The 54,711-nt window shown below is 61.4% G+C and carries 67 protein-coding genes and 1 tRNA gene (1 of these 68 cut by a window edge); 26 read left to right on the forward strand and 42 right to left on the reverse strand.

Features of this window, described 5'->3' with window-relative positions; all coding sequences use genetic code 11:
- Positions 1-398 precede the first annotated feature (398 nt).
- From trfA to AB4120_RS14770, 4 genes are all read right to left on the reverse strand, one after another.
- On the reverse strand, positions 399-1,310 hold the full coding sequence (trfA, locus tag AB4120_RS14755) for a plasmid replication initiator TrfA (RefSeq protein ID WP_441642476.1): 912 nt from the start codon (positions 1,308-1,310) through the stop codon (positions 399-401).
- Positions 1,311-1,790: 480 nt separating this feature from the next.
- Positions 1,791-4,280, reverse strand: a complete 2,490-nt coding sequence (locus tag AB4120_RS14760; RefSeq protein WP_441642477.1) for a DEAD/DEAH box helicase — start codon at positions 4,278-4,280, stop codon at positions 1,791-1,793.
- Entirely contained in the window at positions 4,277-5,923 is a 1,647-nt protein-coding gene (locus AB4120_RS14765; protein ID WP_441642478.1) for a site-specific DNA-methyltransferase, read from the reverse strand. Before AB4120_RS14765 ends, AB4120_RS14760 begins: the two co-directional genes overlap by 4 nt.
- Before the next feature lie 219 nt (positions 5,924-6,142).
- A complete protein-coding gene (locus tag AB4120_RS14770; RefSeq protein ID WP_441642479.1) occupies positions 6,143-6,796 on the reverse strand; it encodes a hypothetical protein in 654 nt (217 codons plus the stop codon).
- Between the two features lie 1,531 nt (positions 6,797-8,327).
- Between AB4120_RS14770 and AB4120_RS14775 the strand changes: the two genes are divergently transcribed.
- Positions 8,328-8,747: a DUF6573 family protein gene (locus tag AB4120_RS14775; RefSeq protein ID WP_441642480.1), complete on the forward strand. Its 420-nt coding sequence runs from the start codon at positions 8,328-8,330 to the stop codon at positions 8,745-8,747.
- Between the two features lie 57 nt (positions 8,748-8,804).
- The gene (locus tag AB4120_RS14780; RefSeq protein ID WP_441642481.1) at positions 8,805-8,987 is read left to right on the forward strand and encodes a hypothetical protein; all 183 of its coding nucleotides are present in this window, start codon (positions 8,805-8,807) and stop codon (positions 8,985-8,987) included.
- An 18-nt stretch (positions 8,988-9,005) separates the two neighbouring features.
- Here the strand turns inward: AB4120_RS14780 and AB4120_RS14785 are convergent, their stop codons facing one another.
- Positions 9,006-10,793, reverse strand: coding sequence for a DUF6538 domain-containing protein (locus AB4120_RS14785; protein WP_441642482.1), 1,788 nt, complete (start codon positions 10,791-10,793; stop codon positions 9,006-9,008).
- Between the two features lie 307 nt (positions 10,794-11,100).
- On the opposite strand from AB4120_RS14785, the gene AB4120_RS14790 reads away from it, so the two are divergent.
- On the forward strand, positions 11,101-11,544 hold the full coding sequence (locus AB4120_RS14790; protein WP_441642483.1) for a hypothetical protein: 444 nt from the start codon (positions 11,101-11,103) through the stop codon (positions 11,542-11,544).
- Positions 11,545-11,702: 158 nt separating this feature from the next.
- Here the strand turns inward: AB4120_RS14790 and AB4120_RS14795 are convergent, their stop codons facing one another.
- The 34 genes from AB4120_RS14795 to AB4120_RS14960 all read right to left on the reverse strand — a co-directional run bounded on the left by AB4120_RS14795 (position 11,703) and on the right by AB4120_RS14960 (position 36,497).
- Positions 11,703-12,008: a hypothetical protein gene (locus AB4120_RS14795; RefSeq protein ID WP_441642484.1), complete on the reverse strand. Its 306-nt coding sequence runs from the start codon at positions 12,006-12,008 to the stop codon at positions 11,703-11,705.
- Positions 12,005-12,499, reverse strand: a complete 495-nt coding sequence (locus AB4120_RS14800) for a hypothetical protein (protein WP_441642485.1) — start codon at positions 12,497-12,499, stop codon at positions 12,005-12,007. The genes AB4120_RS14795 and AB4120_RS14800 overlap by 4 nt, the downstream gene beginning before the upstream one ends.
- Complete coding sequence (locus AB4120_RS14805; protein WP_441642486.1) at positions 12,486-12,770, reverse strand: DUF7940 domain-containing protein; 285 nt, start codon at positions 12,768-12,770, stop codon at positions 12,486-12,488. The genes AB4120_RS14800 and AB4120_RS14805 overlap by 14 nt, the downstream gene beginning before the upstream one ends.
- A complete protein-coding gene (locus tag AB4120_RS14810) occupies positions 12,767-13,093 on the reverse strand; it encodes a hypothetical protein (RefSeq protein ID WP_441642487.1) in 327 nt (108 codons plus the stop codon). The genes AB4120_RS14805 and AB4120_RS14810 overlap by 4 nt, the downstream gene beginning before the upstream one ends.
- Positions 13,094-13,128: 35 nt before the next feature.
- A complete protein-coding gene (locus AB4120_RS14815) occupies positions 13,129-14,526 on the reverse strand; it encodes a tail fiber domain-containing protein (protein ID WP_441642488.1) in 1,398 nt (465 codons plus the stop codon).
- Positions 14,519-14,833 carry a hypothetical protein gene (locus tag AB4120_RS14820; protein ID WP_441642489.1) on the reverse strand — a complete coding sequence of 105 codons (315 nt, stop codon included), beginning with the start codon at positions 14,831-14,833 and terminating at the stop codon, positions 14,519-14,521. The genes AB4120_RS14815 and AB4120_RS14820 overlap by 8 nt, the downstream gene beginning before the upstream one ends.
- A 10-nt stretch (positions 14,834-14,843) precedes the next feature.
- A complete protein-coding gene (locus AB4120_RS14825) occupies positions 14,844-15,920 on the reverse strand; it encodes a hypothetical protein (protein WP_441642490.1) in 1,077 nt (358 codons plus the stop codon).
- Positions 15,921-16,058: 138 nt separating this feature from the next.
- Positions 16,059-18,263 (reverse strand): glucosaminidase domain-containing protein, encoded by a 2,205-nt coding sequence (locus AB4120_RS14830; RefSeq protein WP_441642491.1) that lies wholly within the window; start codon positions 18,261-18,263, stop codon positions 16,059-16,061.
- Positions 18,264-18,265: 2 nt separating this feature from the next.
- A complete protein-coding gene (locus AB4120_RS14835; protein ID WP_441642492.1) occupies positions 18,266-19,375 on the reverse strand; it encodes a hypothetical protein in 1,110 nt (369 codons plus the stop codon).
- A gap of 9 nt (positions 19,376-19,384) precedes the next feature.
- Positions 19,385-20,437, reverse strand: a complete 1,053-nt coding sequence (locus tag AB4120_RS14840; RefSeq protein WP_441642493.1) for a hypothetical protein — start codon at positions 20,435-20,437, stop codon at positions 19,385-19,387.
- Between the two features lie 2 nt (positions 20,438-20,439).
- Positions 20,440-21,300 carry an SET domain-containing protein-lysine N-methyltransferase gene (locus tag AB4120_RS14845; RefSeq protein WP_441642494.1) on the reverse strand — a complete coding sequence of 287 codons (861 nt, stop codon included), beginning with the start codon at positions 21,298-21,300 and terminating at the stop codon, positions 20,440-20,442.
- The gene (locus tag AB4120_RS14850) at positions 21,297-21,632 is read right to left on the reverse strand and encodes a hypothetical protein (RefSeq protein WP_441642495.1); all 336 of its coding nucleotides are present in this window, start codon (positions 21,630-21,632) and stop codon (positions 21,297-21,299) included. The genes AB4120_RS14845 and AB4120_RS14850 overlap by 4 nt, the downstream gene beginning before the upstream one ends.
- Positions 21,629-21,955 (reverse strand): hypothetical protein, encoded by a 327-nt coding sequence (locus AB4120_RS14855; RefSeq protein ID WP_441642496.1) that lies wholly within the window; start codon positions 21,953-21,955, stop codon positions 21,629-21,631. Before AB4120_RS14855 ends, AB4120_RS14850 begins: the two co-directional genes overlap by 4 nt.
- Before the next feature lies 1 nt (position 21,956).
- Entirely contained in the window at positions 21,957-23,375 is a 1,419-nt protein-coding gene (locus AB4120_RS14860) for a hypothetical protein (RefSeq protein ID WP_441642497.1), read from the reverse strand.
- Positions 23,375-23,761 carry a hypothetical protein gene (locus AB4120_RS14865; RefSeq protein ID WP_441642498.1) on the reverse strand — a complete coding sequence of 129 codons (387 nt, stop codon included), beginning with the start codon at positions 23,759-23,761 and terminating at the stop codon, positions 23,375-23,377. The genes AB4120_RS14860 and AB4120_RS14865 overlap by 1 nt, the downstream gene beginning before the upstream one ends.
- 146 nt (positions 23,762-23,907) lie before the next feature.
- On the reverse strand, positions 23,908-24,345 hold the full coding sequence (locus AB4120_RS14870) for a hypothetical protein (RefSeq protein ID WP_441642499.1): 438 nt from the start codon (positions 24,343-24,345) through the stop codon (positions 23,908-23,910).
- 47 nt (positions 24,346-24,392) lie between these two features.
- Positions 24,393-25,487, reverse strand: a complete 1,095-nt coding sequence (locus AB4120_RS14875; RefSeq protein WP_441642500.1) for a phage capsid family protein — start codon at positions 25,485-25,487, stop codon at positions 24,393-24,395.
- Positions 25,488-25,495: 8 nt separating this feature from the next.
- Positions 25,496-26,239: a hypothetical protein gene (locus AB4120_RS14880; RefSeq protein WP_441642501.1), complete on the reverse strand. Its 744-nt coding sequence runs from the start codon at positions 26,237-26,239 to the stop codon at positions 25,496-25,498.
- 24 nt (positions 26,240-26,263) lie between these two features.
- Complete coding sequence (locus tag AB4120_RS14885) at positions 26,264-28,369, reverse strand: portal protein (RefSeq protein ID WP_441642502.1); 2,106 nt, start codon at positions 28,367-28,369, stop codon at positions 26,264-26,266.
- Positions 28,370-28,386: 17 nt separating this feature from the next.
- Positions 28,387-29,886, reverse strand: a complete 1,500-nt coding sequence (locus AB4120_RS14890) for a terminase large subunit domain-containing protein (RefSeq protein ID WP_441642503.1) — start codon at positions 29,884-29,886, stop codon at positions 28,387-28,389.
- A 55-nt stretch (positions 29,887-29,941) separates the two neighbouring features.
- Positions 29,942-30,481: a terminase gene (locus tag AB4120_RS14895; RefSeq protein WP_441642504.1), complete on the reverse strand. Its 540-nt coding sequence runs from the start codon at positions 30,479-30,481 to the stop codon at positions 29,942-29,944.
- A gap of 136 nt (positions 30,482-30,617) precedes the next feature.
- Positions 30,618-31,016, reverse strand: coding sequence for a hypothetical protein (locus AB4120_RS14900; protein WP_441642505.1), 399 nt, complete (start codon positions 31,014-31,016; stop codon positions 30,618-30,620).
- Between the two features lie 16 nt (positions 31,017-31,032).
- Positions 31,033-31,305: a hypothetical protein gene (locus AB4120_RS14905; protein WP_441642506.1), complete on the reverse strand. Its 273-nt coding sequence runs from the start codon at positions 31,303-31,305 to the stop codon at positions 31,033-31,035.
- A 2-nt stretch (positions 31,306-31,307) separates the two neighbouring features.
- Positions 31,308-31,508 carry a hypothetical protein gene (locus AB4120_RS14910; RefSeq protein ID WP_441642507.1) on the reverse strand — a complete coding sequence of 67 codons (201 nt, stop codon included), beginning with the start codon at positions 31,506-31,508 and terminating at the stop codon, positions 31,308-31,310.
- 234 nt (positions 31,509-31,742) lie between these two features.
- On the reverse strand, positions 31,743-31,955 hold the full coding sequence (locus tag AB4120_RS14915) for a hypothetical protein (protein WP_441642508.1): 213 nt from the start codon (positions 31,953-31,955) through the stop codon (positions 31,743-31,745).
- Positions 31,956-32,050: 95 nt separating this feature from the next.
- The gene (locus AB4120_RS14920) at positions 32,051-32,389 is read right to left on the reverse strand and encodes a hypothetical protein (protein WP_441642509.1); all 339 of its coding nucleotides are present in this window, start codon (positions 32,387-32,389) and stop codon (positions 32,051-32,053) included.
- A gap of 55 nt (positions 32,390-32,444) precedes the next feature.
- Positions 32,445-32,681 carry a hypothetical protein gene (locus AB4120_RS14925; RefSeq protein WP_441642510.1) on the reverse strand — a complete coding sequence of 79 codons (237 nt, stop codon included), beginning with the start codon at positions 32,679-32,681 and terminating at the stop codon, positions 32,445-32,447.
- A 24-nt stretch (positions 32,682-32,705) separates the two neighbouring features.
- Positions 32,706-33,461 (reverse strand): hypothetical protein, encoded by a 756-nt coding sequence (locus tag AB4120_RS14930; RefSeq protein ID WP_441642511.1) that lies wholly within the window; start codon positions 33,459-33,461, stop codon positions 32,706-32,708.
- Positions 33,458-33,691 carry a helix-turn-helix domain-containing protein gene (locus AB4120_RS14935; RefSeq protein WP_441642512.1) on the reverse strand — a complete coding sequence of 78 codons (234 nt, stop codon included), beginning with the start codon at positions 33,689-33,691 and terminating at the stop codon, positions 33,458-33,460. Before AB4120_RS14935 ends, AB4120_RS14930 begins: the two co-directional genes overlap by 4 nt.
- A complete protein-coding gene (locus tag AB4120_RS14940) occupies positions 33,688-34,257 on the reverse strand; it encodes an endonuclease domain-containing protein (RefSeq protein WP_441642513.1) in 570 nt (189 codons plus the stop codon). The genes AB4120_RS14935 and AB4120_RS14940 overlap by 4 nt, the downstream gene beginning before the upstream one ends.
- Complete coding sequence (locus AB4120_RS14945; RefSeq protein ID WP_441642514.1) at positions 34,254-34,991, reverse strand: hypothetical protein; 738 nt, start codon at positions 34,989-34,991, stop codon at positions 34,254-34,256. Before AB4120_RS14945 ends, AB4120_RS14940 begins: the two co-directional genes overlap by 4 nt.
- On the reverse strand, positions 34,988-35,851 hold the full coding sequence (locus tag AB4120_RS14950; protein WP_144199565.1) for a hypothetical protein: 864 nt from the start codon (positions 35,849-35,851) through the stop codon (positions 34,988-34,990). The genes AB4120_RS14945 and AB4120_RS14950 overlap by 4 nt, the downstream gene beginning before the upstream one ends.
- Positions 35,852-36,058: 207 nt before the next feature.
- Entirely contained in the window at positions 36,059-36,283 is a 225-nt protein-coding gene (locus tag AB4120_RS14955) for a hypothetical protein (RefSeq protein ID WP_144199569.1), read from the reverse strand.
- 13 nt (positions 36,284-36,296) lie between these two features.
- Positions 36,297-36,497, reverse strand: coding sequence for a hypothetical protein (locus AB4120_RS14960; RefSeq protein WP_144199571.1), 201 nt, complete (start codon positions 36,495-36,497; stop codon positions 36,297-36,299).
- 107 nt (positions 36,498-36,604) lie between these two features.
- Between AB4120_RS14960 and AB4120_RS14965 the strand changes: the two genes are divergently transcribed.
- From AB4120_RS14965 to AB4120_RS15060, 20 genes are all read left to right on the forward strand, one after another.
- Positions 36,605-37,261, forward strand: a complete 657-nt coding sequence (locus AB4120_RS14965) for a S24 family peptidase (RefSeq protein ID WP_441642515.1) — start codon at positions 36,605-36,607, stop codon at positions 37,259-37,261.
- A 417-nt stretch (positions 37,262-37,678) separates the two neighbouring features.
- Positions 37,679-37,936 carry a hypothetical protein gene (locus AB4120_RS14970; protein WP_441642516.1) on the forward strand — a complete coding sequence of 86 codons (258 nt, stop codon included), beginning with the start codon at positions 37,679-37,681 and terminating at the stop codon, positions 37,934-37,936.
- Positions 37,937-37,964: 28 nt separating this feature from the next.
- Positions 37,965-38,501, forward strand: coding sequence for an HNH endonuclease signature motif containing protein (locus tag AB4120_RS14975; protein ID WP_144199577.1), 537 nt, complete (start codon positions 37,965-37,967; stop codon positions 38,499-38,501).
- Complete coding sequence (locus tag AB4120_RS14980) at positions 38,489-39,361, forward strand: hypothetical protein (protein ID WP_441642517.1); 873 nt, start codon at positions 38,489-38,491, stop codon at positions 39,359-39,361. Before AB4120_RS14975 ends, AB4120_RS14980 begins: the two co-directional genes overlap by 13 nt.
- Positions 39,358-39,537: a hypothetical protein gene (locus AB4120_RS14985; protein WP_441642518.1), complete on the forward strand. Its 180-nt coding sequence runs from the start codon at positions 39,358-39,360 to the stop codon at positions 39,535-39,537. The genes AB4120_RS14980 and AB4120_RS14985 overlap by 4 nt, the downstream gene beginning before the upstream one ends.
- Positions 39,537-39,680 (forward strand): hypothetical protein, encoded by a 144-nt coding sequence (locus AB4120_RS14990; RefSeq protein ID WP_441642519.1) that lies wholly within the window; start codon positions 39,537-39,539, stop codon positions 39,678-39,680. The genes AB4120_RS14985 and AB4120_RS14990 overlap by 1 nt, the downstream gene beginning before the upstream one ends.
- Complete coding sequence (locus AB4120_RS14995; protein WP_441642520.1) at positions 39,677-39,850, forward strand: hypothetical protein; 174 nt, start codon at positions 39,677-39,679, stop codon at positions 39,848-39,850. The genes AB4120_RS14990 and AB4120_RS14995 overlap by 4 nt, the downstream gene beginning before the upstream one ends.
- Before the next feature lie 132 nt (positions 39,851-39,982).
- Positions 39,983-40,852, forward strand: coding sequence for an ATP-binding protein (locus AB4120_RS15000; RefSeq protein WP_441642521.1), 870 nt, complete (start codon positions 39,983-39,985; stop codon positions 40,850-40,852).
- A gap of 2 nt (positions 40,853-40,854) precedes the next feature.
- Positions 40,855-41,286 (forward strand): single-stranded DNA-binding protein, encoded by a 432-nt coding sequence (gene ssb, locus AB4120_RS15005; protein WP_441642522.1) that lies wholly within the window; start codon positions 40,855-40,857, stop codon positions 41,284-41,286.
- A 9-nt stretch (positions 41,287-41,295) separates the two neighbouring features.
- A complete protein-coding gene (locus AB4120_RS15010) occupies positions 41,296-41,808 on the forward strand; it encodes a siphovirus Gp157 family protein (protein ID WP_144199594.1) in 513 nt (170 codons plus the stop codon).
- Positions 41,805-42,149, forward strand: coding sequence for a hypothetical protein (locus AB4120_RS15015; protein ID WP_144199596.1), 345 nt, complete (start codon positions 41,805-41,807; stop codon positions 42,147-42,149). The genes AB4120_RS15010 and AB4120_RS15015 overlap by 4 nt, the downstream gene beginning before the upstream one ends.
- Before the next feature lie 177 nt (positions 42,150-42,326).
- Entirely contained in the window at positions 42,327-42,626 is a 300-nt protein-coding gene (locus tag AB4120_RS15020; protein ID WP_441642523.1) for a hypothetical protein, read from the forward strand.
- 10 nt (positions 42,627-42,636) lie between these two features.
- A complete protein-coding gene (locus AB4120_RS15025) occupies positions 42,637-43,203 on the forward strand; it encodes a hypothetical protein (protein ID WP_441642524.1) in 567 nt (188 codons plus the stop codon).
- Positions 43,196-43,810, forward strand: coding sequence for a Lar family restriction alleviation protein (locus tag AB4120_RS15030; RefSeq protein ID WP_441642525.1), 615 nt, complete (start codon positions 43,196-43,198; stop codon positions 43,808-43,810). Before AB4120_RS15025 ends, AB4120_RS15030 begins: the two co-directional genes overlap by 8 nt.
- On the forward strand, positions 43,807-44,676 hold the full coding sequence (locus AB4120_RS15035) for a DNA-methyltransferase (RefSeq protein ID WP_441642526.1): 870 nt from the start codon (positions 43,807-43,809) through the stop codon (positions 44,674-44,676). Before AB4120_RS15030 ends, AB4120_RS15035 begins: the two co-directional genes overlap by 4 nt.
- Positions 44,673-44,942 (forward strand): hypothetical protein, encoded by a 270-nt coding sequence (locus AB4120_RS15040; RefSeq protein WP_441642527.1) that lies wholly within the window; start codon positions 44,673-44,675, stop codon positions 44,940-44,942. Before AB4120_RS15035 ends, AB4120_RS15040 begins: the two co-directional genes overlap by 4 nt.
- Positions 44,939-45,274: a hypothetical protein gene (locus AB4120_RS15045; protein WP_441642528.1), complete on the forward strand. Its 336-nt coding sequence runs from the start codon at positions 44,939-44,941 to the stop codon at positions 45,272-45,274. Before AB4120_RS15040 ends, AB4120_RS15045 begins: the two co-directional genes overlap by 4 nt.
- Entirely contained in the window at positions 45,267-46,001 is a 735-nt protein-coding gene (locus AB4120_RS15050) for a DUF551 domain-containing protein (protein WP_441642529.1), read from the forward strand. Before AB4120_RS15045 ends, AB4120_RS15050 begins: the two co-directional genes overlap by 8 nt.
- Positions 46,002-46,395: 394 nt before the next feature.
- Positions 46,396-46,638 carry a DUF4224 domain-containing protein gene (locus AB4120_RS15055; protein WP_441642530.1) on the forward strand — a complete coding sequence of 81 codons (243 nt, stop codon included), beginning with the start codon at positions 46,396-46,398 and terminating at the stop codon, positions 46,636-46,638.
- A gap of 19 nt (positions 46,639-46,657) precedes the next feature.
- Complete coding sequence (locus tag AB4120_RS15060) at positions 46,658-47,761, forward strand: tyrosine-type recombinase/integrase (RefSeq protein ID WP_441642531.1); 1,104 nt, start codon at positions 46,658-46,660, stop codon at positions 47,759-47,761.
- A gap of 69 nt (positions 47,762-47,830) precedes the next feature.
- Here AB4120_RS15060 and AB4120_RS15065 read toward each other — a convergent pair.
- From AB4120_RS15065 to acs, 3 genes are all read right to left on the reverse strand, one after another.
- Positions 47,831-47,921: transfer RNA gene (locus tag AB4120_RS15065), tRNA-Ser, on the reverse strand.
- A gap of 71 nt (positions 47,922-47,992) precedes the next feature.
- Positions 47,993-50,044 carry a VC_2705 family sodium/solute symporter gene (locus AB4120_RS15070; protein ID WP_441642532.1) on the reverse strand — a complete coding sequence of 684 codons (2,052 nt, stop codon included), beginning with the start codon at positions 50,042-50,044 and terminating at the stop codon, positions 47,993-47,995.
- A gap of 70 nt (positions 50,045-50,114) precedes the next feature.
- A complete protein-coding gene (acs, locus tag AB4120_RS15075) occupies positions 50,115-52,097 on the reverse strand; it encodes an acetate--CoA ligase (protein ID WP_144201896.1) in 1,983 nt (660 codons plus the stop codon).
- Between the two features lie 291 nt (positions 52,098-52,388).
- On the opposite strand from acs, the gene AB4120_RS15080 reads away from it, so the two are divergent.
- The 3 genes from AB4120_RS15080 to murI all read left to right on the forward strand — a co-directional run.
- The gene (locus AB4120_RS15080) at positions 52,389-52,913 is read left to right on the forward strand and encodes a TIGR00645 family protein (RefSeq protein ID WP_149135601.1); all 525 of its coding nucleotides are present in this window, start codon (positions 52,389-52,391) and stop codon (positions 52,911-52,913) included.
- Positions 52,914-53,054: 141 nt separating this feature from the next.
- Positions 53,055-54,578 (forward strand): fumarate hydratase, encoded by a 1,524-nt coding sequence (locus AB4120_RS15085; RefSeq protein WP_149135600.1) that lies wholly within the window; start codon positions 53,055-53,057, stop codon positions 54,576-54,578.
- 74 nt (positions 54,579-54,652) lie between these two features.
- Positions 54,653-54,711, forward strand: partial view of a glutamate racemase gene (murI, locus tag AB4120_RS15090; RefSeq protein ID WP_441642533.1) — the beginning only. Its footprint extends 751 nt past the window's final position; only the first 59 of its 810 coding nucleotides appear in the window; its start codon is at positions 54,653-54,655; its stop codon lies off the right edge, out of view.

Below are 54,711 nucleotides of genomic sequence, written 5' to 3' on the forward strand. Positions count from 1 at the left end.
CTGTCGCGAAACACGACAATAAATCTATCCGTAGGCCCGCCAGTAGCATATCACGGCCATCCATCACGCACGCCCCCCCTAAGAGCAGGGAGGGTGGCCGGGATTGTGTCACCAGCCAAGCTAGTTCCACCGCGGTTATCCGAATTAGTGGGGCATATAACTCCGCGAATCCAGCAACGCCTACCAGGGCTACGGCCAACGCGATGCTATATGACGCGATACGCCAGGCAATTTCTTTGCTTGACTTTCAGGTGGCAGCTCAACAGGTAGATTCCTGTCTGGGGAAAAGAAAATAGCCCTTGAGAGCAACGCGGATATGTGTCGTTTTCCAATTTGGTGACCGCCAAGGGCCGCGAGGCGGTTGAAAGCCATCTCGAGCCACGCGGCCTCTCGATGGATTATTGCGACTCCGCCCGCACAGGCGGCGAACATGACTCAGTTTCGTTATGGACGGGCTTGAGAACTTTTGAACTTGTGGCGCGTCCCCGTCTGCGGTGGATGCCCTTCTGGACCACAATCTTTCCAGTAAGTGGGCCCGCACTCACCAATTCACATTGAACCCATCCGGTAGCCGACCGCACTTTCGCAAGGGCGTTCACGAGTGCATTTCGCCATTTGCTGTCCTGCATAGATTCCCGGCCCATCAATCCCTTGAGCGTGTCAGGCAACATAGGGAACGCGGATTGGTGAGATGCGTAGAAAGCGTACAACCCCCTTGCGAGCGGATCGCTCGCAAGTTGCTCACGGATTTTCCCGTTCAGTACCAGCCATTCACTGTCGTCGAGGAGCGGCGCCACGTCACCAGCGACCGTAACTTTGTAGTCGTAGGGGTTTTCGCCGCCATCAAAGCGCTCGACACAAGACAAGAGCTTCGTCCGACCTACCGTACCAGGGATTTCATAAGCGAAAACCGCGCCAGAAAGGCGCTGCAACGAGTCTTCGAGCAACAGGTCTGTTTTGCCGCCCCGCTTGCGACCCAGCGCAGCTAGCGCTTCGGCGCGTTTAAAGAATGCCGGGGCATCACCCTTTGGAGCTCCGCCACGATAGACGCGCGATAGCAGCCAAAAGAATAGGTCGGCATCACTTTGCGATAAGCGTAGCCCGGCAACCTGCACAATCACATATGGTTTGATTGCCGCCAGACTTAAGGGCTCCGCTGCAATCTCTGGCCGCTGAGCACCGCCCGCATACTCCAACGTACTGAACGCCGCGCTGCGAACAAGTGCATTGGGCGCAATACGAGTATCAGCCAACAGCCCGTGGGGCAGGCTAAGTTCCGGCCACGACAACACCTCAATCGCTTCTTGCACCGTCATCCTTCCGAAGTTGTGATGTGCAAGTATAGTGCGGAGATGGACTGACGGATAATTGATTTATGGACTAGCGGATAAAATCCATGGACTGAAGGATTTGCCATTTCTGAATTTTCCATGTAAATCAAGGGAATTTTCAGAAGAAATGGCGCCCAATACTACTTATATACAGCACTTATATATATCAATCCATAGGGGGCTTCGCCCCTCAGCGGCACAAGCCACTACGCTGGAAATTGCGATATGCCGCTGAGCCTCCCCGACGCTCTAGTATAGAGCCGGTCTCGCGGTATCCCGCCACGCTTCCCGCCATGCTCAAGCAGACATGTTTCCTTGGACCGCTTCGCGGTCGGGCATCCAGGAACGACGGTACTGGCGCGCGGATACACTAGCGCCCGGCTCGTTGGCCGGGCGCGCGACGCCCTTCTGATTGCCACTTGTCCGACGCCCATGTGGTGCCACTACATGCTGGCGCAGTTACTCATGCCGAAGCCGGGATACTTCGAACAACCCGTCATCTACCAGCTCCCCATCCACAAGTCGGAACAAGCGCAGCTCCTTCACGCCCTTCGCCTTCACGCCGACCATGAACGCCCGGCCATAGTGCATATGCGAGGCCCCGGCTTTCTCCTTGTCGTACTGCTGAAGCTGCGGCCCCTTAAACTCCACTAACGCCACGCCCCCAGCGAGCTTTCGGTCCTTCACGGCCACCAGGAAGTCCGGGAAGAAGCCGACGCCGTTGGACCAGCGGTACAGCGTTACCGCTCCCGGTTGTCGCGGCGGGTTGCGATGCCACCATTCCACCTCGGATGAGGTATCAAGAATCTCGGCAAAGCGCAGCTCTTCCGGCGACAGGTCTGCCGGGAAGGTACCATAGACGTTCCGTTTCGCAGGTTCCAAGCGATACTTGGACTGAAGCACCTGGGGTAGCGCGAAGGCTTGAGCCTGAATCTGACTGGCCCGGCAGCGCTTGTGTGCCTGCCGAATCAGGCTTGGATTACGGACCAGCACCAGCTCAAGCTGCTGCGTCAGGCCCTCATCTGATTCGGGCAGGTCAAAGCCGCCCGCTTCCAGCGCATCACGGAAACGCTTACGCAGGGCCTGGAGAAACTGGCGGTTGTCCACATCAGGGTACTCAAACGCAATCTGCCTTGCCCGCTGCGCGATGCTGGCCGCCGACATCTTGGCCCAGACATCCTGGTCGTCCGGGGTGTCGTCAGCCTCAAAGATGTCCACGGTCCGCTTGACCAGCTTGGTCCGGCTGCGGTCGCGGTCGGCAAGCACTCCAGAGAAATCCACGAACGACACCAACTGGGCCTCGAAATCATCGGGATTAGTCGGTAGCACTTCAGTGACGAACTGTGGCAGCTCTTGCACCTTCAGCGGGTAGTCGTACTGCTCTTCCGCATCCAGCTCGAACGCCGCGACCAACGCTGTCGGACCATCGTGTACGCCGTGTGTTAGTTCCGTTTTAGCAAGCTCGGGAAAAAGGGAGGGCGTGTGCTGCGTCAGCCGAGCAGTGCTTTGCTGATGGTCGCTGGTTGTGGCCGTAGAATCCGCGTCGCTTGGCGTCAGGGCGGCGGCGGCTTGCGCATGATCGGGCGGAGGAAATATCGCCGCCGTCTGGCCCGTTTTCACGACCTGCACAAACGACGAGTCCACCGTGAACGTGACGACCGTTTCGGGCGTGGTGTTCGCCGTGTGTTCCTGGAGCTTGTTGATGACCGTTGCCGCGCCCGTCAAGCCCTCCTGAGCCTCGCGGTTCGCCAGAAACACATAACCGTAGTTCAAGACCTGTGGGGTGCCTGGTCGGCGCTGCAAGAGCGGATGCACACGCATGATGCGCCCGACCACCTGGATGCCAAAGTTCGCATCACGGGTACCGCGCAGGGCTGCTAGTGTGAATGCACGCGGGGCATCGAAGCCCATGGCAACCGCCATCTTGAATATCAACACTTCAACGGTCGGGTCTTGCGCCAGGGCCTGCAGGTTAGGGTCGGGCTCTTCTGAGGCGTGGACTTTGACAGCCGATTCGGGGAACTTGAGCGGCCCGGTTAGATACTCGCGGGCCTTGTCCAGCGCTGTGCCTCCGTTAGGCACCTGCACCAGCATGAGCGGAGTGAGCTTGACGCCTTTCTCAGCCAGCACGCCCTTGATGTGTCGGTGCATGGCCGCGCATTCGGACATGGCGACTTCCTCGAAGTCCACCAGAGCGGCATCGTCATTGTTCCCGGTCAGGAACTGAGCCGTCTTCACGCCGAGCTTGAGCAACCCGGCCTGATAGCCCTCGTAACGCGTGATGCTTGCCCAGTCCGTCGAGCCGCCCATCTGGTAGCCCGTCTTATCGGCGAAGCTTGCAACGTCGGTGTCCCTGGGAGTTGCAGTCATCAGCAGGGCGTAGTCGGGCTCTAGCACGTCGGCGAAGAAGCGGTAAGCCTCCTTGGCCTTGACGAAGCCGTGATGCGCCTCATCCACGACTACACCGACGCGCAGCCCCAGGGCGCGAGCCTGGGCGATAAGGTCATCGACCGACAGGCCATCGTCGCCCGTCGTGCGGGCAAGGCGCGATTCCTTGGTCTTAGTCGCCACCGTCTGCCAGGTGATGACGAACAGAGCGCCTGAGGCCAGCTCATCCGGGCTGCGCTCGTGCTCGATGCTCAAAATCTTCAACTGCGGGGCCTGACGTTGCAAGCTGGCTGCTGCTTGGTCAATTAACGTGGCGTAGGGCGCGAACCAGAACCAGACCACGTTTTCGAGCGCTGAGAACCGGGCCACAACCTCAGTGGCAATCAGCGTCTTGCCGATGCCGGTCGGAGCCTGGAGCATGACCGCAGCTGATTGCTTGCGCAACTTGCCCAGCTCCTGTGGGTTGGTCAGGCGGTTGTAGTCGTCACGCACGTTTTGGAAGCGCGTCACGATAGCCGCAATGTGCCGCTCTTGAAAGACTAATGGGTCGATGCGGCTCATGCTTGGTCCCCTCCTAGGTTGCCGAACCTGAAGCCGCGCGTCAGGTCTGCGGGCACCTCTCGCAGATTGTTCTCGTTGACCATGCCCGCCAGCGCGGCAGGGGTCCAGGTGTACACGATTGCTTGCGGGTGCAGCGTCAGCGCCTCCCGCAATGCGGCCTTCATCTTGGCCGTGGTGCCAGGCAGGTAGATGAGCGTCTGCCCGCTCCAGGCCGAGACCGACGCCAATGGCGCCCGCTCAATCAGCGGGTGATGGTGTTTCATTTGGATGTACGACCAGACCAAGTCGTCATCCAGGCGCTCTTCGAGTCTGTGGGTTGGGATGTGCTTGGCTCGCAGATATGCGAAACCATTGCCAAGCCCTTCGACCTGCTGACCCTTGGCCGACGTGTAGCCTTCGGCCGCGCGCCGCACGCGGGTAGCGCACACATCGCGGCACAGGTTCTTGTCCGGCTCATCGGTAGTAGCTTCGGTGCTGGACACGAGGATGAAACGGCGCTCGCCCCCATCTTCCTTGTTGAGCTGAAGGATCGCTTGGGCGAGCGTCCCTGACCCTGCGAAGAAATCCACCACCAAGTCACCCGGTTTCGTCGCTAGGCGCAAGATGCGGTCCATCAACTGCAAGGGCTTTGGCGTCGAAAACACATCCTCGTTGCGCTCCTTGGGCAATATTTCGTTGAGCTGCTTCTTGGCGTCTTGCGTGTGGCCCACGGCATCGTAGGTCCACAGGGTCTGAGGCACCACGCCTTGCTTGACTTCGGAGAGGAAGCGCTTCAGTGCCGGGATGTTGTTCCCGTCCTTGCCCCACCAGATTCGGTTGTCAGCATCCAGTTCATCGAACTTCGGACGTGACACACGCCAGTAGGTACCCGGTGGCGGACCTTCAATCACTCGGCCCGAGGGGCAAGTGATAGGGTAGCGTCCTTCACTGTAGAAGTTCCGAGCAGTCAAGTCGCTGGGCTTCCAAGGTCCGCGCGGGTCCTTGTCAGGGTTCTTGTACGCCTTGTCCTGCTCCGCCGAGCGAGGCAGCGGATTGGGTCGCCAGATGCCTCGATTGGCCGCATAGACCAAGATGTACTCGTGGTCATCCGAGAAGTGAACGGCCGTGTTCTTGGGCGAGTACACTTTTTGCCAGATGGCATTGGCAATGAAGTTGTGCTCGCCAAACACCTTGTTCATCAACAGACCAAGGTTGAACAACTCGTTGTCGTCGATGGACACGAAGATGACGCCGTCGTCTGCTAGCAGGTCCTTTGCGAGGCGCAGGCGCTGGTACATGAACTCCAGCCAGGTCGAGTGCCGATAGCGGTTTGTTGGGTCGATGTAGCTATCGTTGTAGACGAAGTCTTTGCGCCCAGTGTTGTATGGCGGGTCGATGTAGATGAGCTTGACCTCACCGGCATGCGTGCTGACCAAGTTCCGCAGGGCGTCGTAGTTGTCGCCTTCAACGATGAGATTACGCCATGGCGCGGGACCACACGACAGGGCCCGATCAAGCTCCAGGCCCACAAAATCTCTGTTGAGGGCCGTGTCGTGTTCAATTCCGCGTCTCTCCCACACCAAGCCGTAAGGCGTCTGGCTGTCGCGCCGTTTCAGCAGTTCAATGAGCGCTTCGCGGTTCAGGTGGTCGTATTCAGTTGCCATCCGGGCGTCTTTCCCTCTTCTGCTCTTATCAGTCGCTATTGTCCGCAATAACGGCTACGAAAACCGCCCCCGGCCGAAGTGACTCAGCCGGGGGCGGGAACCTATTATACGAGCGGCAGCCGGTGATGCATTCCGCAAGGTCAAGACTAGGATTTGTAGCCTTAACGAGATGGTTTTCGTGCAGCGCGGCACCAGCCCAAGCCACGCTCCTTTGCCTTTCTATTGTGGAAACAGTGTGTCCTCAAAACGGTATAGCGTAGTTTGGAAGGCTGATAGCACATCGACCTGCTGTCGAGTCCACCCTATGCCCTCCAAATCCAGGCGCAGCTTGGCTTCGAAGGCAGGAGTGCAGATGAAAATCAAACGCCCCCACGATTGCCCCGGCCCCAGAAGCTGGGAACCATCGCGCCGGGTACTGTCGCGCAGTATCTTACCCAACCAGACCAACAACGCCTTGTAATCCTTGGCGTTTTTGCGGGAGCGCTCAACCTCGACCCACCAGACACGATTGCTGCCACGCAGGAGGACATCTGGCCGCTTGCCTGCGATGCCCGCTTCACCGCCGAGCCAGAGGCCCTGTGCAATCTCTCTGTCCGTGCTGACCCGAAAACCCTGCACCATACCGGAAATGGCGACCTGGTTGGCAATGCAGCGGTGCCGGTAGTACGCAGTGCTAAAGCCCCGCACTAGGTCTTTGCCGCTGATAGCCGTCACGCCCGCATCTTTCAATGCTCGCGCACCGCCTTCGGACAGTGCGTAGATGCGACTGCCGTCTGGCCCTTGCCCGGTGATGACCAGACGGGCATCACGAAGGCGGCGCATGGTCCGCTGTGCCATCCGCACCGCTGAGGCGGTCGGCTGCGCTGGTTCCATGCCAGGTGGCCCGCTTGGCCTGAAGGCCCACCGCTGCCAGCACAGAGCCGCCAAATCCCGCGTGCGCAACCAGCCCAGCCGGTGCAGGGCCCGCAGGACCCGTGCCTCGTTCTCGCGAGCTACTTGCCGCCCATCCTTCTTACTCATCATGACCTCCTAGTGTCGTTGTCATGATTCGTATAGGGCGGCTACCTGTTCATCCCCGTGTGCGATGGGGGACGAACACGGGGAACGAACAGCCGCGAAGCGGCTGGAGCACACCACACCCTCTAACCTGGCTGGACGCCAGGCCGGGTGTTTGTCCGGGCTGGATGCCCGGCCATGTGCTTTGAAACACCGGCGCCCCCACGCCTTCCGTGACCAGCTTCCAGCGGGTCACTCCACGCGCGGGCAAGCAGCTCACCCGGCCCGCTGAACGCGCTTGTGTGACCCGCTTGCCCGCGCCTGCGGCGTGGGGGCGCGGGGCTACGCCCCCCGCGCAGAACCGCCGACGCTTGGGGTCGGCTAGCGCTGCGGCGACGCTCTGCGAGCTGCCGGCGATTTCTGCGCGGCTCCCCCCGGCCTCGCATTGACGGTGTAGGCACCGCGCAGCGCGACGGGCTGCGGCTGGACGCCTTGCCCCGCCAGGTAGCTTCGCAACCAGGCGGCCCCCGACTCCGCCCCCGGCCCTTGCCGGACGGCTGCGCGCCTGTGGCTTGCCAGAACGGCCACCGCAAGGGAGCTCGCGGCAGAGTGCTTGTGCTTGGCCTTTTCCGTGACGCAATAACGGAAACAAGGCGGGTTCTCGTGGCGATCGCCGCGAGAACCCGCGACAGTTGCCTGTCGGAAAATCAAGGGGCAAGTGAGCGCGACAGGTTGTCACCGTCGTTGTCGTGATGGCGTCACGCGGTCACGGATAGTTTTCGTGACGACCCGTCACATCAACGCTTTCACGCACCGTGACGCTGCCTATACTCTCCATGCGAGATAAACACGACCCCTTCACGTTGGACCTATTTCATGGGGAAGCAGCCTCACACCCGTCCAACGCACCCACGCCCAAGATTGGCCGTCCACGAAAGCCCGACGCACTCAGCAACGCCGAGCGCGCCCGGCGCTATCGCGCCCGAAAAAGGGCTCGTCAGGCCGAGCTGAAGGACGAAAGCAGGCCGCTTCGCTCGACAGTCATTGACCTGTCTGCGCTCACGGCCTGGAAGCGCAGATAAGGCGGCTGTAGCCGCCTCCAGCCTGTCGCCAGCCCGAAGTCATTGCTCCCTTCGCTCTGAGGTTCGTCGCTATTTCTGCGATGCAACCGCAATCCACCCCGACTACACAAGACCTGCGGTCACTTCGTGCGCCTCTGCACCCGGTCCCCCGTTGGGGGCTGCGGCTTTGACTGCGCTTGTTCCGTCCGTCTGGCTTGCGGTCCTTTTTCGCAGGCGACGAACTCAGAAGAACGGCGGCAGCAATGCCAGCGAGCACCATGCGACATCCTGGGCAAGCATGGATTCAGGCTCGGAATCTTGAAGCCCGGTAGCAGTTGGAGTACACAATGAAAAAAACTTCCTTGGAGCTTGAGCAGATTTTCGGCGAAGCAATCTACCGATACACACGCGCGCAGGCGCTTGTGGATGGTGTTCTGGTGGATATCACGGAAACCGCACGACAGGCTGGTTTCCGAGTGCCCGTTGCCATGACGGCCGCAGCATGGGGGAAGACTGTCGCCTGGTCTGAAGCCGATTCAGCGCGCCAGACGCTTCAGGACGAGAAGGGGCGGCTTTGGGACGTGGTGTGGATGGGGTACATGGCAACACGACGGGCCAAATGCAATTGCCGGGTTCCATTTCAGCTTTACGCCGTGCCGCGTGGTGGGTCGGCGACAGACCTCAAGCTGATGACCTTGCATATGGTCATAGGCCCTGGTGACGAAGGCGAACCAGTTATCACCATCATGAACCCGGACGAAGACTGAACCGTACCGCCCGCCCGGATCGGGCGGGCTGATGGAGCCAACTGAGGAGCAGATACTATGAGCAACGCACCGAATGACATCGGCCAGGACATCAACCCCGTGACCGGCTTGCCGTTGATTGACGACACTTACATCGACGTGGGCGGCAACCCGTATGGCACCGATTCACACACATGGCAACCATCGTACAGCCCTGGCCCCAGCTACACGCCGCTACCGTCGAGCTTTGACCCCTGGTGAAGATGCGCTGGTACGCCTTTAACGAGGGGACGAGGCTACCAGTGCCGGAACCGGCTTTGGTAGTTCTACACTGTAATTCAGCTTTGCCAAACGCGCAGACATGTCGGCCAACGTGAGCAACACCGTTTCGTCCTCATAACCGTCTGCGACCTGGTTATCCGACGACTCTTTATGGCCGCTGATGCAGCGCAGATTGACGCCGATTTTCCTGCCATATGTCAGCAGCGTATGCCGGAACGTGTGCGAACCGCGCACCGCGTTTCCTTGCTCGTTAGCGACACCATGCAGTCCGATTGCGCGCATGTAGTTCGCCACAAACTTTCCAGGCGCTGCGCCGGCATCACCGCCCGTCGGCGTCCACTGCGGAAATAGCCGCCGTGCCCCGCCACGCTTCAGTTGTTCGAGATAGTCCGGTAGACCGAGCCGAACGAGTTCAGCATGCATCGGAATCGTACGAGGCTTGCCAGTCTTCACCGACTTGATGACGTCCGGGTCTGGGTTTTCTCCCGGCTCGTTGGTCAACCGCACCCACCAGATTCCATCCTTGCTCCCCCAATCGCTCTGAGGGTTAATCTGGCAGATTTCTCGTACACGGGCGCCTGTGTACAGCTCTATAGCCAACAGCCAGAACTTATGCACCTGAGCAGGTCTGGCTACAAACTTCTTCATCCGGTCGTTGAAGAAAATCAGGCGAATCTCGTCAGGCCGAAGCGCGCGCTGCTTGCGTTCGGTCGTCGTGCGTGACCCAAGATATGGAATATTCGTTGTCAGCGTTGTTGGGAACCCGACATCCTGCCAATCAGCAACGGCACAGTCGATAAACGTGCGCAGTGACGCGAGATATGAACCTTCATAGGTTTTGAGCGAAAGTGTTTCGCTCCACCCCTTACTCGCCAAATCTCGGATGTTCTGACCGTTTTTCCGGCGCAGATCAGACCAGCGAGGCGGGAGTTTCTGGACGGTAAGCAGGAAGTCTTTCACATGCGACTGACGGAGTTCGGTGATGGGCATGTCGCCCGCCACTTCGAGGAAGGCGGGGAGAATGAATCGGTGCTTCTCGTTCATTGCCCGTTGAGCAGGCGGAAGGTGCTCAAGAAACTCCATGATTGCCGTCGATAGCAGCATGGCACCCGCGCCAAATGCCGGCTCCGTGCGCTTGATGGGTTCCACGGCCAGCCGAATCGGCAAAGACTTGCCAGAGTATTGGGCTTCGAGAATGTCGAGTGCTTCACCGTAGGCAGCAGCATATTCAATCAGAAGACTACGCTCTTGCGACGAACCTCGCAGCTCATCAGCAAGGCAGTATCCGCTGCGCTTAAGCGTGCCATTCAACATGTCGCGCCAGCCATATGCCGCCGTCTCGTCGCCGAACTGAGCCAGCCTGGCCCAGCTTCTCACCCGTTCGATTTCTTCCAGCTTCTCAGCTGGATTTATCGCTACACGGGCACGGTAACGCTGCTCCTGGTCAGCATGTCTGACTTGTTCAACAACCGCAGCACGCAGGCGCGCAACAAAATCCGGAGCAATTGAGGTGATAGCCGTGAGCGGGGCGGAACTTTGCGCGATCACGCGCTCAGATTCGCCGCCGCTCGGGCTTGGTTGCCGAGTAGCGGGAGCGCGAGCAGCTTCGATTTCCCTGTCTGTTTCGACGGCGAGTTCGCGGCAGCGTTGACTGGCGGTGCGGTAGTCACCGCCCAAGGTGAACTTGAATTCTCGCTTGCCGATAACCGAGCGGACATCGGCGGGTACTGCACGGCGGAACAGGTAGCCTGTCCCGCTGGGGCTTTTCGACATGTATTGCGGCATCGTGTGGTCCTCGATGACCGTACTCGTGCCACTCTTCGTCTGTGCCGGTTTTTGTACCTGTTTTTGTACCATACAAAAAACTAAACCCCTTGGTGCACCTAGAGATTCTGGCGATTCAAGGGGTTACAGGCATTCTGGCGGAGAGAGGGGGATTCGAACCCCCGATAGGCTATTAACCTATCTGTCTGGATCGAGGTTTCTTCTTACAATTCAACGCCTTACGCTTCCTCGAATGTGTCATAGGTTTTCACTGGCATGCGCTGTAACCCATTGATTAGTAACGGGTGACTATCCGGCTATGACACACATGAACAAGCCGTTTCTCGTTGCTGTAACGGTCGTCAACCTGGTGGCTGCAGCCGTGTCGGGCGGTGTTCATTATGCGAAGCAGCCGTTTGAACTTCGCGCCAGGTCGGCAATATCGGCGATTCCCGTGCCATCCTTCCGTCCTGCTTCCCCGGGGAAGGTCATTGCCCTGGACGTGATGCCGAGCGCAGGGGCCAAATGCACAGATGAAGGATGCGCATGGGTGGACGTGTGCGATGCGGACGTGATGCACGCAAAAGGTGACGTGCCTGTAGGATGCGCGCGGATCGCGGCGAAGGCAGATCGGGTGGAGTTCGGCAGCCGTAATTTTGACGGTGCCGCTCCTAGGGATATCTACATCATCCGGGATGGGCGCGCGGTGGCGCGATTCGATGCCGACGGATTGACGGTGTTCGGGAAGATTCGCGAGGCTACTTCGCCTTAGGCTTCCAGCCACACTGCTTGGCGCCCGCCAGGTTGTGCGCCAGGATCGCGGCGGCGGTAGCGTCGGTCAGCACGTCTGCCTTGCTCACATAGAGAGGCTTCGTCCAGTCGCACCCGGTATCTACCGTCCTGGTGCGTGTGACGATCTGCGGTTCAGGCTCAGTCTCGGGACCAGTCGCTGCGCAGGCGCTCAGCAGACTCCCCAGCAGGCCCAGCAGCAATTTCTTTTTCCACATTGGTTCGCTCCCTCGATGCGTCAGCGCCCGCGCGCGCGGCGACGGCATTTGCTTCAGCTTCGGATTTCGCTGCATGTGCTACTTTGGCTTCGGCCTCAGCCACCTTCTGGCCAGCTTCAGCCGAGGCGGATTTCGCCTGCTGGTGCCGAAACATTCCAAAGATGACGCCGCCGGCCGCCAGCAGGAATGGCCAGATCTTGGCGAGGATTGCAAGCGCTGCGGTCATCATCGGAGCACCTCCTGCCGGGCCAGTGTGTGATTTCCCGGCCATTCCGCAGGACGTGGCTTGCCCGGGCGCCACGTGCGCAGGTAGATCCCCCATGCGCCATCTGGATCGTCCACGGAAGGCAGCCGCTTGGGGTCAGTGAATAGCAGTAGCCGCGCGCAGCCAGCCGCCAATACATCGTCAGTTTCCAGCGCGCGCCAGATGCTCTCTGGCAGGAACTGAACGCCGCGCGAGGCGCATAGTTGGTCGAGCCAATACCGTGATGCCTCGTGCAGATAGATGCCCCATATACCTCCGCGCGATTGCCGCGTGCCCAACTCAAACTGCGGGAAGCCGCGAGCCGGTCCATTGCCAAGTTGCTTGCGATGAATCAGGCCGGATTCCTGGAGGCAAATGGCCGTTACCATCACGCGGGCCTGTGGGGTATCCATCGGCGCCGGCAGGATCGCCAGCGCTTCGGCTAGCGGCCCACGAACGAACTCACGCGCCAGCATCGTCGCCCTCCTTTTTTTTGAACAGGCGGCGGAACGCCTCAATAACCGCCGCCTGGCTGATGATTCGCGCGAGGACTGCCAACAGAGCCCCAACGATAGGCACCCACTGAGCGCCATGCCTCGGGAACAGTGCCAGCAGGCCCGGGGCGAAGTTCGGCCACTGATCAGAGATGGCCGGCACCGCAGCGAGCAGCACAATGCCGATCACCCCAACCTTGGGCGACCACCACGTTTTGATCTCCCTCCATGGGGCAACAAGGAACCGTCTCATTTCGCCCACCTCTTAATGTCAGGCCGGTTGCCAGCGGCGTTGTCAAGCAGGTAGTCTCGGATCTTCTCAACGTTCTGACCGATGGCATTGAGCTGATCCTTCACGTCCTGCCGCTGCTGCCGAATATCGCCATCTACCCTGGCAAAACGCGCATCATGCTCAATATCCTTGTTCTCCAGCGCCTGTACACGCCCGACCAAGGCAAACCAGGCGATTACGACCACGACAGCGGCACCGAGGACTGCGCTGAATAGGCTCTGGAGGTTGATAGTGGTATCGATCCAGCGGCGCGCCTTGCCGCTCTGTGGAGTGGTATCGCTCATGGCTTCCCCGGTATGCCAAAAAGAAAGGCCGCTTATTAGGCGGCCGGTAGTGCTTTCTTGATTCTGTCGAGCTCGCGTCGCATGTACGCAGACTCCATGAACATGCATTGATCGGGCCTGATACCCCATCTGTCGCCGGCCTTCAGACCCATTTCGTTGTCGTCCCACTTGTCGTAGCAGAGCAGGCCGATCTTCGTGGCATCGAGTCCGCGCGCGGCGAAGGCATCGCGCACTTGCTGTGCGATGTGGCCGACATGCCAGCGCGCTGCCTCCCCCTTCTCCTGCACAGAGACAATCCAGCGGAAGGTGACATGCTGCACATCACCCCATGCATCAAGCCATTCGTCAGGGATGGCACCGATGTCCTGCTTCTCGCGCTCGTCTGAGGTGTTGATGGCGCCAGTGGCCGAATAGACAACGCTGGAGCGCAGGCCAGCAGAACAGATCGATTGAGTGTTATCAGTGAACGGCGCGAACTGGAAACCTGTCGCGTCGATGTACCACTTGATGACGTTGGAGATGCCAAATGCGACCGGTTTAGCTGCCGCTCCGTTGTAGGAGAAACTGGTATAGAAGGCGCCTGTGCTGGTGGCGGCCACCCGCGCGCCATACACCGCGTTGTTGTTATCCTTCACATCCGCGTTGCAAACGTCGAACCAGGCATAGCCATTGCCTGCGCTTTCCGATGGCGTGCCGTTCGGCATCAAGTCGAGCGCGAGCGTGGTATTCGTCGTTGTGGGGCGAATCGTAGGGACCGGATAGGTAGTCACAACGGATCGGGTGCCAACGTCCCACGCGCGCGCGCTAGCCTCGTTCTGGCCAAATGCGCCAGTGAATGTAGCGGTTCCGCCAGTGATTGCTACGGCGCTTGCCGCCTGCGTGGCGATGGTGCCGAGGCCGAGGTTCGTCCTAGCATTGGCAGCACTGGTCGCTCCAGTCCCCCCATTAGCCACCGCTACCGCTGTTCCCTGCCACACACCAGTCGTAATTGTGCCGACCGTCGCCAGGTTCGACAGCGCAGCGACAGCAGAATTGACTAGCGTCCCGGAGGTCGGCAGCGTGACGTTCGTGTCAGCCGTGACGTTCAGGGTGGTGGAGAACGCGCCGGAAGTCGCAAGATTGCCGCCAAGCGTGATCGTCTTGCCGGCATTGTTGACGCCGGTTCCGCCATATTGGCCAGCGATGGATGCGCCTTGCCACGTCCCGGTATCGATCGTTCCGAGCGTGGTAATCGACGCTTGCCCAACGTAGTCCGATGCGATATCAATGCCAGATGCTCCGGCCACGATCCGGCTTGCAGTGCCAACTGCCGTCAGATTGAAGCCGGTCTTCTGGATACCATCGCTCGCGGTTAGCGAGTTGATTCCGTCGCCCTGGTCACCTTTGTCGCCCTTCCAGAACGGGAGCAGGTTCAGCGGGAGTTGGTCAGCCATGAGTAGGATCCCATTCGAGTTCAAGGATTTCGGTGTTGGTGCTGTAGCGCCGCCCAGACGGGTCGGTAATTTGCACGTCGAATACGGAGCGACCAATCGGCCATTCAGTGGTGTCGCCACCGACCAACGCGTATAAGCCCTGCGTAGCGTCAATCCATGTAGCGGCCAGTTCCTTGACCAGCCCGCCGTTGCAGCGGACTTGCGACTTGATGCTCCACCCAGTGAAATCGGTACCGATGCTGCTGCCATCCTGGGCGATGATCTGGCCGCCAAACTCAAACCAGTCGCCGCGTTTCATCTTGATCATTCGCGGCTCCTTATGGTCGGCAATCGAGACGTGCAATCAGCTCATCCGCAACCGCAATCGGGTCATACTTTGACCACGTCCCAGAGGTGCGCGTGATCGTGAAATTGATACCCTTTCGTTCCGCTGAAATGGTCGCCAGCGTGATGCCGATATTCGAATTGGCACCTGCCACGCGTAAATTGACTGCGCTCTGGAGTTGTGACAGCGTCGGAGCAGATCGCATTGGGGGCTGGAAGCAGATGACACATTCCGCTGCCGTGGTCGAATAGGCTGTTGCCATGACGCCGACGCCGAGGTATTTCACATAGGCGCCCACGCGTAACCTGAGAACCTCGGGAGGCTCATAGTCGAACGCCGTCACGTAGTCTTTCTCAAGCTGGACTTCGGAGAACGTGCCTCCAGAGAAGTGGGCGGTGACCGTGGTATTGGCCGGCAAAGTGAAGGTGTCACCCTTGTTGCGCGGCGTGCCGTTGATGGTGATGGAACCGGTGCCGCCCCAGTTCAGCGCATAGGTGCCGCCCTCCATGTCGGCAGCAGCGATGATCATGTCGAAGCCGCTAGGAGGCGCCGTCACGATGTTGCCGATTCCGAGCGCGGAGAACACCAGCGACTCTCCAGATGCCGTGACGCGCACCATGTCAAGGGTGTACTGGTTGGAGCCTGTCGTCGGCGTCCCCGACGCGTAATTGCCACCGTTAGAGCGAAATGCCCCATCGATGAACTTGTTGCGCCCGGCCTTTGGCGATACCCATTGCGGGTTACCGCCCCCATCCACCCGCAGCACCTGTCCGGACGCTCCACCGGACGGCAGACCGGTATTACCCGGCGCGGCAACGTTGTCCCGGTCCCAAATCTGGTTATCGTTCGCGTCCTTGAGCACCAGGCGATAATTACCCGTGCCATAGACGATGCACTCGCCCCGCGCGTCCAGAATGATCGGGTTCGTATTGGCGCTGGTCTGCGCCAGATCCTGATACGTGTTCTTTGGCGTGGATGTGCCAGCGTCATAGGCGTACAGCTTGCCGCCCACAAGCGGCTTGCCGTAGCTATCCTCAAACGCCAGTTTCGGCGGCGGAACTAGGGTCATGGAGACTCCACAAATGAAAAACCCGCTCAGAGGCGGGTTGGGGGTTGTGCTACTCTTTCTGGTATGGAATGGTTTGACCCAAAAATCCTTCAAAAAGGCTTGTGGATACTCGCCTTCGTGGTGGCCTGGAACTTCGTTTTAGGGCTTATTGAAGGCGTTCGCTCCCGTCGTCGCCCCGGCTGGGACCAGATATGGAGCGAGCCGATTTACAAGCGCGTTCTGCGCCGGCGCGGCAAGGGCACCATTACCGTTGAGAGTCGCCGGGTTGATTGACCGGTCGATCAGGGACTGAACCAGACGATTGCTGCCCAAGGCAGCATTAGCCGTGCGCCCAGCCGTCAAGCCGACCCCCACCGATAGGGGGTCTATCACAGCGCCACTCCCCAGCAACCCATAGACTCCAGCGCGTTGTGCCGTGCCGGAATCCCCTACCCGCTGCTTCAAGAATTGCGCCGAGATATCTGCCAACTCACCGAGATCCTTGGAGCGGATGTTTTTGGCATTGGCAAGTCGGGCTGGCGAAATATCCCCCTCCGCGCCGCGCGGAACAATCTTGCTGAGTTCCCGCAGGTTTCCCCATTGCTGCCGAGTCTTGGCGAACGCCTCCCCGCCATCCGGAAGAGAGCGATTCAGTGCATCCAAGAGCGCCCCCCGGAGATCCCGCGAGTAGTGGGCGAGCGTCGAATCGTTGCTGTTGCTGAGGCGGTCTAGGCCCTTTTTGATGTTGTACGCAGCATCTGACGGGATGACATCCCCATCCTTTACCTTGTTCAGGATGTTGTTGATCTGCTTCGTCAACACGCCAAACTGCTGCTCAGTCATCTCGTTCTGCGCGTCCCCGACGATGCGCGCCAAGTCATCCTGAAATGCGTTGTCGGCGTTCACCGTAGTGTTCTTCAGAACACGGTCGAATTCGCCGCCGAGACGCTTTTCGGCATTGCCGATTGCAGCCGCAACGTTATCGGTGTTCTCCCCGATAGTGCGGGAGACGGCCATGTTGAACTGCTTCTGCTGGTTCGACATGGACGCGCCTTTACCACTGAACGGCACGTAATCAAGTGCGGCGGATAGAGCATTTAGTGGCTTGCTGTTGGCGACCTGATCCGCGCGGAGATTGATTCCCAGATCTGTCGCGCGTTGTGCCAGTGCACCAACTTCCGGCGAGGCCGCAGTTGGCGTTACAGCGCGCGCGATGCCTCGTCCAGCGGCACGGGCAGCGGCGCCAGCAACGGGGATTGCCCCGCCAATGCCGGCACCAGTGGCAACCTGCAAGAGCTTGTTTCGCGCGAAGTCGCCATCATCATTGGTCACAGGGGTCACCGCGCCTGAGATTGCGCCCTGCGCACCGGCTCGTAACGCGGTGCCGGCCAATGAGGAAGCACCCCCAATTGGCACGAGGCGGTTCAGTGGGTTCGCAACCGAGCCCGCGATTTCCCCAACGACACTGGTAACCGGGTTGGCATCGGCATAGGGCTTGGCTTGCTGCTCGAGCCGGCGCGCGCCTTCCGTGGCGTCTTTCACCAGCCAATCGCCGGCGGTGTCCAGTCCGACCGTTTGCAGGCCCTTGCCGATCAACTGTTGCGCGCCCAGCACGGCGTTGCCGAAGCCCTTGCCGGCGTTGGCGCCGAACGAGGCAATCAGGCCCGGTTCCTCTGCAGATGCCGGGGTAGTCGGTTTTGCTGCCGCGGCGCTGGGTTGGGGTTGCTGCTGCGTTGGCGCGGCGCCGATACCGAAGTGCTGGCGAATCTCCGCGTCCGAATACCCGGCCTCGCGCGCCTGCTTCAGCTTGTCAGCAAAGCCTTGGCTCTGACCCAAATGCTGGAAAATCTCGTCGTCGCTGTAGCCGGCGTCCTTGGCCTGTTTCACCTTCGTAGCCAGATCGCCGCCCGCTGCGTTCGCTGTGCCGGATACCGAGCTGAGTGCCATGTCGGCGAATTTCCTTACGAGGTTCGTGGCGCCGGCCAACTTGGACACATACGCCGGGTCTTCCGCATAGCCACCAGCCTTCAGGGCGGTGCCGAACTTGTTGGCATCCGCGCCAGCGCCCACGGCGCCCTTGTACCGGCGCGAGATCAGGTCGGCGAAGTCGCTGCCGAAGGCGTCAGGCGTGGCGTAGGACCGATAGGCGTCGTTCGAGCCCGTCAGGTTGTCCACCGCGCGCCGCCCGCCACCGGCGAAGTCCTTGATGTTCCCGAGGTTGTTGGTGCCGGGGATCACAGACTTCCCCCAGCCTGTCTCCAGCCCCCACTGGCCAAGCAGCACGTCCGGCGCTACGCCGATGCGCTGGCCGACCTGCGTCGCCAGCGGCGCGTACTGCTCCGCGAATCGCTTGACGTTATCCATGCTCAGTTGCCGAAAATGTCGGACAGCGAAGGCTTAGGCTTCGCAGTGGGGCCACTTGACGAACCAGCCGCGTATTTCTGCTGGATTTGACGCACGGTGTTGAGTGCCGCGCGGCGCGTGGCGATAGGTAAATTCGCATCACCGATCTGAGCAGCCATCTGGCGGTAGAGCAGTACATCCTTGTCGGACTGTGGGCCGCTCATCTTGGGCATTTTCGAGACAAGTGCGCCTTCCAGCGCCTTCAATTGCGCCCCTGCTTGGGCGCCAGGCATCGAGATGCCAAGAGCCCCGGCACCCGCATCTACGATATTGCCGAGGCGGCTGCCAGTAGCGTCGTTCAGCAGCTTGTCAGCCATATCGATGAGGCCAAGAGCGTCATTCGCGTCACGAGAACGCTCCTGCTGCGCCTGAGTCATCTTGGCGTTGTTGGCATCCGCTGCTCGAGCGTTCGTCAGATCCTGGCCGCGCAGGGTGATGTCCTGACCACGCGAGGCCGTCTGCGCACTCAAATCCTGCCCCCGGCGCGTCAGGTCTTGTCCGGCCAGCGCCGTTGCTTCGGTGGTGCGGTTGTGACGCATCGTTTCGCCGACCTGGAGGCGTTGCAACTCCTGCGCAAGCCGATCCTTCACGGACAGCGCCTGAGCCTGGCCCTGCGCGATCTGCTGCGGGTCATACTGCGCCGGGATACGTGCAGCCGCCTCAGGCCCGATGATCGAAACCGCCTGCTGGCGCGCGGCATCGTAGCTGGCCTGATCCTGCACGCCGGCAAACAGTTGCCCCATGGCCTCGAACTGCTTCAGGCCGTTCTCAATCTGCGATTTGCGCGCTTCGGTTTGCGCCTTGTCCTGCGCCGCAAACTGCGTCTGAAGTTGCGGGATCTTCGAGCCAAGTCCGCCTTGCGCATAGCCCGTCACGAGTCGGGTGCGGTCAATGGATCCATCGGGGCCGACTGCGGCAGCGTACAACCGGTTCGCGGCCTGGTCTTGCTGATACGCTTCATCCGCACGTCGCATCGCGATGTCCTGTAGGCGATTGCGTTGCGCGTTGTCGAAGATGCTTTGCGTTGCCTGGAACCCCTTCTGGAAGGCGAGCGGATCGACTTCGGTTGCCATGTGTGCCCCTTATGCCAACGGCGCGCCAGAGACGCCCGAGTAGTAGTCCGTAACCGGATAGCTTGTAGCGGGCCCTGCATATGGGCTGGTGGTGTACGTCGGCCGGTTGTAGTTGACCAGCGCATTTGTCGCTGAACCAATACCAGAACCGATTGCGTTCGCGCCAGCCGCGTACCCAGACGCCCGCTGCGCCCCCGCATAGAGGTTGTTCTGGCCCACCGTGTTAGCCACGTTCTGACCGTATTGTCCAACTTGGTTCGTGGCGGATTGACCTACCCCGGCCAAGCTCGCAAGACGGTTGAATGCGTTCCCCTGCTCAGTCTGGAATCGGTTGAACACATTCCCGTATTCGTTGCTGGCGAAGTTCTGGTTGTACTTCGATAGCGCCTTAGCTGCGGCGCCGGACAGTAGGCCGCCTTGACCGGCTGCGCTCTGTTGTAATGCATTCTGGCCTTGCTGGAGTCGGAACTGATACCCTGGATCGGTCTGAAAATCCTCTGACGAGAACTGGCGCAGCAGTGATCCATACAGCGGATTGCTTTCCGGCGCCGGAAGAGCTTCCTCATTCTGGCCTTGCCGGTTGAGAGCCTGGCGGATGTTGTCCTCGATGTCCTGAGCGTTACTGGCCGCCGTATATCCGGTGCCAAATTGCTGCTCATGGCTCTTCAGGTAATCATCCCACGCCGTGCGATATGCGGCGTTGTTGTTGTACAGATCGTAGTTGTAGACCGGTACATCGCCGCTGAAATCGACCAGTTTCCCGCTTGCAAGCGCCGCGCGCGCGGGGCTATTGGGAGACGTGCCAGCAATACCGCCCCCCCCACCAACCGCGCCGCCTGCACCACCGATCCCGAGTCGGAGCGCCAGCTCATTGAGCGCATTCGTGCCAACGCCGCGCCATGGAGCCTGATCCTCACGGTTCTGGTTGTACATGTCCCACTGGAGCTGATTGGCGCTATCTGCGGCTTCTTTCGTCGCATTAGCCCCCTTCTTGGCCGCCATGTTGGACGCAACGCCGCCAATAACCGCGCCTCCAACGATTGCGGTAGCGATACCAGACATGTTCAGCCCCCCGGGATTTGCAGACGCAGAGCGTCGCGATAGTCGATAGTGATTTCTTCGCCAAGCTGACCACCAGCGCATCCTGCTATATCCCGCAGAGCTACGAGATCGATGTCGCCGTTCTCGCGCATCACCATGCGAGCATTTGGCTTGGCGGAATGGTTCGTGTACCTGCCGGCGGGCGTGCGCATACCGGCAATGCGGGCTGGCGCGATGATCTGTGAGGCTAGCAGCGCAGCTGTGGCGAACAACCCATTCCCCTCAATCGGCGAGTCGAATACGCCGACGCTGTAGCCTCCGAATGGAAATGGGATCTGGTCGGCCTGGTTCTCCGACTGCGCACGCGCAGCGTCTTCGGTAAAACCGAATTCGGTCAGCACGGCGTGGAAATCTTTGCGATCTGCATCAAACGGTAGCAGTAGCGCAGCATTTCGGCGCGCTTGGTCTTCGTGCCATACGTCGCTCTTGTCGAGGAACATGGCCTCAAGCTTTTCAATGTTCGTCTCATCCGTCGCGTAGACGTTCTGCCACACCATGTCCTCATGGACATAGCCGATCTTGCGCCCAGGCTCTCCAACGAAGGTCATGGGCGCCACCAGTTCCGTGTGGCTGCCGTCGTCATTGATGACGCTCACGCGGCCGCGCAAGAAAATGTTCAGATGCCGCGTTTTCTGGCGGTGCCCGATAGCCAGAGAACCAGCCGGAACCGTCACTTCTCGGATGTAGATGCACGGGCCGAAGCGATGAACTACCGGACAATCAACCTGAGGCATCTTCAAAAACTCGCGCTCGAGCACATCCACTTTCTCCGGGCGCGACACATCGAATGTGACGGTCGGCGTCACGCGCTGGATGACGTTCACGAGTGCTCCGCTCCGCTGATGTTGAGGAAAAGACCATTGGCCGAGTTCTTGGCGTAGATCTGCGCGCCGGCCGCCATCTTGTGATTCACGAGCCCGGCGAGACTCAGCGTCTTATTGGCCGGCACGCTGTCACGGAAAACCGTTGTCGTATCGTCTGCCACGGCACCCCCAGGCGGCACGAGGTACACATAGACTTCGAGCGACCCAGCCGTGTTGTTGTAGGCCGATGCTGCCTGAATGCTGGCCTGCTTCGTGCCGCCAACCGTGTACAGGCTGACCGGCGTTGTCGTCAGTGTTGCAGCCGATACAAGCGGCTTCCATTCGATCGTCATACGCGCCCCTCAATCTTCATTTCGAGTTCATCGACCATCGCGCGAGTGACTTCCTGCACGGGCACTTGCATGTAGATTTGCTGCTCCAGTTCGTCCACGCGCTGGGCGAGTAGCGCAGTCAGCGCGGCGAGCGCCACGGTTAGCCCATTGATGTCGGATGTATTCGCGTTGACCTGCGCCTGGAGGGCGGTCAGGTCAATGGGAGTGGTGCCGCCGATGGCCGCGACAAGCTGATTCCAGACCCGAAGGAAGTCCGCCGTAGGCGTGTCTTGTGCCGTCACCATCCGTATCCGGTCGGTGAGCGTGATATTTACGGTGGCCATGTCAGGTGCCAGACGTGCCAGTCAGAAAGCCGCCCTGAAATGCAATCTTGGCCTTTGCAGCGGTATAGACGCGGAACACGCGCCTGCGCCCACGCCCCAGGCGATTCCATTTCAGCCGCTTCCAGTACTTGCCGACCGGGCCGAGCGAGCGCTCCAGCGAACTGCCAAATGTCGCGCCGCTATCGTTCGACCACGACAGCCGGACCATAGGCTCTGGATCGTCCGGGTTGCCGACTGCGGCCTCTACGTCGAGTTGGAAGTCGGTGTAGACGTATTGGCGCCCATCTGCACCCATCTGCGGGAAGTCCTTCAGACGCGGGATTGGCTCACCGTCGTCGGTGTAGATGTCCATCGACATCCTGTAAATTCGTCCGTCCTCGAAGTCTCCAACAAGGCTCATGCCGTCGTGGTACACATGGCATTGAGTGCGCTCGCGGGTCAGCGAGTTGTCAGGCATCCGATACGCCCGCTCGTGCCATTGGCTGGTCAGCACGTCGAATGCCCATGTCTTCCCAGCAGTCGGGAACGTCAGCACATAGAAAGCGTGCTGGCCGTCCTGATATGACCAGGCAATGGCGTCATCGACGCGCTCGTATTCTCCAAACTCGGCAGCGATGGCCGGCGTGCTGATGATTGCCGGCTGGTAGTTCTGGGCGCGGAACACGAGGCGCCCACCGTTCTCACTCTTGCCAAGCCAGTAGATTGTGTTGTCGAGCGCCTTGACCGAGTACTTTGCCTCGCACCCGTAGTGGTTGAACCCGGACGGGAAGCGCGCAAATGGCAAATCTGGGTCGCTGCTGGAGGAATAGACCTCCAAGGTTGTTTCCCCAAGGAACCACAGTTCCCGGTGGTCCGCGATCATGGAAATGATCTGATCCGGCAAGCCCTCTGCCGAGGCAAACGACAGCGGGTCGATGTTCAGCGACAGCAGATCTGTCCAGAAGAAGACCTGCGTGTCGGGCTGGAAGAACACCAGCCGCTGGTCAACATAGGCCACGAACGCTGATCCAAGCCAGCCATCGCCCGTCATGACTCCCGTCGCGAGCGTCTTGATATTGATCGTCGGCGCGACCTTCGTGCCATCCACGAACACGGCGTTCACGCCGTTGTCCGCAGCATTTACGATCCCGTCATCCGTTCCCATGTCGGCTACATAGACCCACGAGCCGGACGAGTACCGATAGACCTGGCGGCCACGCACGGCCATCAACATCCCATTGCTCGTGCGGTACGTGCAGCGGATGCCACCAGAGCCTGGAACGGTGCTCCAGACCTCTTTGCCGGGCGTGCCGTAGAACGTCACCGGCTGGGGCGCTTCCTGCGGGTTCTGCTCTGGGTAGAGATTCACGCAGCGCTGGCCCTCGGCGATGATGCTGCGGGCGACGTAGGAAGCGATGAGAAGCGGGATCTTGCTTGCCATCAGTAGAACTCCGCCTCATCACTGCGACGGCAGTTATGGATGGTGCAAGTGCCGTTGTGGCAGCAACACTGCGTGTTCTTAGGTACGTAGTTACCCTTATTCAGAATCACCATGCCGGCATTCCACAGTCCCGGATCGGCCTGCACTTCAAAGTCCGCCGAACAGAGGAAGCCAGCCATCATGGCGTACGCTTCCTTGGCGTACTCTGGCATGTCAGACCAGTCCCATGTGCGCTTTTTCTCGTACTGGAGCAAGTCGTGTACGACATTCAGCTTTTCCTCGGCTAGGTCATTGTCCTCGGCGGACGGTGTTTCGCCGGCGGCGATGACCTTGATCTTGCGGAGCGTCCGCAGGGCCATCGCCTTCCGGTACACGTTCGTCGTCATGATCATCGCTCACGGAAAAGTGGGAATTCGCACGCAGCTTGTAAGCCACGGCCTCATCAACGGTGACCGGAACACCAATGGGAAACACCACGCCCCGGAACGTGACTTGCTCCGGGTCGTGGCGCCCTTCACCGGTAAAGGTGACATCAGGCATTGGGGGGCAGGAAAATCACGGTCACGGCGACAGTGCCCGTGGTGGCGCCGGTCGCGGGAGCAGCCTTGACGAGCACGTCAACCGTATCGTTGTCGGTCAGCGTCAGCGGCGCGGCGGTGGCAGCGCTGGAGCGCACGACACCGCCCGTCTGGCCGATGGTGGATGCCTGGACGAAGTAGTCCGGGTCCACGCCGTAGCCGACATCCAGCGTGATAGCCGGCGAGCCGCCCGTGTCCAGATCGGTCACGTTGACGATCACGTCAAGGATCGTCGCCCCCTTGGGGATGACCGGGCTTTGGATCACATCGTTGATGACCAGTGCAGCGGCCAGCGAAAATACACCGCATACCGCCTTGATGCCGTGGCCGTCACCGATGCCCGGCACGGCATTGGCCGCGCCCGTGTTGGTGGAGTTGAAAGTGGTTGCCATTTCAGGTTCCTCGAATCAGGTGGGAGAAGGCCCCGAAGGGCCATTCATCAGGCGTCGGCGACCGCGGCGTTGTACATCGTGAAGACGCCGTGCTGGATCAGGTCATCGGTGTCGCCGGTGCCCTTGCCGAACAGCAACTTCTCGATGCCGCGAATCTCTTGCAGGCCAACGCCGTTGCGGAAGCCGTAGTCGCGGACATCCGTGGTGGTCTTGGTGCGCTGCGCCCAGGCCACGCCAAGCGCTTGCGCACCGACGAGGAAGTTGGCGCCGACCTGGATGCCGCCGGCGCCGACGCCTGCCAGATACGGGATTTCCGGGATTTCGCGGATGATCACGCCGTCCCACACCAGCGAGCCTCCGGTGAAGATCGGGTTGTCCTTCATCCCGTTACCTTCCCGGGCACGTGCGTCGCGGTTGGCTTGCTGCATCGCCGTGTCCAGTTGCAGGTCACGGAACGCCAGCGAATTGGCGAACAGCACGTACCATTCCTCGTCCTCGTTCAGACGGATCGGGCGGATAGCCGGCGATGCGGCCTGCGCGCGACGCTTGGCGAGCGAGATCGTGGCGGTGGACAGCTTGTCCGCCGTGTTGTCGATGTTCGCCAGCGACGCCGAGTGATCGTTGCCGCTGTTATTGCTCACCGACGCGCCGAACAGCACGCGGTCAGCGTTGTCAGCAAGCCACGCATCCTTCTGCGCTTCCGATGCCGAAACATAGGCAACGCCATTGATCGAGTAGAGCGCGGCGATGATCTGGTCGCGCATCTTCTCCATGGCCCACAGCTTGAGCGCCATGCGGCCAGCGTCACGCAGCTCGATTGCCGACTTCTGTTCGTCCCAATTGGTGACGACTACGGCGTTGCGCAGCGGGGCGACCGTCACGGCCATGGAGCGGCTGTCGAGTTCTTCCTCGTTGCCTTCCAGCACCTGATTGCCGGTCACACCAGCGCCGCGCAGCTTGCGAACGTTGGCGAAGGTGACCTTGTCACCCGGCTTGCGGGTCAGGTCGTCCTTCAGTTGGATAATCGAGTTTTCGTCCGTGCCCATGTACCGCTTGAAGCGGTTGTCACGAACGTACTCCATGAAAAACTTGTCATCCCATTGCTGGGGCGTCAAGCCGGTGCGGGCGGTGGTTTCTGCCATGATTTACCTCAACGAGATTTCAGAATGGATTCGAGCGACGACGGCCCGGTCCACGCCGGCGCGGTGCGCGTGGCGGCGGAGCGAGCAGTAGCCAGGGATTGGGGAATCTGTGCGGTGGGTGCGGCAGGGGCAGCCGGAGCAGGCGCGGCGGCAGGCGTCTGGCCAAGTTCGGCCATCAGCTTTTCGCGCAACTCCTTCTCGAGCTTCTCGCGGTAGGTCGTCGGGTTGTCCCCGATCTCCTGCATGAGCTGGATCTTCTGCGCTTCCTTGTACATCCAGTCCCACGGATGGGCCTGCCGTTGCAGTTGCGCGGCCAGCGCAGGGTTCGCCTGTGCGGCCTTCTCGAAGATTTCGAGCTTCTCGTCTAGGTCCGTGTAGTCGCGGCGCGCGATCATTTCGGACATGTTGAAGCGCTCGTTCAGCACCTGTGCCTGTACGACTTGCATCGGATCGGCCGGCTCTTGGGGCTCCTGCGGCTGCTGTTGGGCTTGCTGGCGGCGGTATGCCTCCATCTCGCCTTCCAGGCGCAGTGCCTTTTCCTTCCAGTCCTTCCGCTGCTTCCGCTCAGCTTCCAGAGCGTCCAAAGGAACGGTTTTCGGTTCTTGTGCGGCTGCCGGCGGCGCAGCTGTTGCTGGCGCTGGTTCTGCGGCGGGTTCGGCCGGGGCCGGTTCCTGCACAGGTTCCTGCGTCTGCGGTTCGCCCATCGGCTCGTCCATCGCGGAGTCGCCGTTCAGCACTTGATCGAGTTCCATCTTTCGCTTACCTCAACGCCCGATTCAGCCCGGCGGCAGCCCAACGCCCGAGTCCCCGGCGGCGGGGCCGGGAGGAAGCCCGGCGCTTTCTTGCGGCAACAAAAAACCCGCTTCGGTGGGCGGGTTCTGTTGCATCTGGTCGATGCCTTCCATGGGTGGCGGCTCAGGTGGAGCCTGCGGAGGCATGGATAGCTGCGGTTCGTTCGATGGAAGCAAATCTGGGCTTTGCAGCGCCTGCATCACGGCCTGCGTGGCAAGCATCACGATCTGCTCTGGCCCGATGCCGCCATTGACGGCTTGAATGCGTTTCGTCTCGGCGTCGAATGCCTTGATCTGCGCTTCGTACATCGAAAGCTTGTTCTGTTGGCTCTTATCGTCAGCCTGCTGCTGAAGGTCGTTGAATTTCTGCCCGAGCTCCTGCAACTGCTGCTCGAGTTGCGCAACCTGCGGCGACTTCTTACCCTCGCCGCGCATCTCTTTCAGGATCGCGTCCTTGTTGCGCAGGCTCGACGCCTCGACAATCGCGTCTGGAGGGATCGGCAGGCCCTTGGAGGCCAGGTCCGCCAGTTGGGCGAACTGCTCCGCCTGGATCGTCACGACATCAGCGCCCTCTTCGATGATGATGTCCACGTCGAGGCCGGAAATGTCGTTCTCCGTGCGCACCACCTCTTCAAGTCGCGGGTCATTCGGTTGCAGCCCCATCTGCTGGACGAGCTGGTCGGCCTTCTGCGGGTCCATCCGGCTCAGCTCTTCTTTCAGCGTCACCGGGTGATTCAGACCAACCCACTTCAGGTTTTTGTCGCTGTCTGTGACACGAATCCACTTCTCGCCAGTCCAGAATTGGCGCACACGCAGCCAGACGGCCTGGTAGATATCGCGCGTCCACTGGCGCAGGGAGTCCATCTGCGGTTCGATCTCGACCGAACCGCCCTGCTGCTGCGCCTGGATGGCACGCCCGGACTGGTCGCGCGGGTCTTTGCCGGCCAGTGCCGCATTCGGCCCGGACGCCTGCATCTCGATGGTGGCCTGCTGCAACATTTGCAGGTTCCCGGCAGACATGTCTTGCGTCGAAAGAATCTCGAAATCCAACGTTGGATTGACTTCGATGATGCCATCCGGTTTAGCCAATTCCGTGCGCGCCTTGTTCACATCGTCTACGGCGCCGCGCTCCAGCTTCACCTGGCGCATGTTCATCAGGTGCAGGGCCCGGCTGCGACGCTTGTTGATCTCGTCTTGCAGCGAAATCAGGTCGCGCACGGAGCCGTAGCGGTTGTTCTCGCGGTCCATGTAGGCCGACCGCATGATCAGCGAGCAAGCCGACTGGCCGTATTCGTCCACGTACGGAGACCGCTGCGGGTCGATCAGAGCACCGCCCTTTGTGTACGTACAGACCCACCATTCGCCGCGTTCCTGCCAGTGGATCTGGACAATACGCACGCGTGAGCGGCGGTTGTCGCACCACATGAAGCGAGGCCGGTCGTCATAGGTGTCCGAAAGCGAGACTGACGCCAAAGTAGATTCGATGGCATCCTCCCGACCAGGGAACTGCGCATAAGCGTCTTCCTTGTCCATCCAGATGACGATGCCCTTGTACTTGGCATCCGAGAAATCCGGCTTGCGCGAGTGCGGGTCATAGAACAGGCGATCCCACGGGACGTACTGGATCGACACGTCAACGCCAGACGGATGCTGCTCGACAACAACGTCGGCACCGCCATAGCCCTCGATCAGCAGGTTTTCGTACACCTGCGAGCGGACCTCGTCAAAGTCGTTCTGGTCGGCCACGAAACGCAGCGAATCTGTCGCGGCGTCCGCCATGTCAGTGTGCTGCGGCGTGCGCGGGTACGCCTTCGGATCACTACGCTGGCGCCGCTCGTAGCCCCGGAGGAACTCGACCTTGCGCTTGATGTAGTTGATCGTCAGTGCGGGCTGTTTGCGCTTGCGCAGAATGGCCAATTCCTCGCGCGTCCACTGGTCGTTGTCGTAGTAGTCGCGGTCGCGCTCCGCCAGTTGACGTGCGTCGTAGGTCTCGTTCTCAGCTTCCTCGAACCAACGGCACAGACGAGGGATGACGTCGTCACCCATGCCGTAGCTATCGACGCTCTGCGCGGCGCGATCAGCTTCAGCCATGGGAGCGCCCCGCCGGATCATGAAACCTTCCAGCTGTCTTCATCGTCGTCGTTCCTGTTGAATGCTCTGTCCCACCTGTCGCCAGATGGCTTTTTCTCTTGCGGCGGAACGATTGCAGGATGCGCATCCGCCAGGGCTCGGCCGATTAGGCTTGCTGCATCGACCTCGTCATCGTTCTTGCCGGCTGGGAACTTTAGGTACTGCTCGATCACGTCGTCGCCTTCCGGCCCTTCCGGAATCCATACGCGGCCCATGGACGCCATCGCCTGAAACGCCTGTGCTTTGACTTGCTTGTTGCTGCCGTGTGGCGATATAGGCTCGATACGGCATGCTTGGCGCTCGGCTCGCATCTGCTTCGCCACGAAGCCAGCCACCGACTTCCAGTTGTTGTCGTCCTCTGGGAACCACGCGAACGGCTTGTGCTTCTCGAGAAGGCCTTTCTTCGCCTCGGCCCGCACGCCGATCACACGCTCGGCCAATGAGTCCATCTTGATTTGCCCGCGGAAGCCGTCGAGCATGTACAGATCGCCCTCCGGATCAACGCCCCACACCCGCACGCACTGGTAGTCGCTGTCCGCATCGCCTTGCGGCGCGTGGTCGCTGGTCATGTACCGGTGCAGGTTCTTGGGCTGCTCGCCCGGGCGATAACGCCGGAACCAGTCGCGCTGGAAGTACGTGCCATCGTCTGGTGACGGCTTCTGCTGGTACAGGCTCGACCAAGTGCGCTTGTTGCGCTTGAAGGGCTCCCAGTGCGCCAGGCTGAACCATTCTGGCCACAACGTTTCCCCGATCTTTCGGCCGAGTGGATCATCGATACGGTCGGCTATGGCCGGCAGGCAGATCACGTACCAGCGCCGCCCGTCTCTGCCGTCAAACCATCCAGATTCTCCGTCCCAGCCTTCAGGCAGAATTCGTCCCGCTGGATCAGCCTCATGCCACCGCGTCAGAATCATGACTTGCGGCGCGCCAGGAATCAGGCGCGAGCAGAAGTCATCGATGTACGCATCCCACGTCTTGTTGCGGATCGTCTCCGACTCGGCAGCTTCGCGGCCCCTGATCGGGTCGTCCAGAATGCCAAGCGCCGCGCGGTTTCCGGTCAGCCCGGACAACAAGCCGCCTGCCATGTACTCGGAACCATTCGACAGCGCCCATTCGTCCGCCGCCTTTTGGTCATCCTTAAGGGATTCGCCCATCAGGTTGTAGAACGACTTCGACTGGATCAACTGTCGGGCGCGCCGCCCTTGCTTTTTGGCGATATCGCTCGCGTAACTGGCCAGGATCACGTTGCGCCGAGGCTTGCGCGCCATGAACCAAGGCACAAACACCACATCGCTGTATGTCGATTTGGCGCTACCCGGCGGCATCAGCACCATCAAATTAGGAATCGACCCGTTCTCGATCCCCTGAAGCTTGCCCAGCAGCAGCGCGTGGTGCATAGCCAGCTTGTCCAGCTTCATCACGCTGAACGCGTCTTCGTCGTCTTCTTCCGTCAGCGGTACGGTGGGGATGTCCACCATGCACGAGAAGTCCGTGAGGCTGCGGCGCGCCAACTCACGGCGCGCGGCTATCACGTCATTCGGCGTCAATCGGGATAGAACTGATTGCACGCAACTGCTCGTCATTAAGGCTCGAGACGTCCAATGTATGGTGGGACTGAATCGGCCCACCATCGGCGCCAACATGCTCGGCGGTCACCTTCTCGCCGTACTTCTTCGGGTGCCACTTGGCCAGCAGCTTCAGGCGCGTTTCCACCTGGAGCCGACGGTGTCCGAGCATGTCGCCGCGCTTTTCCTTCGTGTCGCCGTTCTTGTCCGTTTCCGTCTCGACCCCTTCGAGCGGGGTATCCGCGATGCGCAGCGCTTCCTCTGCGATAGCGTCAGCGCCGATTACCCGTGCGGCCTCCATGCGCTGGGAAAACTCCGGGTCGGCAGCGATCCAGTCATAGACCGTGCGCCATTTCGGCATACCGGGCTGCTCGCGGCAAATCGTCTGCAAGCCAGTGCCCTCGGCGATCAGGTCACAGATGCGGTCCTGCACCGCCCGCTTGGCGTCGCCCTCCAGCACGAGCGGCGTCGGGCCGACCGGCTTGTTGGGGTCGCGCTTGCGGGGCATTTCATGACTCCAGAATGAAAAAACCCGCCGAAGCGGGTGGGGAAACGACGGGTCAGCGCCGTGGAGGAGACAAGGTGGCTGAGACACGTATCTCAGCTTTCCCGAAATGCTACTAAATCACTTGAATTCCTGCGGGTTAATCGACTACGGCCAAATCCGCAGTGTTCTCCAGATGCACACGTTTGATCGTGGCGCTCAACTTAACGGCGCGGCGAGCGAACCTGTGCAACCGGTCGTAGAACGTGCGTTCCCCGATCCCGAGCGTGGTCCAGATGGCCTTCACGGGGGTGACACCGTGGAAGTAGTACAGGCTGAAACAGATGGCCGATTCAGGGTCTTCATCGGCCAGACCGTGGATTGCCATGTTCAGGAAGCACATGTCCGGGTCCATCGGGCCGTCCGGCTCGCGCGGGGGCCGGGTGCGCGGCTGCATCTGCGCCAGGATGTTCTGCGGCACCGGGGGCGCGAAGTACTTGCGCGTGAAGCTCCAGTACGCCCAATGGTGGCAGTGCAGTCTCAGTTCCTGTTCGTTCATGTCTTCGCTCCCCGTCTCAATCTTCCATCAGCAACCGGATGGTGTCGTTCAACACCGACATTTCGTCCTTCTTCAGCACCTTCCACATGCGCTGCTGGCCGTGGATTCCGTTGAATGCCCCGCGATGGCAGTCAGGGCATAGCGGCAGGCTGGTCCACCACATGCCCTGCTCGATCTCGTGCGCCTCGGATGGGCCAGCAGCCCCGCAGCAGCCGCAGTCCATGCCCTTGATGCGGACGATGTGCTGCTGCTCGGCTACGGTCGGCTTAGGCTTGTTCTTGCTTTGCATGGCTACCGCCCTTCAGCCCACACAACCATGGCGGCGAGGCACTGGATGACGAGGCCCAGCGCCCACGTGATCATCTGATGAGGCAGCCTGACCGCCCAAACGAAGGCGATCAGCACCACCAAGACCAGCGTCACAATCAGCCCGAGCACTCGCATCACCACCCCCGCATGACGAAATAGAAGGCCAGCCACGGCCAGAAACATATCGGCATCACAACCTCATTCTGGTGAGGGCCTGCGCGTGCGCCATCGCTGTCAGCGCCACTGCACGCTCATAGGAACAAGTCGCCTCGTAGTGGTACATACCGGTGTCTTTTCCGTCGTAGAACATCACGAGATCAACGATTCCGCCCTCACGAACTCGCGCAGCCAGTTCCTTCGAGATGATTGGCGAGGTCCGCGCGCGGCTTGCCGTCGATCGATATCAGCCCCATCGCCCTACTCCACATACGGCGCCTTGGCGCCAGCGTTGACCCACTGGTGGCGCGCCGGGGTGGCCTCGCCGTCCTGATCGACATACCCTTGCGGCTCGGCCAGCGAGTCGTCCCGCTCGATGTCCACCTCCCCGATGCGCCCGGCTGCGTCGAAGCTCCAGGCGATGACGAACGCGGCGACGACGGCGAGGATGCTGAAGATTCCGATGGTGTCCATGGGGCGCTCCTGTGTGTTTGGAGCCCGTTTCGTGGGCCAGACGGCGACATGCGGCAACACGTTGCACCGATAGCCGCCATCAGGCGGGCATGGAATCAGATCTCTGCGCGTTGCAGAATGCTTTCCAGCCGGCGACGCGAGGTGCGCAGGCGCTCGACTAGATCGCCGAGCTCGCCACCCAGCGACGTGTGATACGGCGTATTGCCCACGCAGCTCTCCCCGACAGGCAAGGTGGGCTGCAACACTCGACCGAATCGTGCCTCGATGCTGTCGATGTAGGCCGCGATCTCAGTGGCCTCGCGGCTCAAGGATTCGACCATGCCGATGACCTCGGGCTGGCGCGGCTCCGATCCGCTCGGGATTGCGCTCCCATAGTTCGAACCCTGTTGCGCTTGGTACGCTTGGTACTTCTTCTGAAATTCAGATATGTCCATCTGTATTCTCCTTACATCGTTTAGGGAGTAAAGCCGATTTACAGCGGATTGGCTGTCAGCCGATGCGGTGGACGATCGCTCCGGCGGCTCGGGCGTACACCCTGGTGCGCTCCTTGTCGCCCTGATGCGGCGAATATTTCGAGCGCATGGCCCGCCGGGTGGCTGCCCCGTAGATCGATGGCGACGCGATACCCCAACCCCTGGGGACCATCGATTGCGTTGGGATGCCCGCTCCACCAAGTGCTGCGCCGATACTGGCCATTGCTGCTCCTACAATCGTGACTGCTTTCATGGTTTCTCCGTTGTGGTCAGTTGGTCATTGCTGGGAAATCTGATGCGCCGCCGTCACGGCCACGCCAAGCGCCGCCCACGCATGCGACGACACGCCAAACAGCGGCCCCGGCTGGGCCTTGGTGCCGATCTGCGGCGTCTTTCCGCCTCCTGTGCGCGGGAACATGTCCAGCAGCGCCTGGCGCACGTTGGCGTCCTTCGCACGAGGCGTCTTGCACAGGTGCAGCTTCACGTCCTGCCGGTAGACAAACTTGACCGCCTCGGGCGAATGCCATGCCTGCTGGAAGCGACCAATCCACCGTACGGTCTCGAATACCTCGTGCCCGACTGGCATGCCGTAGCTGGCGATCATCTCGATGGCCAGCACGTGGCCCCACGGATCGTTGCGCTGCCGCATCGTCAGCATCCGCAGCAACTCGCGGTTCAGCATCACGCCGGATAGCGTCACAGCCCCGTCAGCCAGCACGCACCAGCCGCTCTCGGTCGTGCCGGGGTCAATCGCCAGGATGCGCCTCTCGCGCGCGCGGGATGCTTGCGACGTACCCGTTTCTGCGCCAGTCCACGGCTTCACGTGCTCCCACGACGACCCCTTCTGGCCTACCGCATTGCTGTCAGTGCAGGCGTTGCGGTGGTCGGTTGCCTTGGGGCACCGCTTGTTGCCACAGTCTGTACAGACGACCATCCGCATGTCTTGCATCGTGATGGGCCGGCACGTCTCGCACCAGCATTCCGGCTTCGGATCGCAGCAGGTCATCACAGCCTCGAATTCGGTATCGGTCATGCGCCCTCCTTGTCCAGCGCCCCGTATTCCATGCCCAGCGCATGCTCGATCCGTCGGGCGCGGGTCTCATTGATGGTCGCCGTGCCCTTCAGGTACTGGTTCAGCAGCGGTTGCGTCATGCTCAGGAGAGCGGCCATCGGCGCTTGGGGCAGTCCCTTGCGTGTGCAGACAACCTGGAGGTTGGCGCGGCGCCGACCGTAGAGCGATTGCAGATATTGGGAGGCGGTCATTGGCGATGCTCCTGCAAGATCCGCTTCATCTCGCGGATGACCGGGACGATGGTCTTGGCGTCGTATTGCTCCATGTAGTCTTCGTAGTCGTCACCAAAATGGTCAGCCGGGTCATCCATCACGCGCGTCTGGTAGCACTCGGCGCCTGTGACGCGGAAGACTCGCCAGCCCATGGTGGCCAGCGTCGCATCCCGCTCACGATCCTTGATGGGATCGTGGAATTCCTTGCCGTCGCATTCCAAGGCGATCTTGGCAACCGGGTTGCCAAAGTCCACGAAGAACTTTCCGACCGGCAGTTGCGGCCACAGCGGCGCCCCATATCCACGGATCTCACACCATGCGTCGTACTCGATGGGGGAGAACAGCGTCACCCAATCCGCGATCTGGTATGGGTCACCGTGCATCCAACTGGCTAGGCCAGCATCTACCTGCTTCTGGTAGCTGCGGTAGTTCTGGGCAATTTGGTTGAACCGCTCGCTTAACGGCAGGCCAGCCACTACCCGTTCAATGGGGAACTGGGAAACAACCTCGAAGTACCTCACGAGGCTATCGTCGTCTTTCGTCATGCCTTCTCCTCGTACTGAGCCACGCGCTCGGCTATGACGGCCTTTTTGTGGGCCTCGGCCTCGCGGGCTTGTTGCCGCTCGCGCGCGGCTTGCTCGGCCTCAGCCGCGCCCTTGCTGCGCAGCCGTGCCATTTCCTCCTTCAGGCGACGCAGCCCTTCCGGGCTTCCGGCGTCGCCCGATTCGGCGATCTGGGTTGCAGGCGGCAGCAGGCCGGCAACCTGGGGGGCGGGCAGCAGGCCCTGCCGCTTGGCTTCCGACAGCGCCGCGTCGCGCTTGTGCGGATCGCTCCCGATGGACGGCCACCACTTGACCGGCGCCGTGGCGCTGGCCGTGATGCGCTGGTACGCCTCCTTGAACGCCATCCGGGCCCCAACCTCATCCCCCAGATCCATGATCGGCTTGCAGATGCCCCAGGCTTGCGCGATCTCGTCGTTCATCACGACCGTCTCGGATTCGTCGCATGCTTTGACCGCCAGTGCCCATGCTTCCTCTGCGCCAAGCCGCCCGAACTTGCTGCCAGCATTCAGGATTTCGAGGATCTGGCCGATGGTCGGCGGAAACTTAGGCTCGGTCGTTATGTGCTTGGAGAACGCCACTCGCACGGTGCCGATGTCGAACTCAGCGAGAATTCCCCACCACATGCGCAGCGTTTCTTGCATCGGTGCTTCGCGGCTGTAGTTGTTGAACGTGGCACGCACGATCTGGGCGAATTCGCCCTTGTCCTGTTCGTTCATCGCACCACCTCCATGTCGATAACCATCGGGTCGTCCTGCCCCCCGAAGCTGTCAAGGAATCCTTGGATGTTCGCGTCACTGCGGGATTGCATCCCACCCGGACGCGCCGCCGGCTTCTTCATGATCCGGGCATTCAAGGCCGCCGCGAGCCACGGCACCGGCTCCAGCGGGGCTTCGCTGATGCACGCAGATGCCAGTTCCCATGCCCCGTCGTCGCCAAGCTGCTTGCGAGCGCTGCCAAGCAGGGACCGAGCGGTCTTGTCCTCAACCTTCCGGGAAACAAGCCATGGCACGGCGATTTGCCACAGAGCGTCAGATGGGCTTAGCTGCGGCGCTTCAGCGCCAGAACCGATAGGTTCTGTTTTCTTTTCTGTAGGTGAAGATGTAGATGTAGGGCCGTCACCCTGCCGCTCACCGATCCCCCCCTTTGGTGACGCCTTTGGTTCCTTCTTTGGAGGTTGGTTGTCTGCCGCGAATTGAGTGCTACCCCCCCGCCTTTGGCGCACCCATTCGTCACGTACAAAGCGGCTGCAATACCAGCACGGCCCGTCGTTGGCATTAACCAGCGTCACAGGGTCACCGTTCTTCCCGGCATGGCGTGGCATGTAGACGTAGGGGGCAGCGTTCTTGTCTGCGCCCTTCAGTACGTCCTTGGCCGCGAGTTCCTTCGCCAGCTTCATAGGCACGCCGGCGGCGCGCGCCAGGTCAGCAAGCGGCCAACGGCAGACGCCGTATTCGTCGGAATCATGGAGAACGCACAAGATGTCCATCCAAGCGCCGCGCGCCGCTTCCGAGCAGCGCCGCAGTTTGGCGTTGTTGCGCCAGTCGGCCGGGTAGAACTGGAACGATGGCCGCTTCATCTGATCACCCCTGCTGTGTCCCGTCTTGGCCCAACTTGGCCCGCCTTTCGAACGCCAGAACCTCGGGATGGAGGGGGCCGTAAGCGCTCAGAAGGATCAAATAGCCCAGCCATTCCGGCGTAGCGACACCCTGCGCAGCCGCGCGCAGTACCAGATCTCGTGCTTCGTCAGTTGGGAGCAATGCTGTTACCGCTGTCTTCTGCTCACTCATGCCACCACCCGTGGGCCGGATTGGCCCAAGTCGTCACTGACGCCCGCGATGGTCACGGGCAAAGTACCTACAGCGCCAAGCAAGTGCTGCTCAGCAACACGAGCCAGGGCGGCGGAATCGGATTCGATCCCGTTGACCTGCTTGTAGAGCTGGAGAGCGTCGTAGGCGCGGTCACGGAGACGCGTCTTCACTTCGTTCCGAAATTCGGCACGGCGTGTCATGTGTGGCTCCGGGTCAGGCGGCGACAGGCTCAGCCGAGACGGAAGCCGCCTTCATGGCCTCACGCAGCTTGGTGTAGGTGCGCAGGTTCACGGACTCTTGCCCGTGGGCGATGCGAGCCAGGGTTTTGGTGCTCAGCCCGGTGTCAGCAGCGATCCGTGTCCAGCGGCCGCGTTGGTCTCGAAGCCAAGTACGCAGCACATTCATTTCGTCCATTTTGGAGCCTCATCGTGGCTAGACATATTCGTCTTAACCATAATAAGACAAACTCGCCTTATGTGCAAGACACAAACGTCTTTGACGAGTCGATAGAGTTCGACTCCATGGATAAAGCACTAGAGATCCTCCTACACAACCTGACTAACCTGATCGGCGAGGGGAAGCGGTTCGAAAACGAATCCGTCTTTGCACGGGCCTGTGGTATCCCCCAACGCACGATCAATCGCATCAGAAGACGTGAGCAAGACCTGACTGTAGAGAAGCTCGGGCAGCTCGCCCACGGCATCGGCGTCACGGTGTCCGCCCTCTTCGTGCCGGGCATGAACGAGACCGACGAAGACTTCGCCATGCTGCGCCGCCTGAACGTCAAGGCATCAGCTGGCAACGGCAACCTGGTGTTCTACGAGACCGAAAAAGGACGCCTTGCCTTCCGCCGCGATTTCCTGCGGGCCGAGGGTGTCAGGGAAGACGACGCCATCGTCATTTACGCTGATGGCCAGAGCATGGAGCCGACTATTCCCGACGGAGCCGTCCTTCTGGTTAACACCGGCCGCACAGAACTCAGCAACAACGACGTGTTCGTGATCCGCGTGGACGGCGAGATCTTAGTTAAACGGCTACGCAAAGAGATCGGCGGCGGCGTCCTGATCGTCTCGGACAATCCCGACAAGCACAAGTATCCGGATATCCTTGTATCGCCCGACAAGGAAGACCATCTATCGATCATTGGGCGCGTCTTCTGGATGGGAGCACGACTGTGAGAGCCTTGGCCGCGAGCCTGGTTGCCCTGTTTATGGGTGGCTGCGCATACAGCATTTCCGAGATCGATATCTCCAAAACGGAACCAACCTGCGCGAGGCAGTGCACCACTAACTATTCCCAGTGCATCGGGTCAGGGTCATCTGTCGGCTTTAAGACTGAGACCATGCGAGCCTGCCGCGATGGCTATAGCGCGTGCGTCTTAACGTGCCCCGTAAAATAAGCCGCTCGCCGAATTACTAACCGCACAGCCCGCCAAGCGCGGGCTTTTTTACGCCCGCAGAGGCGTAGGCTATCGAAATCATTCGTTTGATTGAAACGTTTTCGTCTTAACAAGACACATTAGTCTTGCAATGTAGACACTTCCGTCTTAAAGTAGAGCCATACCAAGACACGCAGCACCCGATGGGAGCCACGAAATGAACGCAATCCACCCCGCCTTTGTCACCGCCCTGCGCCCGTTCGCCCCGCTGCCGGACGTGACTTGCAAGGTTGTGCGCTCGGGCCGCATCCACGAGCTGGAGTTCCGAGGCGACGACCGGGATGCGACGTACCGCGCCGCCAACGTGCGGATGTCGCAGATCGATCCCTACCGCTCGCCGGCTGTGGTAGCGCAGCGCAAGGACGTGGCTACGGGCGAATACGTGGTGCTGGTTCGTTACTACAACCTCGACTGACCAAAACAACACTTCCGTGGAGAACGAAATGCAAGAACAAAAGCGCGCTACCCCTCCAAAGGGCTCGATCCTTGCCACGGAGTCCGCGCCGAAAACTCGGGTCAGCGGAAAGAATCCAGTGCCGGCCTCTGCGCGCATCCGCGCTTTGGTCATTGTCAAGAACGGGTGCTGGGAGTGGGTCGGCAGCAAGGACCGCAAGGGCTATGGCCGCATGTGGGTACGGGGACGAGGCAATACGCCAGCCCATCGCGCCAGCTACGAGATTCACAAAGGCCCGATTCCTGACGGCTTCTGCGTCCTCCACGCTTGTGATAACCCGCAGTGCGTGAACCCGGACCACCTTTCTCTCGGTTCCCTGGCCGATAACAACGCAGATATGCGGCGCAAGGGCAGGCATGCCCACGCGGAAACTTCCGGCCACGCAAAGATTACTGCCGCGATTGCGGCACACATACGGGCCGAATACAAGCCATACATCAATACCTACCGCGCTTTAGGACAGCAGTACGGCATTGCGATGGAAACCGTTCGCGACATCATCAAGGGGTACACGTGGAACAACTGAACAAAAAAGAAACGTCCTTGATTCTGAGGACTTGCGCCGCTGATCTGACATCGCGTGGCGGCTTCCAATGGCCTGACGTAGGCGGCATAGTTGAAGTCCCTGACTGGAAGCCAACCGATGAGTGCGGTAACGGTGCGCATGGCTGGCTTTACGGTCAAGGCGATCACTCGTGCAGTTCGTATCTCGATAGCACGGCCAAGTGGCTGGTGGTGGAAGTCGAGTCAGACAGCATCGTGATGCTCGGCGGCAAGTGCAAGTTCCCGAAGGGAATCGTCCGGTTCGTGGGCGACAAGCGCGCCGCCACGCAATACCTGATCGAGCATGAGCCCCGTGCTCGGGAAGTCGCTGTGATCGGGATTACGGTGACGGTTGGGGATAGCCAGTCTGCAATCGGCGGCGCGTTGTCCATGCTGACCGGTGGCGACCGCTCGACCCTGACCGGTGGCAACCGCTCGACCCTGACCGGTGGCTACGGCTCGACCCTGACCGGTGGCGACCGCTCGACCCTGACCGGTGGCAACCGCTCGACCCTGACCGGTGGCGACGACTCGACCCTGACCGGTGGCTACGGCTCGACCCTGACCGGTGGCGACCGCTCGACCCTGACCGGTGGCGACGACTCGACCCTGACCGGTGGCGACGACTCGACCCTGACCGGTGGCTACGGCTCGACCCTGACCGGTGGCGACGACTCGACCCTGACCGGTGGCGACGACTCGGAATTGCGTATCCGCTATTGGGATAACAAGGCAAATCGTTACCGCACGGTGATTGCCTACGTGGGCGAGGACGGCATCGAAGCAAACGTGGCATATCGCTTAGACGACAACCGCAAGTTCGTGAAGGTGGAGGAATCGTGATCCTCCACCACGAATACAGCGGGCGCACCTACCCGTTCTACTTCGACGTCGTAGACGACTTCGGCAACAAGGTCCAGATCGAGAAGATTCATTCTGCGATGGGCCAAGCCTGCAACTACCGCATGTCGGATCTGGATGACCCGGATATGGCTGCGGCTTTCTACGAGGGGCTGTGATGCTGCATCCCGACGACGAGCACTACCTCAAGTTCCGCGCGTGGCAGCAACGCAACCGCCAGAGCGTGTACCTGTGCGGCGGCGCCTTCGCCTTCGCCGGGCTGATCGCCAACATCATCCAGATCTGGAAGGGGCTGAAATGATTCCGAAGAATTTTGATCTGCGGCACTACGACACCGGACTGAGCGAGGAAGAGAAACGCCGGATTCGGCGCCGCACTGCGATTGTCTCGCTCGGTAACAAGTGGCTTCTGCACAAGGACAACGCACCGGCAAAGGGCGTGTACGACCGCAACGGCCGCAGGGTGGGATAGCGATGGACGCCGGGATGCAGTACTGGCAGCAGTGGGGCCAGTGGGAAGAAGCAGCCGCCGAGGCCCTGCACTGGCACGAGGAAGAGGCGGCAAGGATGAACTCTCAGGAATATCAAACGCAAGGAATCAATCATGGCATTCGCGAAAGCAGTGAGGAAAAAGGCAAAGCTCCGTCTGGCGCTGACCGGCCCGTCGGGCTCTGGTAAGACCTACGGTGCCCTGCAAATCGCTCGGGGCTTAGGCGGGCGCATCGCCTGCATCGACACCGAGCACGGCAGCGCATCGCTCTACAGCGATCTGGCCGATTTCGATGTGATGGAACTGGCCGCGCCCTACACGCCGGAACGGTACATAGCCGCCATCAAAGAGGCCGAGGAAGCCGGCTATGACGTGCTGATCATCGACAGCACCACGCACGAGTGGTCGGGCTCTGGCGGCATTCTCGAACTTGTGGATCAGGTCGCATCGGCCAAGTACCGGGGCAACTCGTGGAGCGCCTGGAACGAACTGACGCCACGCCACCGCGCCTTCATCGACGCCATGTTGCAGTCTCGGATGCACATCATTGCCACGGGCCGCAGCAAGACGGAAACGGCACAGGTGGAGGAAAACGGCCGCAAGAAGGTAGCGAAGCTCGGGATGAAGACCGAGCAGCGAGACGGCTTCGAGTACGAATTCACCGTGGTGCTGGACATCGTGCATGACGGTCACTACGCCGTGGCGTCCAAGGACCGTACCGGCTTGTTCGGCGGCGATGCGAAGCCCATCAGCGAGCAGACCGGTGCTGACCTGCTGAACTGGCTCGAAACCGGCGAGGCTGGCCCGAACGTCGAGGCGATTCTCGAAGGCATCCGCAACGCACAGAACATCTCGGCCCTGAAAAGCCACTTCGACGCTGCTATCCAGATGCTCGGCAAGGAACACCGTGACGCGGTGATCGCCGCGAAGGATCAGCGCAAGACCGAACTCACCGAACAGCAACCGGAACCGGAGCACGCTTAATCATGGCAAGTGTCAACAAAGTAATCCTCGTCGGCAACCTGGGCGCCGACCCCGAAACCCGCTACCTGCCCAGCGGTGATGCCGTGACGAACATCCGTCTGGCGACGACTGACCGCTACAAGGACAAGCAGTCGGGCGATATGAAGGAACTGACCGAGTGGCATCGCCTGAGCTTCTTCGGGAAGCTGGCAGAGATCGCCGGCCAGTATCTCCGCAAAGGCAGCGCTATCTACGTCGAAGGCCGTATCCGCACCCGGAAGTGGCAAGACCAGTCCGGGCAGGACAAGTACTCGACTGAGATCGTTGTCGATCAGTTGCAGATGCTCGGCGGCAAACAGGAAGGACAGCAACAGGCGCCGGCTCAGCGTCAGGCACAGCGCCCTGCCGCGCAACCGGAGCCCGATGGCTTCGAAGACACCGACGTGCCGTTCTAGGAGTCCGACATGACTGCCCTGAGCCTTTACACCCTTTCCAGCGAAGTTGAGCGCCTGCTGAGCAGCGAAGAGGCGTTCGACCCCGATACCGGCGAACTGTCTCCCGCTCTGGTGGGCGCACTGGATGCCACGAAGGACAAGGCCGCGAATGTCGCCGCCTTCATCCTGAACCGTGACGCCGAGGTCGCCATGATCGAGCAGCACCTTGCAACCGTGGAGAAGCGCAAAGCCGCCATTGTCAGCCGGCAAGAGAAGCTGCGTGAGTACCTGGCGCTGAACATGAAGCGCACCGGCATCCACGAGATCGCCGCGAACGACGGCACGTTTGTCGCGCGGCTGTACATCGACCGTGACGAGTCCGTGGACGTCTACGACGAGAAGCAGATCCCGGCGTCGTTCATGTCGAAGCCGAAACCGCCAGAGCCCAAGCCCAGCAAGGCCGAGATCAAGAAGGCCATCAAGGCTGGCACCGAAGTGCCTGGTGCGCGGATCGTCAAGAAAGACCGCCTGGAACTGAAATGAGCGACGACGCAGAGATCAACGTCTTCAAGTGCCTGGACTTCATCCGGGACAACGCGCCGCAGTACGCCCAAGCAAAGGCGAACCGCGTGTACCTCGAAGAGTTCCGCAAGAGCAAGAAGTCGCTGCTGATGAAGCAGGCCGAGGCCAACGGCCATAACGCGGTCAGCGCCCAGGAGCGCGAAGCATATGCCGACGTGGGGTACATGCAGCACCTGGAAGGCTTGAAGGATGCAGTAGCGACCGAGGAAGAACTGCGCTGGATGATGATCGCTGCGCAGGCAAAGATCGAAGTGTGGCGCACGCTGGAATCGTCGCGCCGCATTGAGGCAAAGACTGTCTGACTCCCCTTGCCGGGAACTGATGTCCCACGTCCGCCCGGCTTTCTTATTCGTGAGTGTAGCTATGAATACCATCCTCCACCGCCTCGAACACGAGCCCTCATATGGGCTGCACTCCGACGAGCGCCAGATCCGAACGGCGAGTCGATCTGCGTCAAGGCGTTCGGCAAGCGACATGGGGTGACGCGCCAGTCGGTGCACCAGGCGATGAAGCAGTTTGGCGGCCTGATTGCGTGCAAGACGCTGCACAACCAGAAGGCCGTGGTTTTCGAGTGCACGGACTTGGCGGCAATGCAGGTCTTCGTACCGAAGCCGAGGCGAGGCAGCGGCAGGAAGGTCGGCTCCAAGAACTGGCAACTGAAAGCGACCGATCCGATAGGCCGGCTCATGGAGGTGTGGGGCATCTCCCGTGTGGACATCAGCCTGCCCTATATGCGCCACCACATGGCCGTAGCAGACGACGAAATCGAAGCAGCATAAGGACACCGACATGGACAACAACAAGATCGACCCGCGCGCATTCCAGGCAGAGACCGTGTACGAGCAGCAGATGGCCGGCGTGGTGGGGGCTGGGCCGAGCATGGCCAACGAAGCCGCGAGCGTGGCGCAGATGACGGATCAGATTAAGACGACGTGGTCTTCCCGTCTGGGATATGGCATAACCCGGCAAGAACTTGAGATTGTCGTGCATATCATCGACGCCCTACTCGCCCAAGCCGCACCGCCTGCCGCGCCTGTGCAGGGGGATGCGCGCGAATTGCTGCAAGCCGTTCTAGATCACGATGAACGTATTTGCCGTGCGCTTATCACACAAAAGATCCGCACACCCGATGACGCTTCGCATCAGGCCGCCAAGCAGGATCAGAAGTCATGGGATGCAGTCGCAGATCGTATCCGCGCCCTACTCGCCGCGCCCGGTGGCGAGGATAAGCGCTGGCAATGGCGCTATGAAACGCTGCGCGCACTCTTTCCGTCCGCGCCGTCTGAGCAAGAGTTAGACGCAGCCATCGACGCCGCCCTGTCCCGCGAGCAGCCGCAAGGAGATAGCAATGGCTGACTTCATCAAAGACGGCGGCCCGGCGTTTCCCGGAGAGAAAGACATCGCGCACTTCGATTCTCTTGGATACGCGAAGGGGACCAAGCGCGCTCTCGTTGCCGGCATGACCCTGCGTGACTATTTTGCGGGGAAGGAATTGGCGAAGGTCGATGGCGTAAGCGTCAACGACATCCCATCTGCCTACCTGCGTTTGGCAGACCACTGCTACCGAATGGCCGACGCCATGCTCATCGCCCGCGAGCAGCCGCAACCGTCGAATGCCGCCGCCTGCACGAATAGCGATGTTTGGAATTGCAAGTACTGCGACAAGACGACTACATGCGAAGCACTGGCAGCACAGTCAGGCACGACTTCTACCGCTGTGTTAGGCGACCTTAGTCCGTGCCCATTCTGCGGAGGCATGGCTTCATCTCCAGAGGTAGAGCAGATTGAACACGCTGGTTGGGTGGGCCGCATCGCGTGCGATCACTGCGACGCAGTCGTTTCCCTGCAATACAGCAGCACGTCGCCAGGGATTGCCGGGAATGCGGTAATCGCCGCATGGAACTGCCGTGCAAGCGAGCAGCCGCAACCGTCGAATGGCGACCGGGAAGGGGGTGCGTCGTGAAGATCGACCACTGCTACCAAGGCGACTGCCGCGCCGTCATGCGCGACCTGATTGCGGCCGGCGTGCGCGTCCAGTGCATCGTCACCAGCCCGCCGTACTGGGGTGGATTGCGAGACTACGGCCATGAGGCGCAGCTCGGCATGGAGCGCGACCCCGCAGACTACGTGCGCGTTCTAGTTGAGACATTTGGCTTAGCTAGAGGTCTGCTGAGTGACGACGGCACTTTCTGGCTCAACGTCGGCGACGTCTACGCAGCAAGTGGAAAAGGAGGTGGCGGGAATCGCGGAGATCGCGCGGCATGGTCGACGGTCAGGGAGCGCAAGGGCTTCCGCATGCCGCCCGTAGGTTACAAGATGAAAGACCTGACGCTGGTCGCGTTCGCTCTCGCCGATGCTCTGCGCCGTGACGGCTGGTATCTGCGCCAAACCGTGATCTGGAAAAAGCCCTCGGCCGTGGAGCCGATGCGTCTGGATCGGCCCGCATCCAGTCATGAATACCTATTCCTGCTTTCGAAGTCAGAGATGTATCGCGCGAAGAATCCCGGCCACAAGTGGTGGGGTCACTCGGTTTGGGAAATTGGCTCGGATAGCGACGGAAGCCACCCTGCCGCGATGCCTAGCGAGTTGCCGTCACGCTGCATCCTAGCCAGCACGGAGCCCGGCGACATCGTCTTCGACCCGTTCATGGGCTCGGGCACGGTGGCCAGCGTCGCCCAGCGGCTCGGCCGCCGGTGGCTCGGCGCCGAACTAAACCCCGAATATATTGCGCTCCAGGCAGAGCGTACCCGGCATGCCGGGGCTACCCCTCGAGGTAGAAGCATGAACCGCACCGCCACTGAAGGCAAACAGGAAGGGGGTGCGGTGTGAGCAAACTGATCGAGACGAGCGCATGGGTATGTATCGAGACTGATACAGGATACGTGTCGCAAGAGGAATTCCCGCCTTGCAAGGATGACCCCGCCGAACCGTTGTTGCTCGCACTAGACGAAATCGTGCGCGTGCTGACGGTTGCCGGGCGCCATGAGGAAGCCTTGCGCAAGGCACAACAGGCAGCGAGTCGGACGCTAGTGTGCCTTGGCTCGCCCGACCGCACCGCCACTGAAGGCTCGAAGAATGGGGGAAATGGAAAATGAGTGATTCATACCAAGCAATCTATGACGCAGTGCGTAGCCGGATTCATGGCGGCGATGTAGGCGAGGCGATGCGCGAGGCCATCGGCCAGCAGGCTAGTGGGCTGAGCTATGCCATCGAGGGAGTGAAACACGAAATGTTGGCCGCCGCGATGATGGCGCAACGTCCGAGCGTGCAATACCGACCGACTATCAGTATCGATGGCAATCAATGGTGTGCCCTCTACGGAGACAACCTGCAAGACGGTGTGGCGGGGTTCGGAGATAGCCCCGCTGAAGCGATGGCCGATTTCGATACGGAGTGGCACAAGAAGATCGGGGCAAGCAATGGCTGAGAAACTGGATTTGGATGCGCTGGAGCGCGCGCTCATTGGCAGTGCAATGGGCTTGACCTTCCGCAAATGCCAAACGTTGATCAAATACGCCCGCGCCCTCGAAAGCCGCGCCAGCAACGCGGGCGGGGCTGTGGCGGAGCCGGTCACGGACTGGAATGCATGGATCACGGACGCCAGTCGCGACGAGTACATCGAGGCGTTCCTAGACACACTCGCCAAAGCGGCGGACCGTGAAACCGAGCGCTACATGACGCGGTGGTTCATGGGTGGCTGGCCGATGTGGGTCAATGCGCATCCGAAGCGGGGCCTCGAACCGGTGGGCATGCCAGTCGGCTATACCCCCGCCCCCGCATCGAAAGAGCCTGTGGCGGATGAGCGGGCGATGGTGCGAGGCGTGCCGAAGTCGATCATCAATGCGATCACGGCATATGGCGATGCGCGAGCAGACAGCAAAGACACAGGCGAGGCAATCGGCAATGCAGTGAGCGCTATCCGCGCCGCGCTCGCCACCGCGCAGACGAGTTGCTGGACTTCCGTTGAGGACGAATTACCCATCGCCGAGCGCGATTATCTTGTGCGCGGCATCCGGAATTCTGGTCTGTATCACGATATTGCCGGCCTATTCCATGGAAAGTGGATGTCTCAGGTTACGCAGGACGATTGCAAGTTCAATGTGACGCACTGGATGCCGCTTCCCGCAGCGCCAGCCAAGCCGGAGGGGGTGTGATGAGCGATGAACTGAAGCCGGCTGCGTGTCCATTCTGTGGGCACGATAACGTCGATGTCTGTTATGAAGGTTCGAGCGATTGGTATGTGATGTGCGGAATGTGCATCGCTGATGGACCATCCGGATGATCAAAGATCAGGGCCATCGCCGCCTGGAACCGCCGCCCCACCCCGGAGCAATCGGGTGAGGCGAGGGATGCTCGGAGCATTGCGTCGTATCGGATATGGGCCATCCGCGAAGGCGTGGCCACGACGACGCTGGGCTACAAGATCTGGATCGCCGCTATCGACGCCGCCATGGATCGGTCGGCGCTGGGGCGGGAGGGGTAGCAGTTGGAAGCAGTGGCAGAACGGATCATTGAACTCACGCGGCGCGCGTGGTTTGGAGAGCAGAGATGAGCGCACAACAAGCGGAGCCGCTGGGCATGTTCCTGACTAGCGCGGAGTTGCGAGAGCTGACGCAGCGCGTGCAGTTCCGGGCCCAGGCGGTAGTCCTGAACACGCTGGGCGTCGCCTACAAGGTTCGCCCCGATGGCAGTATCATCGTCCTCCGCGCGCATGTGGAGCATTTGCTGGGCGGATCGGCGCCGAGCACGCGCCGGCACAGGGAATACGAGATCGACAGGAGCGCGATGTGACTGGTAAAGGAATGGCCTGATGCCGCGAGCGCGCAAGACTGAGAACAAGGGGCTCCCCACCCGCTGGCAGCTCTACCACGGCGCCTACTACTACCGCGTGCCGGTCGGCATGGAAGCCTATTGGGATGGCAAGAAGCGGTTCCGGCTGGGATCCACGCTGCCCGAGGCGTACCGGACATGGGCAGACCGCATCGGCACGCTCGACAAGGCTGCGACGGTCGGGCAACTGCTGGACCGGTATGCGCTCGAAGTCATCCCGACGAAGGCCGTCACGACCCAGGCGCAGAACCAGATCGCGGTGAACCGGCTGCGTGTGACATTCGGCACGTGGCCGCTGACCGCCATCGAGCCGCACCATATCTACACCTACGCCGACGCACGCACGAAGGAAGTCAAGCATCCGGACGGCAGCACGAAGCGGGTAAAGGCCCGCACGGCGGCACTACGCGAACTGGAGGTGCTGTCGCACGCCTACACCAAGGCGGTGCAGTGGGGCTACCTGAAGCGCCATCCGTTCGCCCGCGAGGTCCGTCTGGAAGGCGAGAAACCGCGCGACCGGTACGTGGAGGATTGGGAGATTGAAGCGTGCCTGTCGATCCCCTCACGGCGCAAGCGCGGCAGCGTGCTGGCCGCTCAGGCGTACATCCGACTCAAGCTGATCACCGGCATGGCTCGGGGCGATCTGCTGCGCCTGCGGGTGCCTGACTTCGCAGCGGATGGAATCGAGATCCAGCGGCACAAGACGGCCGGCAGCAGCGGCAAGAAGACGCTCTACCTGTGGACCGACGATCTGCGCGCTGCGGTAAAGGATGCGCTGACCGCGCGCCCCGTGGACATTTCTCCGTGGCTGTTCTGCAACCGAAGTGGCGAATGCTACCTCGACGAGGAAACGGGACGGGCTGGGGGATGGGATTCGCTGTGGCGCGGCTTCATGGAGCGCGTCATGGCCGAAACTGAGGTGTCGGAGCGCTTCACAGAGCACGACATCCGGGCTAAGGCCGCGAGCGATGCAGAGACGCTGGAGCACGCTCAGGCGCTGTTGTCGCACGCTGATCCGAGCACGACAAAGCGTATCTATCGCCGCAAGGCTGAGCGCGTGTTGCCGCTCAAAGCCAAGGGTTGAATGACACAAGGCCGGCTGAGTGTCACAGCGGTACTTCGCCGATCACCCGCAAAGCCTTATGTAGTAAGGTGGCGGAGAGAGGGGGATTCGAACCCCCGATAGGCTATTAACCTATACACGCTTTCCAGGCGTGCGACTTAAACCACTCATCCATCTCTCCGGGAAGTCGGCGATTATAGCAGAGCCGTTCGGGCTGTCCAGCCCCCTCCGGTGATGCGGACGTAACCCGCCCTAGCCTTTTCGCAGGTAATTGACGAGCCGGTCGATGACCGGGGCGTTCTTTGGCGTGACCAGGCTCACGAGGATGGCCACGGCAAACCCGGCCGGCACGCCGAAGGCGCCGGAGGCGATTGGGTCCACGCCGAACCAGCGGTTGCCGAAAATCCCTGTCATCTTCGTGAAGAACGGGTAGTTGACGAAGATGTAGTACACCGCCACGCCCAGGCCGGTGGCCATCCCCGCCACCGCCCCCGCCGCGGTGGTCCGTCGCCAGAAGATGGCCAGGACCAGTACCGGGAAGAAGCTCGATGCAGCCAGCGAGAAGGCCGCGCCCACCAGGAACAGGATGTTGCCGGGCCGCAGCGAGGTCACGTAGGAGGCGAACAGCGCCACTGCCAGCAGCACGATCTTAGCGGTCGTCACGCGGCGCTGGTGGCTCGCCTGGCGGTCGATCATGTGGTAGTAGACGTCGTGCGAGAGCGCGTTGGCAATCGTCAGCAATAACCCGTCCGCCGTGGACAGCGCCGCCGCCAGCGCACCGGCCGCCACCAGGCCCGAGATCACGTACGGCAGCCCGGCGATCTCGGGCGCCGCCAGCACGATCATGTCCGGCTGGATCAGGATTTCCGCCCACTGGACGATGCCATCGCCATTCACATCCCGGATGCCGAACACCGGCGGATCCACCTTGCGCCATTGCACCACCCACTGCGGCAACTCCGCGAACGGCGTGCCGACCAGATGCTGGAAGAACTCGGCCTTGACCAGCGCCGCCAGCGTGGGCGCCGACACATAGAGCAGCGCGATGCAGAACACGGCCCAGGCCACCGAATTGCGCGTTTCCCGGACCGACGGCGTGGTGTACAGCCGCGTCAGGATGTGCGGCAGGCTGGCCGTGCCGAGCATCAGGCAGAACACCAGCAGCACGAAGTTGAGCCGCTTGGTCTTCCGCTCCGCCTCGGACGCCGCCGGGTAGGGCTCGGTCGATGGCGTGGCGGCATGGCTGCGCGCCAGCGCCTCCTCCCGCATCTGGCTCCACTGCTGCTGGGCGTCGGCCACATCCACGGGAAAGGCCAGCCGCTCGCGCTCCACACTCTTGATCTCGCGCAATGGCGCGTTGCGCGTGCGCAGCTCCTGGAGGCGGTCATCCAGCACGTGCCGTTCTTCGTCGAATGACTGCGGCAGCCGCGCGATGCGCTCCTGCAACATCACCGCCTGCTGGCGGAACAGCTCCCGCACCTGCCGCTCGGCCGGATCGCGCTCGAGCCGCCGCTCGGCCTGCTCGATCTGACCCAGCAGCGAGCCATAGCTGACCTGCGGCAGCGCGTCGCGATGATGCTTCCACGCAATCATCGACACGGTTAGCAGGAACGCCACAATCAGCATGATGTACTGCGCCACCTGGGTCCACGTGACCGCGCGCATGCCGCCCAGGAACGAGCAGACCAGGATGCCGGCCAGCCCGAAGAACACCCCCACGGCAAACTCCACGCCGATAAAGCGCGTGACGATCAACCCCACGCCCTGAATCTGCGCCACCAGATAGACGAACGAGCACAGCGAGGCCGCGAGCACCGCAATCGCCCGCACCGGCAGGTTGCCGCCCGGCTTGCCGTTGCCGTAGCGCGCCGCGAGGAAGTCCGGGATCGTATATCCGCCATATTTGCGCAGATACGGCGCCAGCAGGAATGCCACCAGGCAATAGCCGCCGGTCCAGCCCATCACATAGGCCAGCCCCTCATAGCCGGAGGCAAACAGGATGCCCGCCAGGCCGATGAACGACGCCGCGCTCATCCAGTCCGCGGCGATGGCCATGCCATTGAACAGCGCCGGCACCCGTCGCCCCGCCACGTAATACTCGTTGAGATCCGAGGTGCGGCAGATCAGGCCGATGCAGGCATAGATCGCAATGGTGACGAACAGGAATACATAGCCGAGCCACAGCGCGTCGGCGTTGGAATGCTCGAGCAACCCCATCATGCCGATGAAGCCAAACAGCCCGAGCGTGAACAGACCGTAGTAGAGCAACAGCCGGCGCCGGAAGCGCGACTGGGCATCAGCCATGGGCGAACTCAAGAAAATGCCGGCACGCGGCCGGCATCGGATGGGAGGAAACCCGCACGGGCGGGGGCGCTTATTGCGCTTGCTTCAGTTGATCGAGGATGGCCGGATTCTCGAGCGTGGACGTATCCTGCGTGATTTCCTCGTTCTTGGCCAGCGAACGCAGCAGCCGGCGCATGATCTTGCCCGAACGGGTCTTCGGCAGGTTATCGCCAAAGCGGATGTCCTTGGGCTTCGCAATCGGTCCAATCTCCTTGCCGACCCAGTTGCGCAGCTCCGTGGCGATCTTCACTGCCTCGTCGCCGGTCGGGCGCGAGCGCTTGAGCACGACGAAGGCGCAGATCGCCTCGCCCGTCATGTCATCCGGGCGGCCGACCACGGCGGCCTCGGCCACCAGCGGGTTCGCCACCAGCGCCGATTCGATCTCCATCGTGCCCATGCGGTGGCCCGACACGTTCAGCACGTCGTCGATCCGGCCCATGATCGTAAAGTAGCCAGTTTCCTTGTCGCGGATCGAGCCATCGCCAGCCAGATACAGCTTGCCGCCCAGTTCCTCGGGGAAATAGCTCTTCTTGAAGCGCTCCGGGTCGCCCCAGATCGTGCGGATCATCGATGGCCACGGACGCTTGACGACCAGGATGCCACCACTGCCATTCGGCACGTCCTGTCCGGTTTCATCGACGATGGCCGCCATGATGCCCGGCAGCGGCAGCGTGCACGAGCCCGGCACCAACGGCGTGGCACCCGGCAGCGGCGTGATCATGTGACCGCCGGTCTCGGTTTGCCAGAAGGTATCGACCACCGGGCAACGCTCGCCGCCGATGTGCTTGTAGTACCACATCCACGCTTCCGGGTTGATCGGCTCGCCCACCGTGCCCAGCAGGCGCAGGCTGGAGAGGTCGTACTGCTTCGGGTGGATCTTCTCGTCGGCCTCGGCGGCCTTGATCAGCGAACGGATCGCCGTCGGCGCCGTGTAGAAGATGCTGACCTTGTGGCGCTGGATCATGTCCCAGAAACGGCCGGCGTTCGGGAAGGTCGGCACGCCCTCGAACACCACCTGCGTGGCGCCGGCCGCCAGCGGGCCGTAGGCAATATAGGTGTGGCCGGTAACCCAGCCGATGTCGGCGGTACACCAGAACAGGTCGTCCGGCTTGATGTCGAAGGTCCAGCGCATCGTCATCAGCGCCCACAGCAGGTAGCCGCCCGTGCTGTGCTGCACGCCCTTCGGCTTGCCAGTCGATCCCGACGTGTAGAGCACGAACAGCGGATGCTCGGCATCCACCGGTTCGGCGGCGCAGGCGTCGGGCTGGCCGGCGGAGACGTCTTCCATCCAGCGGTCGCGGCCTTCGGTCCAGGCCACCTTGCCGCCGGTGCGGCGATAGACCACCACGTGCTTGACAGCCTCGCAGCCGCCCAGCGCCAGGGCTTCGTCGGCGATGGCCTTGAGCGGCAGCGCCTTGCCGCCGCGCATCTGTTCGTCGGCGGTGATCAGCGCCACGGCGCCCACGTCAACCAGCCTTTCCTGCAGCGATTTGGCCGAAAATCCGCCGAACACCACCGAATGGGTGGCGCCGATGCGCGCGCACGCCTGCATGGCGACCACGCCTTCCACTGACATCGGCATGTAGATGACCACGCGGTCGCCCTTCTTGATGCCGAGCGCCTTGAGACCATTCGCAAAACGGCTGACCTTGGCCAGCAGTTCCTTGTAGCTGACGCGGCTCACGGTGCCGTCGTCCGCCTCGAAGACGATGGCGATCTTGTCGCCGAGTCCTTGCTCGATATTCCGTTCCAGGCAGTTGTACGAGGCATTGAGCTGGCCGTCCTCGAACCACTTGTAGAACGGCGCGCTGCTTTCGTCGAGCACCTTGGTGAACGGCTTGTCCCAATGCAGCAGTTCGCGGGCGTGGCGCGCCCAGAAACCCTCGTAGTCGCGCTCGGCCTCGTCGCACAGGGCCTGGTAGGCCGCCATGCTGGGAATGGCCGCCGTCTTGGCGAACGACTCAGGGGGTTGGAAAACGCGATGCTCCTGCATCACCGATTCGATGGCCGACATGGCTTGTCTCCTGTTTGACTTAGGACTGCTTGCTTTTGGCTGGAAGGTACGCCCGGCGGCTTACTTAAACCTGACGGAACACCATGCGCGATGGCGCAGGGGTGCTGCAATGCAGCAAATCAGATCGGAGGGAGCGGGGGCGCAAACTGGCCACAAGTGCAGCCGGCTCTACTAGGCTAGCACCGGCACGCCACGCAGCGCAAACCTGTCATCCGGACCGTGGGACGCACAAGGTACAATCAGCCCCGCCTTTGATTGTCTGATGACATTTTCCTCACGTCTGCGCACCCCATGTCATACACCCCGCTCCGCCCCATCCCCCGCATCATCTTCGCTTCGCGCTGGCTCCAGCTGCCGCTTTACCTCGGCCTGATCGTCGCGCAGGGCGTCTACGTCTATCACTTCCTGGTCGAGGTCTGGCACCTGCTGTCCCATGTCACCACCTTCGACGAGACCAAGATCATGCTGGTGGTACTCGGCCTGATCGACGTGGTGATGATCTCCAACCTGCTGATCATGGTGATCGTGGGCGGCTACGAGACCTTCGTCTCGCGCCTGGGCATCGACAACCACCCCGACGAACCCGAGTGGCTCGACCACGTCAATGCCGGCGTGCTGAAGGTGAAGCTGTCGATGGCGCTGATCGGCATTTCGTCGATCCACCTGCTAAAGACCTTCATCGACGCCGAACAGCGCTCTCCCCACACCATCATGTGGCAGGTGATCATCCACGTGGCCTTCCTGGCCTCGGCGCTGGCCATGGCCTGGGTGGACCGCATGGTGTCCCAACCGCACGTGCCGCAGCAGTCGCACTGACGCCTCCCCTCACACCGGATGGCGCATCAGTCACTTCCGGTGCAGCTTTCCTGGTGTCGACGGCTGTATGCATTCCCGCAGCCGGCGCCGCCACGGTGTATCATCCCGGGCTGTGTTTCACCGCTGCCCTCCCCCACAAAAATGACCGTCATCAAGCAAGAAGACCTCATCCAGAGCGTCGCCGACTCGCTGCAGTACATCAGCTATTACCACCCGATGGACTACATCACCAGCCTGGGCCGTGCCTATGAGCTGGAGCAGAGTCCGGCCGCCAAGGATGCGATTGCGCAGATCCTGACCAACAGCCGCATGTGCGCCGAAGGCAAGCGTCCGCTGTGCCAGGACACCGGCATCGTCACGATCTTCGTCAAGGTGGGCATGGACGTGCGCTGGGATGGCGCCACGATGGGCCTGTCGGACATGATCAACGAAGGCGTGCGCCGCGGCTACACGCACCCGGACAACGTGCTGCGCGCGTCGATCGTGAGCCCGCCCGAAGGCGCCCGCAAGAACACCAAGGACAACACGCCGGCCGTGATCCACTACGAGGTCGTGCCGGGCAACACCGTGGACATCCAGGTCGCGGCCAAGGGCGGCGGCTCCGAGAACAAGTCGAAGTTCGTGATGCTGAACCCGTCCGATTCCATCGTCGACTGGGTACTGAAGACCGTGCCGACCATGGGCGCCGGCTGGTGCCCGCCCGGCATGCTGGGCATCGGCATCGGCGGCACGGCCGAGAAGGCCATGCTGATGGCCAAGGAATCGCTGATGGAGTCCATCGACATTCAGGACATCATCGCCCGCGGCCCGAAGGACTGGGTCGAGGAAATGCGCGTGGAACTGTACGAAAAGGTCAACGCGCTCGGCATTGGCGCGCAGGGCCTGGGCGGCCTGGCCACCGTGCTCGACGTCAAGATCATGGCCACCCCCACGCACGCGGCTTCCAAGCCCGTGGCGATGATCCCGAACTGCGCGGCCACGCGCCACGTGCATTTCACGCTGGACGGCAGCGGCCCGGCCAAGCTGGAAGCCCCGGACCTGTCGGCCTGGCCGCAGGTGGAATGGGCGCCGAACACCGAGACGTCGAAGCGCGTGGACCTGAACACGCTGACGCCCGAGGAAGTGGCTTCGTGGAAGCCCGGCCAGACGCTGCTGCTGAACGGCAAGATGCTGACCGGCCGCGACGCCGCGCACAAGCGCATCGCCGACATGCTGGCCAAGGGCGAATCGCTGCCGATCGACTTCACCAACCGCGTGATCTACTACGTCGGCCCGGTCGATCCGGTGCGTGACGAGGTGGTCGGCCCGGCCGGCCCCACCACGGCGACCCGCATGGACAAGTTCACCGAGACCATGCTGGCCCAGACCGGCCTGATCGCGATGATCGGCAAGGCCGAGCGCGGCCCGGTGGCGATCGAATCGATCCAGAAGCACAAGTCGGCCTACCTGATGGCCGTGGGTGGCGCGGCCTACCTGGTGTCGAAGGCGATTCGCGGCGCCAAGGTGCTGGCCTTCGAAGACCTCGGCATGGAAGCCATCTACGAGTTCGACGTCAAGGACATGCCCGTGACGGTGGCCGTGGACAGCTCGGGTACGTCGGTGCACAAGACCGGCCCCGCCGAGTGGCAAGCCAAGATCGGCAAGATTCCGGTCGCTGCGGCATAACCGGCCAGGGCTGCGGCCCTGCCGGCGTTCCCCCTCTATCTATATAGAGAGGGAACGCCACCCTCCTCCCTTCCGTGAATTCCTCTCCCATCGGCGTTTTCGATTCCGGCCTTGGCGGCCTTTCGGTGCTGCG

The organism is Cupriavidus sp. 2KB_3, assembly GCF_052115685.1.
Lineage (GTDB): Bacteria > Pseudomonadota > Gammaproteobacteria > Burkholderiales > Burkholderiaceae > Cupriavidus > Cupriavidus campinensis.

Coding starts and splice junctions, on each gene's coding strand:
- AB4120_RS14760 (WP_441642477.1), bottom strand. CDS start 4,280: ATGAGCCGCATCGACCCATTAGTCTTTCAAGAGCGGCACATTGCGGCT.
- AB4120_RS14765 (WP_441642478.1), bottom strand. CDS start 5,923: ATGGCAACTGAATACGACCACCTGAACCGCGAAGCGCTCATTGAACTG.
- AB4120_RS14770 (WP_441642479.1), bottom strand. CDS start 6,796: ATGGAACCAGCGCAGCCGACCGCCTCAGCGGTGCGGATGGCACAGCGG.
- AB4120_RS14775 (WP_441642480.1), top strand. CDS start 8,328: ATGAAAAAAACTTCCTTGGAGCTTGAGCAGATTTTCGGCGAAGCAATC.
- AB4120_RS14780 (WP_441642481.1), top strand. CDS start 8,805: ATGAGCAACGCACCGAATGACATCGGCCAGGACATCAACCCCGTGACC.
- AB4120_RS14785 (WP_441642482.1), bottom strand. CDS start 10,793: ATGCCGCAATACATGTCGAAAAGCCCCAGCGGGACAGGCTACCTGTTC.
- AB4120_RS14790 (WP_441642483.1), top strand. CDS start 11,101: ATGAACAAGCCGTTTCTCGTTGCTGTAACGGTCGTCAACCTGGTGGCT.
- AB4120_RS14795 (WP_441642484.1), bottom strand. CDS start 12,008: ATGATGACCGCAGCGCTTGCAATCCTCGCCAAGATCTGGCCATTCCTG.
- AB4120_RS14800 (WP_441642485.1), bottom strand. CDS start 12,499: ATGCTGGCGCGTGAGTTCGTTCGTGGGCCGCTAGCCGAAGCGCTGGCG.
- AB4120_RS14805 (WP_441642486.1), bottom strand. CDS start 12,770: ATGAGACGGTTCCTTGTTGCCCCATGGAGGGAGATCAAAACGTGGTGG.
- AB4120_RS14810 (WP_441642487.1), bottom strand. CDS start 13,093: ATGAGCGATACCACTCCACAGAGCGGCAAGGCGCGCCGCTGGATCGAT.
- AB4120_RS14815 (WP_441642488.1), bottom strand. CDS start 14,526: ATGGCTGACCAACTCCCGCTGAACCTGCTCCCGTTCTGGAAGGGCGAC.
- AB4120_RS14820 (WP_441642489.1), bottom strand. CDS start 14,833: ATGATCAAGATGAAACGCGGCGACTGGTTTGAGTTTGGCGGCCAGATC.
- AB4120_RS14825 (WP_441642490.1), bottom strand. CDS start 15,920: ATGACCCTAGTTCCGCCGCCGAAACTGGCGTTTGAGGATAGCTACGGC.
- AB4120_RS14830 (WP_441642491.1), bottom strand. CDS start 18,263: ATGGATAACGTCAAGCGATTCGCGGAGCAGTACGCGCCGCTGGCGACG.
- AB4120_RS14835 (WP_441642492.1), bottom strand. CDS start 19,375: ATGGCAACCGAAGTCGATCCGCTCGCCTTCCAGAAGGGGTTCCAGGCA.
- AB4120_RS14840 (WP_441642493.1), bottom strand. CDS start 20,437: ATGTCTGGTATCGCTACCGCAATCGTTGGAGGCGCGGTTATTGGCGGC.
- AB4120_RS14850 (WP_441642495.1), bottom strand. CDS start 21,632: ATGACGATCGAATGGAAGCCGCTTGTATCGGCTGCAACACTGACGACA.
- AB4120_RS14855 (WP_441642496.1), bottom strand. CDS start 21,955: ATGGCCACCGTAAATATCACGCTCACCGACCGGATACGGATGGTGACG.
- AB4120_RS14860 (WP_441642497.1), bottom strand. CDS start 23,375: ATGGCAAGCAAGATCCCGCTTCTCATCGCTTCCTACGTCGCCCGCAGC.
- AB4120_RS14865 (WP_441642498.1), bottom strand. CDS start 23,761: ATGACGACGAACGTGTACCGGAAGGCGATGGCCCTGCGGACGCTCCGC.
- AB4120_RS14870 (WP_441642499.1), bottom strand. CDS start 24,345: ATGGCAACCACTTTCAACTCCACCAACACGGGCGCGGCCAATGCCGTG.
- AB4120_RS14875 (WP_441642500.1), bottom strand. CDS start 25,487: ATGGCAGAAACCACCGCCCGCACCGGCTTGACGCCCCAGCAATGGGAT.
- AB4120_RS14880 (WP_441642501.1), bottom strand. CDS start 26,239: ATGGAACTCGATCAAGTGCTGAACGGCGACTCCGCGATGGACGAGCCG.
- AB4120_RS14885 (WP_441642502.1), bottom strand. CDS start 28,369: ATGGCTGAAGCTGATCGCGCCGCGCAGAGCGTCGATAGCTACGGCATG.
- AB4120_RS14890 (WP_441642503.1), bottom strand. CDS start 29,886: ATGGTGGACATCCCCACCGTACCGCTGACGGAAGAAGACGACGAAGAC.
- AB4120_RS14895 (WP_441642504.1), bottom strand. CDS start 30,481: ATGCCCCGCAAGCGCGACCCCAACAAGCCGGTCGGCCCGACGCCGCTC.
- AB4120_RS14900 (WP_441642505.1), bottom strand. CDS start 31,016: ATGAACGAACAGGAACTGAGACTGCACTGCCACCATTGGGCGTACTGG.
- AB4120_RS14905 (WP_441642506.1), bottom strand. CDS start 31,305: ATGCAAAGCAAGAACAAGCCTAAGCCGACCGTAGCCGAGCAGCAGCAC.
- AB4120_RS14910 (WP_441642507.1), bottom strand. CDS start 31,508: ATGTTTCTGGCCGTGGCTGGCCTTCTATTTCGTCATGCGGGGGTGGTG.
- AB4120_RS14915 (WP_441642508.1), bottom strand. CDS start 31,955: ATGGACACCATCGGAATCTTCAGCATCCTCGCCGTCGTCGCCGCGTTC.
- AB4120_RS14920 (WP_441642509.1), bottom strand. CDS start 32,389: ATGGACATATCTGAATTTCAGAAGAAGTACCAAGCGTACCAAGCGCAA.
- AB4120_RS14925 (WP_441642510.1), bottom strand. CDS start 32,681: ATGAAAGCAGTCACGATTGTAGGAGCAGCAATGGCCAGTATCGGCGCA.
- AB4120_RS14930 (WP_441642511.1), bottom strand. CDS start 33,461: ATGACCGATACCGAATTCGAGGCTGTGATGACCTGCTGCGATCCGAAG.
- AB4120_RS14935 (WP_441642512.1), bottom strand. CDS start 33,691: ATGACCGCCTCCCAATATCTGCAATCGCTCTACGGTCGGCGCCGCGCC.
- AB4120_RS14940 (WP_441642513.1), bottom strand. CDS start 34,257: ATGACGAAAGACGACGATAGCCTCGTGAGGTACTTCGAGGTTGTTTCC.
- AB4120_RS14945 (WP_441642514.1), bottom strand. CDS start 34,991: ATGAACGAACAGGACAAGGGCGAATTCGCCCAGATCGTGCGTGCCACG.
- AB4120_RS14950 (WP_144199565.1), bottom strand. CDS start 35,851: ATGAAGCGGCCATCGTTCCAGTTCTACCCGGCCGACTGGCGCAACAAC.
- AB4120_RS14955 (WP_144199569.1), bottom strand. CDS start 36,283: ATGACACGCCGTGCCGAATTTCGGAACGAAGTGAAGACGCGTCTCCGT.
- AB4120_RS14960 (WP_144199571.1), bottom strand. CDS start 36,497: ATGGACGAAATGAATGTGCTGCGTACTTGGCTTCGAGACCAACGCGGC.
- AB4120_RS14965 (WP_441642515.1), top strand. CDS start 36,605: ATGGATAAAGCACTAGAGATCCTCCTACACAACCTGACTAACCTGATC.
- AB4120_RS14970 (WP_441642516.1), top strand. CDS start 37,679: ATGAACGCAATCCACCCCGCCTTTGTCACCGCCCTGCGCCCGTTCGCC.
- AB4120_RS14975 (WP_144199577.1), top strand. CDS start 37,965: ATGCAAGAACAAAAGCGCGCTACCCCTCCAAAGGGCTCGATCCTTGCC.
- AB4120_RS14990 (WP_441642519.1), top strand. CDS start 39,537: ATGCTGCATCCCGACGACGAGCACTACCTCAAGTTCCGCGCGTGGCAG.
- AB4120_RS14995 (WP_441642520.1), top strand. CDS start 39,677: ATGATTCCGAAGAATTTTGATCTGCGGCACTACGACACCGGACTGAGC.
- AB4120_RS15000 (WP_441642521.1), top strand. CDS start 39,983: ATGGCATTCGCGAAAGCAGTGAGGAAAAAGGCAAAGCTCCGTCTGGCG.
- ssb (WP_441642522.1), top strand. CDS start 40,855: ATGGCAAGTGTCAACAAAGTAATCCTCGTCGGCAACCTGGGCGCCGAC.
- AB4120_RS15010 (WP_144199594.1), top strand. CDS start 41,296: ATGACTGCCCTGAGCCTTTACACCCTTTCCAGCGAAGTTGAGCGCCTG.
- AB4120_RS15015 (WP_144199596.1), top strand. CDS start 41,805: ATGAGCGACGACGCAGAGATCAACGTCTTCAAGTGCCTGGACTTCATC.
- AB4120_RS15025 (WP_441642524.1), top strand. CDS start 42,637: ATGGACAACAACAAGATCGACCCGCGCGCATTCCAGGCAGAGACCGTG.
- AB4120_RS15030 (WP_441642525.1), top strand. CDS start 43,196: ATGGCTGACTTCATCAAAGACGGCGGCCCGGCGTTTCCCGGAGAGAAA.
- AB4120_RS15045 (WP_441642528.1), top strand. CDS start 44,939: ATGAGTGATTCATACCAAGCAATCTATGACGCAGTGCGTAGCCGGATT.
- AB4120_RS15050 (WP_441642529.1), top strand. CDS start 45,267: ATGGCTGAGAAACTGGATTTGGATGCGCTGGAGCGCGCGCTCATTGGC.
- AB4120_RS15055 (WP_441642530.1), top strand. CDS start 46,396: ATGAGCGCACAACAAGCGGAGCCGCTGGGCATGTTCCTGACTAGCGCG.
- AB4120_RS15060 (WP_441642531.1), top strand. CDS start 46,658: ATGCCGCGAGCGCGCAAGACTGAGAACAAGGGGCTCCCCACCCGCTGG.
- AB4120_RS15070 (WP_441642532.1), bottom strand. CDS start 50,044: ATGGCTGATGCCCAGTCGCGCTTCCGGCGCCGGCTGTTGCTCTACTAC.
- acs (WP_144201896.1), bottom strand. CDS start 52,097: ATGTCGGCCATCGAATCGGTGATGCAGGAGCATCGCGTTTTCCAACCC.
- AB4120_RS15080 (WP_149135601.1), top strand. CDS start 52,389: ATGTCATACACCCCGCTCCGCCCCATCCCCCGCATCATCTTCGCTTCG.
- AB4120_RS15085 (WP_149135600.1), top strand. CDS start 53,055: ATGACCGTCATCAAGCAAGAAGACCTCATCCAGAGCGTCGCCGACTCG.